The organism is Dehalobacter sp., from assembly GCF_030063005.1.
Taxonomy (GTDB): domain Bacteria; phylum Bacillota; class Desulfitobacteriia; order Desulfitobacteriales; family Syntrophobotulaceae; genus Dehalobacter; species Dehalobacter restrictus.
In genome coordinates this window covers 1-57671 of sequence record NZ_JAPDHR010000016.1, presented here as the reverse complement: position 1 = coordinate 57671, position 57671 = coordinate 1, and the positions used below count along the sequence as shown (strand labels likewise).

Annotated in this window: 58 protein-coding genes, 2 pseudogenes and 1 riboswitch (1 of these 61 running past the window's edge); of the genes and pseudogenes, 48 read left to right on the top strand and 12 right to left on the bottom strand. The window is 45.8% G+C overall.

Annotated features, from left to right (window positions below; genetic code table 11):
- From moaC to OKX56_RS06505, 5 genes are all read left to right on the top strand, one after another.
- Positions 1-119, top strand: the end of a protein-coding gene (gene moaC, locus OKX56_RS06525) for a cyclic pyranopterin monophosphate synthase MoaC (RefSeq protein WP_287895914.1). 370 nt of this gene lie to the left of the window's left edge; only the last 119 of its 489 coding nucleotides appear in the window; its start codon lies off the left edge, out of view; the stop codon is at positions 117-119.
- Positions 120-230: 111 nt separating this feature from the next.
- Positions 231-728 (top strand): MogA/MoaB family molybdenum cofactor biosynthesis protein, encoded by a 498-nt coding sequence (locus OKX56_RS06520; protein WP_019225272.1) that lies wholly within the window; start codon positions 231-233, stop codon positions 726-728.
- A gap of 28 nt (positions 729-756) precedes the next feature.
- Complete coding sequence (locus OKX56_RS06515; protein WP_287895912.1) at positions 757-1173, top strand: MOSC domain-containing protein; 417 nt, start codon at positions 757-759, stop codon at positions 1171-1173.
- A 74-nt stretch (positions 1174-1247) separates the two neighbouring features.
- A complete protein-coding gene (mobB, locus tag OKX56_RS06510) occupies positions 1248-1757 on the top strand; it encodes a molybdopterin-guanine dinucleotide biosynthesis protein B (protein WP_019225274.1) in 510 nt (169 codons plus the stop codon).
- Positions 1758-1798: 41 nt separating this feature from the next.
- Positions 1799-2239, top strand: a complete 441-nt coding sequence (locus OKX56_RS06505; protein WP_287895910.1) for an MOSC domain-containing protein — start codon at positions 1799-1801, stop codon at positions 2237-2239.
- A gap of 66 nt (positions 2240-2305) precedes the next feature.
- Here OKX56_RS06505 and OKX56_RS06500 read toward each other — a convergent pair whose 3' ends face one another.
- Positions 2306-2854 carry a gamma carbonic anhydrase family protein gene (locus OKX56_RS06500; protein WP_019225276.1) on the bottom strand — a complete coding sequence of 183 codons (549 nt, stop codon included), beginning with the start codon at positions 2852-2854 and terminating at the stop codon, positions 2306-2308.
- A gap of 244 nt (positions 2855-3098) precedes the next feature.
- Between OKX56_RS06500 and OKX56_RS06495 the strand changes: the two genes are divergently transcribed.
- From OKX56_RS06495 to OKX56_RS06415, 17 genes are all read left to right on the top strand, one after another.
- Positions 3099-4526 carry a Mur ligase family protein gene (locus OKX56_RS06495; protein ID WP_287895908.1) on the top strand — a complete coding sequence of 476 codons (1428 nt, stop codon included), beginning with the start codon at positions 3099-3101 and terminating at the stop codon, positions 4524-4526.
- Positions 4523-5323, top strand: a complete 801-nt coding sequence (locus OKX56_RS06490) for a type 1 glutamine amidotransferase (protein ID WP_287895906.1) — start codon at positions 4523-4525, stop codon at positions 5321-5323. Before OKX56_RS06495 ends, OKX56_RS06490 begins: the two co-directional genes overlap by 4 nt.
- Positions 5324-5482: 159 nt before the next feature.
- Complete coding sequence (locus OKX56_RS06485; RefSeq protein ID WP_019225279.1) at positions 5483-5770, top strand: CopG family ribbon-helix-helix protein; 288 nt, start codon at positions 5483-5485, stop codon at positions 5768-5770.
- The gene (locus tag OKX56_RS06480; RefSeq protein WP_015043684.1) at positions 5760-6110 is read left to right on the top strand and encodes a type II toxin-antitoxin system PemK/MazF family toxin; all 351 of its coding nucleotides are present in this window, start codon (positions 5760-5762) and stop codon (positions 6108-6110) included. The genes OKX56_RS06485 and OKX56_RS06480 overlap by 11 nt, the downstream gene beginning before the upstream one ends.
- Before the next feature lie 171 nt (positions 6111-6281).
- On the top strand, positions 6282-8420 hold the full coding sequence (locus tag OKX56_RS06475) for a Tex family protein (protein ID WP_019225280.1): 2139 nt from the start codon (positions 6282-6284) through the stop codon (positions 8418-8420).
- Positions 8421-8622: 202 nt separating this feature from the next.
- Positions 8623-9846 carry an amidohydrolase gene (locus OKX56_RS06470; RefSeq protein WP_287895904.1) on the top strand — a complete coding sequence of 408 codons (1224 nt, stop codon included), beginning with the start codon at positions 8623-8625 and terminating at the stop codon, positions 9844-9846.
- A 17-nt stretch (positions 9847-9863) separates the two neighbouring features.
- Positions 9864-10289 carry a tRNA (adenosine(37)-N6)-threonylcarbamoyltransferase complex ATPase subunit type 1 TsaE gene (gene tsaE, locus OKX56_RS06465; protein ID WP_019225282.1) on the top strand — a complete coding sequence of 142 codons (426 nt, stop codon included), beginning with the start codon at positions 9864-9866 and terminating at the stop codon, positions 10287-10289.
- 72 nt (positions 10290-10361) lie between these two features.
- Positions 10362-11072: a tRNA (adenosine(37)-N6)-threonylcarbamoyltransferase complex dimerization subunit type 1 TsaB gene (gene tsaB, locus OKX56_RS06460; protein WP_019225283.1), complete on the top strand. Its 711-nt coding sequence runs from the start codon at positions 10362-10364 to the stop codon at positions 11070-11072.
- A 73-nt stretch (positions 11073-11145) separates the two neighbouring features.
- Complete coding sequence (gene rimI, locus OKX56_RS06455) at positions 11146-11631, top strand: ribosomal protein S18-alanine N-acetyltransferase (protein WP_019225284.1); 486 nt, start codon at positions 11146-11148, stop codon at positions 11629-11631.
- A gap of 213 nt (positions 11632-11844) precedes the next feature.
- The gene (gene tsaD, locus OKX56_RS06450; protein WP_019225285.1) at positions 11845-12864 is read left to right on the top strand and encodes a tRNA (adenosine(37)-N6)-threonylcarbamoyltransferase complex transferase subunit TsaD; all 1020 of its coding nucleotides are present in this window, start codon (positions 11845-11847) and stop codon (positions 12862-12864) included.
- Positions 12865-13209: 345 nt separating this feature from the next.
- A complete protein-coding gene (locus OKX56_RS06445; RefSeq protein ID WP_019225286.1) occupies positions 13210-13785 on the top strand; it encodes a 5-formyltetrahydrofolate cyclo-ligase in 576 nt (191 codons plus the stop codon).
- Positions 13786-13825: 40 nt separating this feature from the next.
- On the top strand, positions 13826-14323 hold the full coding sequence (nuoE, locus tag OKX56_RS06440) for an NADH-quinone oxidoreductase subunit NuoE (RefSeq protein ID WP_019225287.1): 498 nt from the start codon (positions 13826-13828) through the stop codon (positions 14321-14323).
- Between the two features lie 13 nt (positions 14324-14336).
- A complete protein-coding gene (gene nuoF / locus OKX56_RS06435; protein WP_019225288.1) occupies positions 14337-16283 on the top strand; it encodes an NADH-quinone oxidoreductase subunit NuoF in 1947 nt (648 codons plus the stop codon).
- 115 nt (positions 16284-16398) lie between these two features.
- A complete protein-coding gene (gene fdhF, locus OKX56_RS06430) occupies positions 16399-19074 on the top strand; it encodes a formate dehydrogenase subunit alpha (protein ID WP_083221838.1) in 2676 nt (891 codons plus the stop codon).
- Positions 19075-19318: 244 nt separating this feature from the next.
- A complete protein-coding gene (locus OKX56_RS06425; protein WP_019225289.1) occupies positions 19319-20155 on the top strand; it encodes an NYN domain-containing protein in 837 nt (278 codons plus the stop codon).
- Between the two features lie 62 nt (positions 20156-20217).
- On the top strand, positions 20218-21303 hold the full coding sequence (locus tag OKX56_RS06420) for a chymotrypsin family serine protease (protein ID WP_019225290.1): 1086 nt from the start codon (positions 20218-20220) through the stop codon (positions 21301-21303).
- Positions 21304-21539: 236 nt separating this feature from the next.
- Positions 21540-21761: a hypothetical protein gene (locus tag OKX56_RS06415; protein WP_025206043.1), complete on the top strand. Its 222-nt coding sequence runs from the start codon at positions 21540-21542 to the stop codon at positions 21759-21761.
- Between the two features lie 155 nt (positions 21762-21916).
- On the opposite strand, the gene OKX56_RS06410 is transcribed toward OKX56_RS06415, so the two are convergent.
- Complete coding sequence (locus OKX56_RS06410) at positions 21917-22114, bottom strand: hypothetical protein (protein ID WP_015043670.1); 198 nt, start codon at positions 22112-22114, stop codon at positions 21917-21919.
- A 220-nt stretch (positions 22115-22334) separates the two neighbouring features.
- Between OKX56_RS06410 and OKX56_RS06405 the strand changes: the two genes are divergently transcribed.
- From OKX56_RS06405 to guaA, 12 genes are all read left to right on the top strand, one after another.
- Entirely contained in the window at positions 22335-22793 is a 459-nt protein-coding gene (locus OKX56_RS06405) for a MarR family winged helix-turn-helix transcriptional regulator (RefSeq protein ID WP_287895900.1), read from the top strand.
- 36 nt (positions 22794-22829) lie between these two features.
- Positions 22830-23669, top strand: coding sequence for a DegV family protein (locus OKX56_RS06400; RefSeq protein WP_019225293.1), 840 nt, complete (start codon positions 22830-22832; stop codon positions 23667-23669).
- Positions 23670-23850: 181 nt separating this feature from the next.
- On the top strand, positions 23851-24141 hold the full coding sequence (locus tag OKX56_RS06395; protein WP_019225294.1) for an ArsR/SmtB family transcription factor: 291 nt from the start codon (positions 23851-23853) through the stop codon (positions 24139-24141).
- 88 nt (positions 24142-24229) lie between these two features.
- Positions 24230-26689, top strand: a complete 2460-nt coding sequence (locus OKX56_RS06390) for a CoA-disulfide reductase (protein WP_019225295.1) — start codon at positions 24230-24232, stop codon at positions 26687-26689.
- A 201-nt stretch (positions 26690-26890) separates the two neighbouring features.
- A complete protein-coding gene (gene mobA / locus OKX56_RS06385; RefSeq protein ID WP_287895898.1) occupies positions 26891-27508 on the top strand; it encodes a molybdenum cofactor guanylyltransferase in 618 nt (205 codons plus the stop codon).
- 18 nt (positions 27509-27526) lie between these two features.
- A complete protein-coding gene (locus tag OKX56_RS06380) occupies positions 27527-27862 on the top strand; it encodes a P-II family nitrogen regulator (RefSeq protein ID WP_287895897.1) in 336 nt (111 codons plus the stop codon).
- A 262-nt stretch (positions 27863-28124) separates the two neighbouring features.
- Positions 28125-28409 (top strand): co-chaperone GroES, encoded by a 285-nt coding sequence (gene groES, locus OKX56_RS06375; protein ID WP_015043663.1) that lies wholly within the window; start codon positions 28125-28127, stop codon positions 28407-28409.
- Positions 28410-28482: 73 nt separating this feature from the next.
- On the top strand, positions 28483-30117 hold the full coding sequence (gene groL / locus OKX56_RS06370; RefSeq protein WP_019225298.1) for a chaperonin GroEL: 1635 nt from the start codon (positions 28483-28485) through the stop codon (positions 30115-30117).
- 829 nt (positions 30118-30946) lie between these two features.
- Complete coding sequence (locus OKX56_RS06365; protein ID WP_019225300.1) at positions 30947-31261, top strand: YmaF family protein; 315 nt, start codon at positions 30947-30949, stop codon at positions 31259-31261.
- Between the two features lie 128 nt (positions 31262-31389).
- Positions 31390-32055 (top strand): hypothetical protein, encoded by a 666-nt coding sequence (locus OKX56_RS06360; protein ID WP_019225301.1) that lies wholly within the window; start codon positions 31390-31392, stop codon positions 32053-32055.
- Between the two features lie 127 nt (positions 32056-32182).
- Complete coding sequence (gene hpt / locus OKX56_RS06355) at positions 32183-32722, top strand: hypoxanthine phosphoribosyltransferase (protein ID WP_015043658.1); 540 nt, start codon at positions 32183-32185, stop codon at positions 32720-32722.
- Positions 32723-32817: 95 nt separating this feature from the next.
- Positions 32818-34350, top strand: coding sequence for a glutamine-hydrolyzing GMP synthase (gene guaA / locus OKX56_RS06350; RefSeq protein WP_019225302.1), 1533 nt, complete (start codon positions 32818-32820; stop codon positions 34348-34350).
- A gap of 451 nt (positions 34351-34801) precedes the next feature.
- On the opposite strand, the gene OKX56_RS06345 is transcribed toward guaA, so the two are convergent.
- Positions 34802-36253 carry a helix-turn-helix domain-containing protein gene (locus OKX56_RS06345; RefSeq protein WP_019225304.1) on the bottom strand — a complete coding sequence of 484 codons (1452 nt, stop codon included), beginning with the start codon at positions 36251-36253 and terminating at the stop codon, positions 34802-34804.
- A 140-nt stretch (positions 36254-36393) separates the two neighbouring features.
- Here OKX56_RS06345 and OKX56_RS06340 point away from each other — a divergent pair, with 140 nt between their 5' ends.
- The 4 genes from OKX56_RS06340 (at position 36394) to OKX56_RS06325 (ending at position 39670) form a co-directional block, all read left to right on the top strand.
- The gene (locus OKX56_RS06340) at positions 36394-36723 is read left to right on the top strand and encodes a GTP-binding protein (RefSeq protein ID WP_019225305.1); all 330 of its coding nucleotides are present in this window, start codon (positions 36394-36396) and stop codon (positions 36721-36723) included.
- Between the two features lie 222 nt (positions 36724-36945).
- Positions 36946-37923: a uroporphyrinogen decarboxylase family protein gene (locus tag OKX56_RS06335; RefSeq protein WP_019225306.1), complete on the top strand. Its 978-nt coding sequence runs from the start codon at positions 36946-36948 to the stop codon at positions 37921-37923.
- A 63-nt stretch (positions 37924-37986) separates the two neighbouring features.
- Positions 37987-39177, top strand: coding sequence for an MFS transporter (locus OKX56_RS06330; RefSeq protein ID WP_019225307.1), 1191 nt, complete (start codon positions 37987-37989; stop codon positions 39175-39177).
- 103 nt (positions 39178-39280) lie between these two features.
- Positions 39281-39670, top strand: coding sequence for a hypothetical protein (locus tag OKX56_RS06325; protein WP_019225308.1), 390 nt, complete (start codon positions 39281-39283; stop codon positions 39668-39670).
- Positions 39671-39833: 163 nt separating this feature from the next.
- Here the strand turns inward: OKX56_RS06325 and OKX56_RS14920 are convergent.
- Positions 39834-39968, bottom strand: a pseudogene (locus tag OKX56_RS14920) (helix-turn-helix domain-containing protein); the annotation flags it as partial.
- Between the two features lie 257 nt (positions 39969-40225).
- Here OKX56_RS14920 and OKX56_RS06320 point away from each other — a divergent pair.
- From OKX56_RS06320 to OKX56_RS06290, 7 genes are all read left to right on the top strand, one after another.
- A complete protein-coding gene (locus OKX56_RS06320; protein WP_019225309.1) occupies positions 40226-40546 on the top strand; it encodes a hypothetical protein in 321 nt (106 codons plus the stop codon).
- A 255-nt stretch (positions 40547-40801) separates the two neighbouring features.
- Positions 40802-41068 carry a hypothetical protein gene (locus tag OKX56_RS06315; protein ID WP_019225310.1) on the top strand — a complete coding sequence of 89 codons (267 nt, stop codon included), beginning with the start codon at positions 40802-40804 and terminating at the stop codon, positions 41066-41068.
- Between the two features lie 39 nt (positions 41069-41107).
- Positions 41108-41869, top strand: coding sequence for a prepilin peptidase (locus OKX56_RS06310; protein ID WP_019225311.1), 762 nt, complete (start codon positions 41108-41110; stop codon positions 41867-41869).
- 242 nt (positions 41870-42111) lie between these two features.
- Positions 42112-42639: an NADH-quinone oxidoreductase subunit NuoE family protein gene (locus OKX56_RS06305; protein WP_025206039.1), complete on the top strand. Its 528-nt coding sequence runs from the start codon at positions 42112-42114 to the stop codon at positions 42637-42639.
- Positions 42636-43028, top strand: coding sequence for a (2Fe-2S) ferredoxin domain-containing protein (locus tag OKX56_RS06300; RefSeq protein ID WP_019225313.1), 393 nt, complete (start codon positions 42636-42638; stop codon positions 43026-43028). The genes OKX56_RS06305 and OKX56_RS06300 overlap by 4 nt, the downstream gene beginning before the upstream one ends.
- A gap of 43 nt (positions 43029-43071) precedes the next feature.
- Positions 43072-44406 (top strand): complex I 51 kDa subunit family protein, encoded by a 1335-nt coding sequence (locus OKX56_RS06295; RefSeq protein ID WP_282432028.1) that lies wholly within the window; start codon positions 43072-43074, stop codon positions 44404-44406.
- Positions 44407-44417: 11 nt separating this feature from the next.
- Positions 44418-46202, top strand: coding sequence for an NADH-dependent [FeFe] hydrogenase, group A6 (locus tag OKX56_RS06290; RefSeq protein WP_019225315.1), 1785 nt, complete (start codon positions 44418-44420; stop codon positions 46200-46202).
- On the opposite strand, the pseudogene OKX56_RS06285 reads toward OKX56_RS06290, so the two are convergent.
- The 5 genes and pseudogenes from OKX56_RS06285 to OKX56_RS06265 form a co-directional block, all read right to left on the bottom strand.
- Positions 46199-47473: pseudogene (locus OKX56_RS06285) on the bottom strand (ArsB/NhaD family transporter). The gene OKX56_RS06290 and the pseudogene OKX56_RS06285 sit on opposite strands and share 4 nt — an antisense overlap.
- A gap of 186 nt (positions 47474-47659) precedes the next feature.
- A riboswitch (cyclic di-GMP riboswitch) is annotated at positions 47660-47745 on the bottom strand.
- Between the two features lie 100 nt (positions 47746-47845).
- Complete coding sequence (locus OKX56_RS06280; protein WP_019225317.1) at positions 47846-49021, bottom strand: glycosyltransferase family 2 protein; 1176 nt, start codon at positions 49019-49021, stop codon at positions 47846-47848.
- On the bottom strand, positions 49018-49710 hold the full coding sequence (locus OKX56_RS06275; RefSeq protein WP_019225318.1) for an acetyltransferase: 693 nt from the start codon (positions 49708-49710) through the stop codon (positions 49018-49020). The genes OKX56_RS06280 and OKX56_RS06275 overlap by 4 nt, the downstream gene beginning before the upstream one ends.
- A 16-nt stretch (positions 49711-49726) precedes the next feature.
- A complete protein-coding gene (locus OKX56_RS06270; protein WP_019225319.1) occupies positions 49727-50893 on the bottom strand; it encodes a DegT/DnrJ/EryC1/StrS family aminotransferase in 1167 nt (388 codons plus the stop codon).
- Between the two features lie 22 nt (positions 50894-50915).
- Positions 50916-51827, bottom strand: a complete 912-nt coding sequence (locus tag OKX56_RS06265) for a glycosyltransferase family A protein (RefSeq protein ID WP_019225320.1) — start codon at positions 51825-51827, stop codon at positions 50916-50918.
- Between the two features lie 190 nt (positions 51828-52017).
- Here OKX56_RS06265 and OKX56_RS06260 point away from each other — a divergent pair, with 190 nt between their 5' ends.
- Both OKX56_RS06260 and rfbB read left to right on the top strand, forming a co-directional pair.
- A complete protein-coding gene (locus OKX56_RS06260; RefSeq protein ID WP_019225321.1) occupies positions 52018-53043 on the top strand; it encodes a glucose-1-phosphate thymidylyltransferase in 1026 nt (341 codons plus the stop codon).
- Between the two features lie 46 nt (positions 53044-53089).
- Positions 53090-54097: a dTDP-glucose 4,6-dehydratase gene (gene rfbB / locus OKX56_RS06255; RefSeq protein WP_019225322.1), complete on the top strand. Its 1008-nt coding sequence runs from the start codon at positions 53090-53092 to the stop codon at positions 54095-54097.
- A 103-nt stretch (positions 54098-54200) separates the two neighbouring features.
- Here rfbB and OKX56_RS06250 read toward each other — a convergent pair whose 3' ends face one another.
- Positions 54201-54995 (bottom strand): CheR family methyltransferase, encoded by a 795-nt coding sequence (locus OKX56_RS06250; protein WP_015043640.1) that lies wholly within the window; start codon positions 54993-54995, stop codon positions 54201-54203.
- Between the two features lie 78 nt (positions 54996-55073).
- The gene (locus OKX56_RS06245) at positions 55074-55514 is read right to left on the bottom strand and encodes a YaaR family protein (RefSeq protein ID WP_019225323.1); all 441 of its coding nucleotides are present in this window, start codon (positions 55512-55514) and stop codon (positions 55074-55076) included.
- A 30-nt stretch (positions 55515-55544) separates the two neighbouring features.
- Between OKX56_RS06245 and OKX56_RS06240 the strand changes: the two genes are divergently transcribed.
- Entirely contained in the window at positions 55545-56588 is a 1044-nt protein-coding gene (locus OKX56_RS06240; protein WP_019225324.1) for a M28 family metallopeptidase, read from the top strand.
- Between the two features lie 43 nt (positions 56589-56631).
- Here the strand turns inward: OKX56_RS06240 and OKX56_RS06235 are convergent, their stop codons facing one another.
- Positions 56632-57507, bottom strand: a complete 876-nt coding sequence (locus OKX56_RS06235; RefSeq protein ID WP_019225325.1) for a flagellar motor protein MotB — start codon at positions 57505-57507, stop codon at positions 56632-56634.
- Positions 57508-57671 lie beyond the last annotated feature (164 nt).

Genomic DNA, 57671 nt, shown 5'->3' with positions numbered 1-57671 from the left:
TTACCATCTATGACATGTGCAAGGCTGCAGAAAAGGATATGGTGATCGGGGATATCTGTCTGGTCAGTAAGTCCGGCGGCAAAAGTGGCAATTATATCCGAGCGGATAAAACAAAATAAAATATCCGAGAGACTCATAAATAATAAATTACGAAAAAGAAATGAACAAGATATCCAGAACAAAAATGACGGACGTACTATTCAAAAAACTCTTCGGAGAGGTGAAGAACGATGATCACTGTAGGCGTTATCACAGCCAGCGACAAAGGGTCCAGAGGAGAACGCGAGGACTTAAGCGGACAGGTCATTAAAAATATGGTCGAAGAGATCGGCTGGGAAGTTAGAATTCTGGAAATTGTTCCGGATGAACAGAAGATCATTGAAGCCAAGTTAATTGAATATGCCGATGAACATAAAGTGGATGTGATATTCACGACCGGAGGAACCGGGTTTTCACCGAGGGATGTGACCCCGGAAGCTACGCTGGCTGTCGTCGAAAGGCTTACTCCGGGAATTCCCGAGGCGATGAGACTAGAGAGTCTGAAGGTCACGCCAAGAGCGATGCTTTCCAGAGCAGTCGCTGGAATCAGAGGCAAAACTGTGATTATCAATTTACCGGGAAGCCCGAAAGGTGTTAAAGAATGTCTGACAGTTGTTCTGCAGTCGTTGGAGCACGGCATAGAAATTTTAAAGGGGACTGCCGGAGAGTGTGCACAGCCAATGAAATAAGACTTTTTAAACGAGGAGTGGAGAAATAATGGCTGGAAAAGTATTGGCCATCAATATCAGCGATGTTCGTGGAATTGTAAAAACAAGCATACCCGAAGTCAAGGTGCTTGAAAACTGGGGACTGGAAGGAGATGCCCACGCCGGCGACTGGGACCGTCAGGTCAGTATATTTCCCGAAGAAGCTCTGGTTAAAGTTCCCGAGCATAAAAGAAAAGAAGTCATAACGGCTGGTTATACCGAGAACTTTACAATCTCCGGGATTGCACTTGACGACCTAATGGCTGGAACGACTATCAAAATCGGCGAAGCCGAAATCCATATTGTTAAGGTCGGCAAAGAACACAAGGAACATGGCCGGCCGTATATTGTCAGCAGAGAAGGCCGCTTTGGCAAAGCCGTCAAGGGTGGAAAAGTGAAAATCGGCGATGAAGTCACCGTTATTTAGAAGGGATCTTAATAAGAGTAATTTTAACGCGGTAACCTTACGAAGTAACCTTACACAGCTAGGGGGAGATCACCGTGAATGATGTTCCAGTCATATGTTTCGTTGCTGCGAAATCAGGCACCGGCAAGACAACTTTCATAGAAAAACTAATCAGGGAAATGACGGAACGCGGTTTTAAGGTCGGCGTGATTAAGAGCGACGCCCACCGTTTCGATATTGATAAACCGGGAAAAGACAGCTGGCGGTTTACTGAGGCCGGAGCAAGATCCACGGCAATTATCGGGCCCGATCAATATGCGGTCATTCAGAAAACCGAGGCGAAGAAAGATATCGAAGATGTAATTGCAATGATTGAAGGTGTCGATATCATTCTGGTCGAAGGGTTTAAGATGTCCCAAAGACCAAGATTTGAAGTTGTAAGAAGAGAACTTGGCACCGACATTGTTTCTCCTTTGGAGAACTTACTTGGCGTCATTACGGATATCCATGATCTTGCTGTTCCGGTTCCGTTGATCGATATCAATGATTTTCAGGGTGTCGCGGATCTTATCATTGAAAAGTATCTGTTTAGCAGCATAAAATAAGAATTCAATGTTTTATATACCTAAAGGAAGGGGTATCCTATATGCCGAAAGTAATTGCTGTCAATATCAGTGAAACAAAAGGGGTTCCGAAGCAAGAAATTGAAAAAGGCTATTTTAAAGTGGATCATGGTTTAGTAGGGGATGCGCATGCTGCCAACTGGCACAGACAGGTCAGCTTGCTCGGAACTGAAAGTGTCGATAAATTAAAACAGGCCGGACTGACTGGTCTGGATAACGGCAGATTTGCGGAAAACCTCACGACCGAGGGCATTATTCTGTATGAGCTTCCCATAGGTACAAAGCTTAAAATCGGTGAGACGCTGATGGAAGTGACCCAGATCGGCAAACAATGCCATAACAGCGGATGTGCCATTAAACGGCTTGCCGGGGACTGCGTGATGCCACGTGAGGGAATTTTTACCAAAGTCCTGTCTCCGGGATGGATTAAACCGGGGGACGGCATTGAGATCGTGGAACAGTAAATCATATTTTACAAACAAACTAAATGAAAAAGATAGTTGATAAAGTATTTCAACTATCTTTTTAAATCACCAAAATTCAGAGGGAAAAGACAGTGATGATATCGGGTATCCTTGAACAAGATATTCCTGGCCTTTGGCCACGTACCTCTCTGCTATTTGGCGAATGGATATCAATTCTTCCGGCGTAATTTCTCTGATTACCCTGGCGGGAGAGCCAAGGATCAGAGAGTTTGAAGGGAATATCTTTCTATCCGGGACCAGGGAGCCAGCGCCCACAATCGAATTTTCACCAATGACAGCTTCGTTCATGATGATTGCACCCATCCCGATCAGAGAGCCTTTACGAATCGTACAACTGTGGAGGATACAACCATGGCCGACAGAAACCTCATCTTCAATAAGTGTCGGCAGATCGGTATTCACATGGATAACACTTAAGTCCTGAATGTTTGTTCTTTGACCGATGGTAATCGGGGCAATATCTCCGCGCAGAACACAATTGAACCAGATACTTGCGTGGTCTCCGATGGTTACGCTACCAATGATTTTTGCGCCGTCCGCCACATAGACGGTTTCTGCGACCGACGGCCTAACGCCCTGATAGGGAATGATCATAGGATTGCTTGCTCCCTGCTTTTTATCTTTAAAAATATTATAGATTCCAGGACAGCTTTTGTCGAGAAGGGCCTGCCGCTAAAAGCTTGGCACCAGTCAAATTTTCTTGGAAAACAAGCAAACCCTTAAGTTGCTGTTTATTTTAGGTGTAAGTTAGGTTATATTAATAGGGATGTTTAAGAATGTTTGGAAATAACAAAGAAGTATGTTGTTACAACAACTAAAAAATAAGGAGCAGCTCCTGATGAAAATCCGTTTCTACCTGGCGCTTTGGACAGGAAAAATCGTATTGATATTGATGCGGCTTTTGGGGAAGAAAGGCACAACCTTCCCTGGATTTATTGCGCTTAAGATTTGCCCCAATATTATTGGCCTCTTGGCTTCCAGTTTTCCGGAAGGTGCAGTGATTATTACGGGAACCAACGGCAAAACGACAACGAACAACCTACTCGCTTCTATCCTGAAGACAGCCGGAAAAAAGATTGCTTTTAACCGGGAAGGGGCCAATATGCTTACGGGGATTACAGGAGCATTGCTGCAGAATACTACATTTGCCGGCATGCCACAAGCTTCTGTCCTGCTGCTCGAAGTGGATGAAGCTACACTGCCGGGGCTATGCAGGCAGCTGACTCCACGGCTTGCTGTGATTACGAATTTCTTTCGGGATCAGTTGGATAGGTATGGCGAATTGGATACGACGATTAAGCTGGTAAAAGAGTCGCTGCCTGCCGCAACAGAACTGGTGCTGAATGCGGATGATCCGCTAGTTGCTCAGATCGGAACCGGCCGGAAAGGTGTATTTTACTTTGGGGTAAGCACACTGCCCACAAGCTCTGCCGACAGCACGGAAACGCGGGAAGGGCGATACTGTTCGCACTGCGGTCAGGAATTGTCTTACACGCTGTTTCATTACGGTCAGTTAGGGTACTATAGGTGCCCTGGCTGCGGTTTCAGCCGGCCTGATCCTTATATTGAAGCGAAAGAAGTCAAAGTGGAAAGCAGGGAGATCTCGTTCAGGATAGATGATGACCATGACGACCGCGTCTATCAGGTACCTTTGCAAGGGTATTATAATCTGTATAACGCGCTGGCAGCTTTCTGTGCTGCGGACCGTCTGCAGATATCCAGAGAGGATATTGGTGCCGGACTGAACCGGTATGTTTCCGATGCCGGGCGAATGGAACAGTTTTCGCTTCCCGGATGTGAGGCAACGTTGACCCTGGTGAAAAATCCAACAGGTTTTAATCAGGTCATCCATACCATTGCAGAACTGCCTCGGTCTGTCCGCTTGCTGATTGTGATTAACGATCTGGCGGCCGATGGCCGGGATATATCTTGGTTATGGGATGTCGACTTTGAAATTTTGGCTTCGCGTCAGGATGACGTGAAACAAATCATATGCTCCGGTTTAAGAGCTGAGGACATGGCTTTGCGGCTGAAGTATGCCGGAATTAAGGAAGACAGAATTACAATGGAACATTCTCTGGAAAAAGCGGTGGAGATGCTGGAACAGCCAAGCGCCAACACGGTGTCAGCGGTTGAGACGGCTGCAAGCATAGCAGATGGAGAAGCCGTATTTATTTTGCCAACCTACACTGCCCTTTTCCCGATGCGGGATATTCTGGTGAGAAGAAAAACCGGAGAAAAACAGCGTAAGGTGGTAAATATATGAAGCTCACCATTTTTCATCTTTATCCGGATTTGCTTGACTTATACGGCGACAGGGGAAATGTTCTGGCGCTGGCTGCCAGATGCAGGTGGCGCGGCATTGATGTCGAGATACGCAGAATATCTTTGGGGGAAGAAATGGATTTCTCCGAGGCGGATATTCTTTTTCTGGGGGGCGGTTCAGACCGGGAGCAAAGCCTTTTGGTTCAGGATTTAAGCACCAGATCCTCAGAACTTAAAGCAGCGATCGACGATGGACTTGTCATGCTGACCATCTGCGGCGGTTACCAGCTTTTGGGGCTGTATTATCAGACCGGAGACGGAAAAAAAATTCCGGGCCTGGGTATCCTGGACTTCTATACCATTGCCGGAAACAAACGACTGATTGGCAATGTCATTGTTGAAATGGCACCTGAACTTCTGAGTTCCGTGTCGGGAAACATTCTCCGGCAGACCGATGGCGTTGAGGTGTTCAATACCATGGTCGGATTTGAGAACCATTCTGGGAAGACCTATCTTGGATCAGGGCTGAATTCCTTGGGAAGAGCGCTGAGGGGTTATGGCAATAACGGAGAGGATTTACAGGAGGGTGTATGGTATAAAAATGTTTTCGGGACTTATCTCCATGGACCGTTGCTGCCGAAAAATCCCCATATTACCGACCTGTTGCTGGGACTGGCGACAAAAAGAAAGAATCCGGCTTATCAGCTGGAAATCCTGGGAGATTCTCTGGAAAAAGCAGCGCATCATGCGGTTATTGAGCGTTTTCTTACAGCAGGATTCAGGGCAGGACCCAAATAGGATCAAAACAGGAAAAAATTACATGATTAAAACCAGGAAGAATTATTGAATATTACTTGTACCCGGCCGTGTCTTCGTTGACACTTTAGAGGGTGAGTCGCTATAATAAAATAGGATTGCTTAATGGGGCCTTCCGTGGCCATGAAGGGGGTGCCTTGCTTGGCAGAGACTAGGCGTATTGTTGTATGTTTGCCGGAAAGCATTATTGAGGAAGTAGACGAAATCGTATCGTCAGAGAAGTTAAACCGGAGTGATTTTATCAAAGAAGCTGTTTACAGTGTATTGATTGAACGGCGAAAAGCAGGAATACGAGAGCAGATGCGGCAGGGATATGTTGAAATGGCTCAAATCAACCTGTCGATGGCAGTAGATTTATGCCAGGCTGAAGAAGAGGCAACCATGCGTTATGAAGGGAAACTAGCTTGGAGTGTCGGGTATGAGTATTAAACGCGGGGAGATTTTTTATGCGGAACTAAACCCCGTTGTAGGTTCTGAACAAGGCGGCACCAGGCCGGTCTTGGTTATTCAGAATGATATTGGAAATCAGTATAGCCCGACAACAATTATCGCAGCAATTACATCCCAGATTTCAAAAGCCAAACTGCCGACCCATGTGGAAGTCAAAGCTAAACGAAGCGGTTTGGAAAGAGATTCTGTTATTTTGACTGAACAAATCAGAACGATCGATAAGAGCCGGTTGAAGGAAAAAGTCGCAGTGCTCGACGAGGAAGTAATGCTCAGGGTTGATGAAGCTATTGAAATAAGCCTTGGGCTGACGGAGATCTGAAGGATTTCAATGGATGAGGCCAAATTACATAGTACGGAATAACGCAGCGTACAGGCTTCTAACACCTGACGCTGTTTTTTATACGGAGGGGAGACATGGGGACGTTTCTTTTATCCCCTCGAGGGGGCAAAAGAAACGTCCCCATGTTCCCATGATTGGAGGAAAAAAATAATGGACTTTATTAGCGTCATTTCGAGGGAATTAGGATTGAAAACCTGGCAGGTCGGGGAAACGGTAAAGCTCCTGGACCAGGGAAATACCATTCCGTTTATTGCACGCTACCGCAAAGAAGCAACCGGAGAGTTGGATGAAACTGTACTCAGAACCATGGCAGATCGGCTGGAATATATCCGGAACCTGGAGCTCAGAAAAGAGGAAGTCATCCGCTTGATTAACGAACAGGGCAAGCTAGATGACGGTTTAAGATCCAAAATAGAAGCTGCCGCCAAACTGCAGGAAGTCGAAGACTTGTACCGGCCGTACAAGCAGAAAAAAAGAACCAGAGCCTCGATAGCCAGAGAAAAGGGCCTGGAGCCTCTGGCGGATTGGTTATTTAACCAGCCTGCCAAAGGAAGCCTGCAGGAAGAGGCCGCTAAGTATCTTAATCCCGATTTGAATGTCCATGATGCTGCTGAGGCCTTGAGCGGAGCCCGGGATATAATTGCCGAGAACGTTTCCGATGATGCGGAAACAAGAAAACTAGTTCGGGCCAGGATCTATGAATGGGCAGAAATTACAGCCAAAGCGAAAAAAGAAGAGCGTTCGCCTTATGAGATGTACTATGAATATAAGGAACCTGTCCGTAAAATTCCGCCGCACCGGGTTCTGGCTTTGAACAGAGGAGAAAAGGAAGAATTCCTTTCCGTAGGGCTTGAGATTGAAGCGGATAAGATTCTGCAATTACTGGAAAAGAAATACCTGCAGGGAGGCCCCTGCCAGGAGTTGATGAAAGAGGCCTTGCAGGATAGCTATAAGCGGCTGATCTACCCATCGATTGAAAGGGAGATCCGGGCCGAGATTACCAGCAGGGCAGGAGAACAAGCTGTCAAGGTGTTTTCCGCCAACTTGCGGCAGCTTCTGCTGCAGCCGCCGGTAAGAGATAAAGTGATCATGGGGCTCGATCCCGGTTACAGGACAGGCTGCAAGTGGGCGCTGATCGATGATACAGGAAAACTTGGAGAGGTAGGGGTGATCTATCCAAACCCTCCACACAATAAAAAGCAAGAAGCCAAACAGCTCATTGCCAAAGTGGTGGAGCAGTATGGCGTCCAGATTATTGCAATCGGCAATGGAACAGCTTCCCGCGAAACGGAGGAGCTCGTCACCGAATTCATCCGGGAAAGCGGACGTCCGTTGGAATATATTATTGTCAGTGAGGCAGGGGCTTCGGTTTATTCGGCTTCGCCACTGGCCAAAGAGGAATTCCCGGATTTTGATCTTTCACTGAGAAGCGCGGTATCCATCGCCCGCAGACTGCAGGATCCTTTGGCTGAGCTTGTCAAGATTGAACCGAAAGCAATCGGTGTTGGTCAGTACCAGCACGATATCCAGCCTAAGGTTTTGGAAAGCTCGCTGGGTGGTGTCGTCGAATCCTGCGTCAATACAGTCGGAGTCAACTTAAATACGGCTTCTCCGTCTATTCTGAAATTTGTCTCCGGATTGAATTATACAGTCGCCAAAAATATTGTTTCCTACAGGGAGAAGAACGGCAAATTTCGTTGCAGGGAAGAACTGAAGAAGGTATCCCGGCTCGGGGAACAGACCTATATTCAATGTGCCGGTTTTATCCGACTGCCGGATGGAAATAATTGTCTGGAGAACACACCGGTTCATCCAGAGTCTTATGATGTCGCCTCGGCAATCCTGAAGAAAGCCAATTTGACAGCGATGGACCTCAAAACGAATCCGGAGCAGGTGCGCGCTGCGCTGGGAGGTTTCAGTGCTGAGGGGTTGGCTGCGGAGCTTCAGGCAGGCGTACCGACCGTTAAAGATATTCTTGAGGCTTTGCTGAGACCCGGGAGGGATCCGCGTGAGGACCTGCCGCGCCCACTGCTGCGTCGGGATATCACCAAATTGGAGGACCTGCAGGTAGGAATAAGTCTGGAAGGGACGGTCAGGAACATTGTTGACTTTGGCGCATTCGTCGATATTGGCGTCAAGAATGACGGATTGGTTCATATCTCGGAACTCAGCAACAGTTATGTCAGACATCCGATGGAAGTTATCTCGGTCGGCGATATCGTGAAGGTCAGAGTCCTCAGTATCGATCACGCCAGAGGTCGAGTCAGCCTCTCGATGAAGGATATTTAATAAATCATTCTTGAAATAACTTCATACAAAGAGTAACATTCAGACATGCAGATCTTCTGAAAAAAACTCTATAAATCAGTCTGGCGGCCACAGTTTCACTGTGAGCGCAGCATAGACGACGGCACAGGAAGCGCGAAGGCGTTTAAATAGCCATTATAAATGTATTTGTACGATAATACCTTAAAGTGAGGAAATATTTCATATGAGCAATCAACAGATCATTATTGCCGGCGGAAATATCAAGCCGATGACCGGAGAGCCTGAATTTACAGGGAGTATTTTGGTCAAAGACAGCAAAATTGCAAAAATTATGAAGCATTCGGTTGCGGAGACAGATGAAGACGAAGAAAGTGCGTTCAGAGAAATGTTCGGCCTAAGTACAGAAGAGCCGGTACATATTATGTCTGCCAGGGGAAAATGGGTTTTGCCTGGTTTCATTGATGCGCACTGCCACGTCGGGATTGGAGAAGAAATCTATCAGCATGAAGGTGACGACCTGAATGAAATGACGGATCCCCTGACCCCGGAACTTCGTGCGATTGACGGAATCCATCCTGAAGATGAAGGCTTCAGGGATGCACGGCTCGGAGGAATCACCGCTGCGTTTACCTGCCCCGGAAGCGCAAATGTCATTGGGGGTACAGGTGTTGTTGTCAAAACGGCGGGCCGTGTGGTCGAAGAAATGATTCTGAGAGATCCTGCAGGACTCAAGATTGCGTTCGGTGAAAACCCCAAATTTGTATACGGAGAACAGAAAAAAATGCCGATGACGCGGATGGGAACCGCAGCCTTGCTCCGGCAGGCGTTGGTAGATGCTCAAAACTATCGGGAGAAACTGGAACAAGGCCAAAAGGATTTGGACAAACTTCCTGAACGGGACCTCGGACTCGAAACCATCAATCTTGTACTGGACAAAAAAATACCGCTCAGAGCGCATGCCCACAGGACAGATGATATCATGACTGCTATCCGCATAGCCCGCGAGTTTGATGTGGACCTTGTTCTGGATCACTGTACTGAAGGGCATAAAATTGCCGATGTTCTTCAGCAGTATGGCTATCCAGCGGCTGTCGGTCCTTCTTTCACAAATAGGGCTAAAGTAGAGCTTAAAGATAAAACATTTAGCACGCCGGGAGTATTGAACAAAGCGGGACTTAAAATAGCGATCATCACTGATCATTCCGTCACCCCTATCGAGCATCTGCCGCTGTGTGCAGCGATGGCTGTCCGCAACGGACTTGAGGAAGAAGACGCGCTGAAAGCAATCACGATCTGGCCGGCTGAAATACTCGGAGTAGCTGACAGAGTCGGATCTTTGGAAGTAGGAAAAGATGCAGATATTGTCGTATGGGAGGGCAAACCGCTCAATTTTGAGGCCACGCCCCATACAGTACTGATCAACGGTCTGATCGTAAAGCCCGAGTGAGACGGGAGCGTGAAAATATGGAACGGCTGATTGAATCGGGAAGTTCTGAGGAGACCTTTCTTCTCGGGAAACAGCTCGGACAAAGTATCCGGGAAGGCACGGTCATCTGTCTTTATGGAGATCTGGGCTCGGGCAAAACCGTCCTGGCCAAAGGGCTCGGTGAAGGACTCGGGGTTACAGACACCATGACAAGTCCGACATTTACCCTGATTCAGGAATATAGCACTAAAATTGATGGACTGAAACTAATTCATATGGATTTATACAGGCTCCGCTACCCGGAAGAAGCAGAAATCATTGGTGTTGCCGATTATTTCCGGGATGACTGTGTCTGTTTGCTGGAATGGCCGGAAATCATTGTGGATTTACTGCCGGAAGACAGACTCGAAATCAGAATTCAGGGAAGCGGTGACCAAACCCGTTTAATTATGCTCAATTTTTGACATCATACTTGCTAAAAAGCTTTAGAATAAATCTGTGGTCCTAAGAAAAAATAATTAAGAGCAGTGAGGCTTATGAAATATCTGACAATCGATACAACGACAAAGATGACTGCACTGGCCCTGGGTCAGGATGGCAGGCTGGTCGGAGAGGGATTTCTGAACACTGGAAAAACCCATTCTGAAAGACTAATCCCGATGCTGGATCAGCTGCTGAATGCTGCCGACTGGAAACCCATGGATCTTGATTTTATCGGAGCAGTTCGGGGTCCGGGGTCATTTACCGGCATCAGGATCGGAATCGCCACAGCCCAGGGACTTGCACAGGTCCTTAATATCCCTTTGGTCGGAATTACTTCGTTGGATACGCTAGCCTGGGCCGGAAAGGGCAGGCCGGAAGAAACCGTTGTGATCCTTGACGCCCGTAAAAATGAATGGTATTATGCCCGCTATATTTGGCGGGAAGGTAGAGAGTGCCTGGACGGGCCGAAGGCTGTTACGCCGGAGGCGCTCACAGTGAAGTTGAAGGAACTTCAAAAACCTTGTTTTTTTGTTGGGGATGCGGTTACCGGAGCCAGACAATTTCTGGAGGAACAACTCGGCAGCCAGGCCGTTCTGCTGTCCGAATACCAGTACCTGCCCAGAGGAGCCTATGCAGCATGTGAGGTTTGGGAACAGTGGAAGGCAAGATGCTTTGACGGGAATTTTCAGGCCCTGGAACCCATTTATATTCGTCTCTCAGAAGCTGAAACCAATTATCTTAAGAAACAAGGTATAATGCAGTAGTCATATTGGTATTCTCAACATACTATAATTCTGAACCATCATTAAAAAGAATACTGATATTCAGGTGATAAAAATGTTAAAAAGAGGTCAGGCCGAACAGAATAGGGAACCTGAGGCGGAGGTTATCGTTCGTCCTATGCAGCTTGAGGATATCCCATCCATTGTGGCGATTGAGGAAGTATCGTTTGCCACGCCATGGACAACGGAGTCCTTTACATCAGAACTGAAAAATAATGTTTTAGCCAATTATTTTTGCCTAGAGCTGGATCACAAGGTTATTGGCTATATAGGGCTTTGGATCGTCATGGGAGAGGGCCATATTACAAATGTTGCAATCTGGCCAGGATGCCGCGGTAAGGGCTGGGGTGAATACCTTATGAAAAACGTGATTTATCAGATGATTGCCAAAGGCGTGCTGCGGTTTACACTGGAAGTCCGGGTATCCAATCAGGCGGCGCGGAATCTGTATGAGAAATTAGGTTTTAAGGCCGCCGGAGTACGCAAAGGGTACTATTCCGACAACCAGGAGGATGCACTGATTATGTGGGCCAGTCTCTAGTAGATCGATTAGTAAATTGCGTTATCCTTTGCCGTCAAAAAGCCGCACTTCGTATCGTGCTCCGCTTGGCGTTGGCCATCCATTCCGGAGACTTAGTCTGCAGCTAGTGCAAGCTACTAATGTTATTTAGAAATTGCTGTACTAGATTTGTTAACCTTAGAATTAAAAATTAAGGATTTACGGGTACTTAACTGGTCTCGTTGGAGGAGTATTGTGGACAATAACAAGAATGTAATAATCTTAGGTATTGAAACGAGTTGTGATGAGACGTCGGCGGCAGTCCTAGCCAACGGCACGGATTTAAAAAGCCACATCATCTCATCTCAGATTGGGACCCATCAAAAGTATGGCGGCGTTGTCCCGGAAATAGCATCACGGGAACACTGTCTGCATATCAGCCAGGTAGTTGCAGAGGCCCTCGGACAAGCAGGTATGGGATTCAAAGATCTTTCTGCGGTTGCAGTGACGTACGGCCCGGGGCTGGTAGGGTCTCTCCTGGTGGGAGTATCTGCTGCCAAAGCCATGGCCTATGCAGCAGACATTCCTTTAATCGGCGTCAACCATCTGGAGGGGCATGTTTATGCCAATTTCTTGGAGCATCCGGACTTACGTTTCCCGCTGCTGGCGCTTTTGGCATCCGGCGGACATACCAATCTGATTATTTTTAGGGGGCATCTAGACTATGAAGTGATCGGCAGAACCAGGGATGATGCTGCCGGGGAAGCCTTTGACAAAGTAGCCCGGGCGCTCGGATTTGGATATCCGGGCGGTCCGAATATCCAGAAAGCTGCTTTCGAAGGAAACGCAGCAGCTTTTGATTTTCCCAGAGCGATGCTGGAGACCGGGAGCTTTGATTTTAGTTTCAGCGGGTTAAAGTCCTCAGTTCTTAATACCTTAAACAGTGCCCGGATGAAGGGCGAAGTTTTGAATACTGCCGACCTGGCAGCTTCTTTCCAGGCTGCCGTTGTGGAGGTGCTTGTGCAGAAAACCCTCCGGGCCTTGGAAAAATATCCGGTTAAGACCTTGGCCCTGGCCGGCGGGGTTGCAGCAAACAGCAATTTGCGGCAAGCGCTGCAGCAGGAACTGGATCACCGCGGGATCTCTTTTGTTTATCCTTCGCCGATATACTGTACCGACAATGGTGCGATGATTGCACTGGCCGGTTATTATCGCTTTATGAATGATGATTATGCTTCATGGAAGTTAAATGCAGTTCCTGGCTTAAATCTGTAAAATTGGAGGACGCAGTTACATCAGTTTATATTCAATTATTCATTAATAATTATCAAAATTATCAAAAACTTTATATTTTTTATTTATTATGGTAAAAAAATCGACAAAAAAGAATAGGTATTAGAAAAACATAGGATGCAATATTTATCCACAACGATTGTGGATAATGTGGATAAACCATGAAAAAACTTGTTCTTTGGCTACTGCGGATGGGGATAATTTCTTAGGAGAAAAATGCTAAACGAACATCATTGTTAGGAAATTGCAATTTTAGAAGTGATTAATGTCGAAAATTTGATTAATTTTGCTCTATAATGCAGACATATGACCAGGAGGAAGCAGAACGTGAACGAAAAAGAAAAAGATTTATTTCGAAAAAAAGTTCTTCAAATCAGGAGGGTCATGACAGCTGATGAACGTAGGCAAAAAAATGATCGGATTCAGAGGAATATAATGTCTTTGCCAGATTATCAGAACGCTGAGATAATTATGATGTACTTAAATTATTGGGATGAAGCAGAAACTACCGAGGTTGCCGAAGAAACGCTCAAAGCACGAAAAAAGCTGATCATTCCGTTATGTCAGGGGGAAACCATCATTCCGTGTGAGATCAGAAATGTTAAAAATGATGTGCAGTCAGGGAATTTTGGGATCAGAGAGCCGCGTCCCGACCGCTTGCATCCGGTATCCCCAGAAGAAATTGATCTGATTCTAGTTCCGGGTGTCGTATTCGACAGGCAAGGCGAAAGGATTGGTTTTGGCAAAGGCTTTTATGACCGTTTTCTGCCTCAATTAAGGAAAGACGTCTGCATCGTCGGTTTGGCGTACGATTGTCAGCTGGTTGAAAAAATTGCAGCAGACGATCACGATTTTAAAATGTCTTTACTGCTTACAGAAAATGGTGTAATCTATGTTCCATAATCATATTTGCGAAGATTATGACAATTTAAGGAGAGTGAATATGTGTAAGTGTTGTGACTCCAAACAAGAGGCAGTATTTGCTGATTCCAACCAACACAGGCTGAATGAGATCCTCTCTGCTTATCAGGGTCATGATGGTGCTCTTATTCCGGTTCTCCAGGAAGCTCAGGAAGTGTATGGTTATCTTCCTGAGGCCGTCATGCGGGCCATTGCCAAAGGACTGAAGATTCCTGAGGCAAAAGTATTTGGCGTCGTTACTTTCTATGCTCAGTTCAGACTGAAACCAACAGGCCGTAATTTGATCCGGGTTTGTATGGGAACGGCCTGTCACGTCAGGGGCGCTCAGAAAGTACTTTCTGAGATTGAACGTGAACTCGCAATTGTTGCCGGAGAGACTACCGCTGATCAAAGATTCACGTTGGAAACCGTTGCTTGTATTGGAGCCTGTGGCCTGGCTCCTGTCATGACCATCAACGGTCAGGTTTTTGGGAATATGAATTCCGGCCTGGTGTCGGATATTCTGAAAAGATTTAAATAAGGGAGGGGAAACGATGAAGGTTTTAGCGAACCCGTGTTGTGAAAAATGTCATCATACAGCATCCACTCCCTGTTCCGATTATGTTCAATGCAGGGCGGAAGGGCCGTTGTGCCATGACGATGTTTCCTGCAAACAGCAGAGGCAGAAACTGATGTCTTTGATCCTGGAACCAGACAGAAAAAATAAGCAGGTTCTGGTCTGCAATGGAACAGGATGCTTTTCTTCGGGTTCCCAGACATTAATCGATCTACTCAGGGAAGGATTGGCTGAAAGGGGCATTCATACGGCTGACGTCCGCTCTACGGGCTGTCATGGTTTTTGCGAACAAGGGCCAACCGTGATCATTGAACCGGACAAGACTTTTTATACGAAGGTTAAAGCGGAGGACATTTCCGAAATCATCGAAAAAGATATTATACGTGATGAAAAAGTTGAAAGACTTCTTTACGAGGATCCGGTATCGGGGAAACTCGCGGCAAATTTTGAGACCGTGAATTTATTTGCCAAACAGAAACGGATCATCCTTGATAACTGCGGCAAGATCGACCCGGAGGAAATCAGCCATTATCTCGCTAAAGACGGCTACAAGGGTTTGGCCAAAGCGATTCAAACCATGAGCCCGGACGAGGTTGTGGAGGAAGTCAAAAAATCAGGATTGAGAGGCCGCGGAGGTGCAGGTTTTCCGACAGGGCTTAAATGGAGTCTATGCCGCCAGTCAGAGGGCACCAAAAAATATGTGATCTGCAACGCCGATGAGGGAGACCCCGGTGCGTTCATGGACAGGGGCGTTCTTGAAGGAGACCCGCATGCGGTGATTGAAGGAATGCTGATCGGAGCTTACGCGATTGGCGCTGACGAGGGTTATATCTACTGCCGGGCCGAGTATCCGCTCGCGATCGACAGGCTTAAAACCGCGATTGCCCAGGCTGAGGAAAACGGATTACTGGGCAATAACATCCTGAATTCCGGATTTAACTTCAAACTAAAGATCAAAGCCGGTGCAGGCGCTTTTGTCTGCGGCGAGGAGACGGCCCTGATTGTTTCCATCGAAGGCAAGCGCGGGATGCCGACGGTCAGGCCTCCTTACCCTGCCGTCAAAGGTCTCTGGGGGAAACCGACCAATATCAACAACGTCGAGACTTGGGCCAATGTACCGTATATTTTACGGAATGGCACAGACTGGTATACGCAATTCGGCACTGAAAAAAGCAAAGGCACCAAGATATTTGCTCTGACCGGCAAGGTCAATAACACCGGCCTGGTGGAAGTGCCGATGGGGATCACGCTGAGGGACATCATCTTTGATATCGGTGGCGGGATCAAGGACGGGAACCAATTTAAGGCTGTTCAGATCGGGGGGCCCTCCGGAGGCTGTCTGCCCGAGGAAATGCTGGATATTGAAGTCGACTATGATAATCTGACCGCCGCAGGAGCAATGGTTGGCTCAGGCGGACTGGTTATCCTTGATAATACAACATGTATGGTCGATATTGCCCGTTTTTTCTTAAGCTTTACCCAGAAGGAATCCTGCGGCAAGTGTACACCCTGCCGGGAAGGAACGAAGCGGCTTCTGGAAATCTTGGTTCGGATCACCAAGGGTGAGGGGCAAGCTGAGGACCTGAATACGCTGGAAAATCTGGCCAAAGTTATCAAACGGACATCACTGTGTGGTCTTGGTCAGACAGCCCCGAATCCGCTGCTCGCGACACTGCGCTATTTCCGTCACGAATATGAAGCCCATATCTTTGAGAAACGGTGTCCGGCACATGCCTGTACCGCGCTGATGGAATATACGGTCGACAATGAAAAATGCAAGCGCTGCGGGCAATGTTCCAAAGTTTGTCCGGTCGGCTGCATCACCGGGGATAAAGAGACACCCTATGTGATCGATACGCAGAAATGCATTAAATGCGGGGCTTGTCTGAAAAAATGCAAATTTAATGCAATTAGCTTAGCTTAGTATTTCAAATGGCTATCCAGATAAGCCTAAGAATGGCTGATCTGGTATTCGTTTATTTGAATGTCGAGTGATTTGTATTGTTTGCTTGGATGAAAAGTGAAAAAGGAGTGAGAGTGTGGAAAAGGTTCAACTCCAAATTGACGGAAAAACTGTATTGGCCTCAGCAAAATCTACGATTTTGGAAGCTTGCCGGAAAAACGGGATTTCTGTTCCGACACTGTGCCATGCTCCCGAACTGACCAACTGGGGCGCTTGCAGGTTGTGCATGGTCGAAGTAGAAGGCATGCGAAACCTGGCTACAGCATGTACGATGGAAGTACAACAGGGGATGGTCGTAAGGACTTCAACACCGGAAATTAGGGAAGCCCGCAGAACTATCCTGGAATTGATTTTAGCGAACCATGATATTGACTGCCTAACCTGCGAAAAGATGGGCAACTGCGATCTTTCCCGTTATGCTTATGAATATCAGGTTAAAGGAAATACTTTTCAGGGAGAGAAACGCTGCTCTGACCCGGACGACAGCAATCCGTTCATTTTTCGGGATATGAATAAATGCATTTTATGCGGCAAATGCGTAAGGGCTTGTGCCGAGATTCAGGTCAATAATGTTCTAGACTATTCCAAACGCGGTTTTGAAACTCAGGTCTCACCTGCTTTTAACCTGCCGTACGGTGACTCGGATTGTGTATTCTGCGGCTCATGTCTGGCCGTTTGTCCGGTTGGCGCACTGACTGAAAAACAAATGATCGGCAAAGGACGTCCCTGGGAAATCAAAAAAGTTCGGACCACGTGTCCTTACTGCGGAACAGGTTGCAATTTTGACCTGAACGTCAAGGACGGCAAAGTGATCGGAGTAACCTCCAGTTCCGATGCACCGGTTAATGGCAGGGCACTGTGTGTGAAAGGACGGTTTGGATATGATACGATCCACAGTCCGAACCGCCTGCAAGCTCCGTTGATCAGAAAAGACGGTGAACTGGTCGAAGCGGACTGGGATGAAGCCCTTGATCTTATCGCAGAGAAATTCACGGCAATCAAGGCCGAAAATGGCCCTGATTCGCTGGGTGCTTTAAGCTCAGCACGCTGTATCAATGAAGACAATTACCTGATGCAAAAACTGATGCGCGCAGTGATCGGAACTAATAACATCGATCATTGCGCCCGGACCTGACACGCTCCCTCTGTGGCCGGTCTGGCCACTTCATTTGGCTCGGGAGCTATGACGAACTCAATTGGTGAAATACCGCATTCTAAGGTTATTTTTGTGATCGGTTCCAATACGACTGAAGCTCATCCCGTCATCGGCGGCAAGATTAAGCAGGCAGTACGCAACGGCTGCAGACTGATTGTGGCCGATCCGAGGGGAATCGAGCTGACCGGGTTCGCCGAAGTCTGGATGCGGCTGCGGCCCGGAACAGACATCACGCTGGTCAACGGGCTGATGCATATCATTCTGAATCAGGGATGGGAAGATCGTTCCTTTATTGAAAAAAGAACGGAAGGATATGAAGGACTGAAGGTGATCCTTCCCAAATATACGCCCGAGTATGTCAGCAGGGTTACCGGGGTTCAGGAGGAACTTCTTTATCAGGCTGCGGAGATCTATGCTACAGCCGAAAGTGCCCAGATCTTCTATACACTGGGCATTACCGAGCATATCACCGGTACGGACAATGTGATGTCCCTGGCCAACCTTGCCATGCTGACCGGCAATCTTGGCAAAGAAAATTCCGGCGTCAATCCGCTGCGGGGACAAAACAATGTCCAGGGAGCCTGTGATATGGGCGCGCTGCCGAACTTCTTCCCGGGATATCAGAAAGTGGAAGACGAAAAAGCAAGAGACAAATTTGAAAAGGTCTGGGGAGTACCTTTAAACCCGAACAAAGGGTACATGATCCCGGATATGTTTGAAGCCTCTCTTAAAGGGAAGCTGAAAGCAATGTATATCATGGGTGAGGACCCGGTTTCAACGGATGCGGATGCCCACCATGTACGCAAGGGACTACAGGCACTTGACTTTCTGGTTGTCCAGGATATCTTCCTTACCGAGACAGCCAAACTGGCCGATGTCGTGCTTCCCGGCGTGAGCTACGCGGAAAAAACCGGAACATTTACGAATACCGAACGCCGCGTGCAAATGGTCAATAAAGCGGTTGAGCCTGCTGAAGGCGCCAAACCAGACTGGCAGATTATCAGTGCCATTGCCAATAGAATGGGTTCTGATTTCAACTATCATTCGACGGCAGATATCATGAATGAGGTTTCTTCACTGGCACCGCAGTACGCGGGTATTTCGCACGAACGTCTCGGAACGCATGGCCTGCAGTGGCCGGTTACCTGTGAGACTCATCCGGGTACTCCAATCCTGCATATGGATGGCTGCACGCGGGGCAATGGGCTGTTTATGCCAATTGAAGCCAGAGTTTCGGATGAGCTGCCGGATAAGGATTATCCTTTCCTGCTCAGTACCGGACGCAAACTGAGCCACTATAACATCTCGACGCGCTATTCAGACGTGTTAAGTGCTTATTCGGCAGAAGAATTCGCCGAGGTCAACCCTGAAGATGCCAGGAACCTAAATGTCTGTGACGGTGAGAAGGTCAGGGTCTCCTCACGCCGGGGTGAAGTGGATACAAAGGTCAGGGTAACGGACAAAGTTCCGCCCGGAATGATCTTCATGACGTTCCACTATGTGGACTCCCCGGTCAACGTTCTGACGAACGCAGCTTGCGATAAGGTCTCGGGTACGTACGAATACAAGGTGTGTGCAGTTAGAATTTCGAAGTAAAACAATACGGGCAGTTGCTAATTATTGTATCATCAAGGTAAATTTAAAGAATATGCTTGAAAGGCAAAAAATACAAAAATTTGTCACCGACTAAAAAAGTCTTCCTTCAGAGTTTAAATCTGAGGGAAGACTTTATTTTTTCTAGAAAGAAAATCATAGACTTTTGATAAACATAAGCCTGTCACTCCTTGTCCGAGGCAGACATATATTGATAGAGGAACAATGAGCAAAAGGGGTATCTTCATTGAAGGCAATAGCATTTGTTGATTACGAAAATATCTGGGAAGGCCTTCACGAATACGGCTACAGGCTGATGCCCGAGGAGTTTATTCAGCTCCTGGAGGACTATGCGGATCATATTGGAGTGGATCTAAAAGCCGTCTATTTGTATGCGAATTTTGACAAGGAAGAATTCTGGAGGACCCAAACTGCCTTTGAAAAGAAAAACATCTTCACGCGTCATGTCTATGGGAAAAATAACTATGTGAACACCGAAATCCGTGCAAATGCGGCGGATACGGAACTGATGCTGGAGGTTCAGGAAATTCTGGTGACCAGACCGAAATCTGCAGAACTATTTCTTTTATTTACAAGTGATGGCGATTTCCTGCCTATTATCCGAAGAATCCGTGCCTGGGGGAAAGAAGTCCGAATCATCGGTGTTAAAGACAAAATCAATCACTTGCTGATTCCTTACTGTGAAAGTCTGGATGTTTTCTTTAATCTTCTCAATAAGGATTCTGCCAAGTATATGCCGGTTGATGATTTTCCGATAGGAATCGAATTAATTGCTGAGATGCAGATGAGACTGCCCTATGTTGCTTCCACCAGGGCTCGGTCGTATTTAAGTACCAAGCTAGGAAGAACGGCCTCTGAAGTCAAAGATTTTATCCAGTACCTTTTGACGGAGAACTGCCTGATAGAAAAAGAATTCCGTGATCCAAACCTTGTCATCAAAAAGACCAAGATCTATTTGTTAAACCTGGTCAACCCATTGATCACAGAAATCCTGGGCAGTAATCTGACAGAACAGCTTGCAGCCCGTTATGCAAGATTGAGTTCAGAGATTGTTGAGAAGTAACGGAAGCCTGTCACCGATTGTCCTTTTTTCTCATAGGATATGGAAAAAAGGAAAGGTGTCCAATGAACGATCAGCTGCAAGAAATGTTGGCAATGCCCGGAGTCATAGGCTTTGGTAACGGGATTAAAGAAACCAATGGTCATCCGACGGGAACGGAAGCATTACTTGTTTTTGTCGAGAAAAAGATTCCCCGCTCGGAACTCAGGGACAATGAATGTGTACCAAATTTGATTAACAATATACTCACCGATGTCATCGAAATTGGGGAAATTTTTGCTCACAATGAAGCCAGTGGCAGGCGCGCAGCAGCACAAGGGTTCATTGTTTTCCTTCGAAACCTCGTGGGGAATCCCGCGAAAAATTTCCCCAAAACCCTGCACAAAAACCTGACCTCCAATTTTAATGCAAGAGCTACAACCAAAGAAAGAATAAATGCTGGTGACTTCCTGAGCCTCTGGAGATGGCTAATTAAAGAACGGGGAGGTTCTTCGGCGGTCAGCAGGACTTCTTTGATCAGACCTGCAGTCCCGGGTGTCAGTATTGGTCATTATCAGGGAAGAGCCGGAACCTTTGGAGCGTTAGTCTATGATCAAAAAAGCAGCCAGCCCCTGATCTTATCCAATAATCATGTCTTGGCGAACACATCGATGATGAGCAATGCCCGGGCCTCAATCAACGATCTAATTACTCAACCGGCAGGAATAGATGGTTCAAATGAGGCTATCGGTTATCTTGCAAGGTATGCGGCATTAAATGTTTACCCTAATCCGAATTGCGTGGACTGCGCTGTGGCCAAACCGGTAAGTGCCGCCGCTGTGAGTCCGGAAATATTGGAGATCGGTAAAGTTACGGGTGTGACTGAGGCCGCATCCGGCATGACGGTAAAAAAATCAGGGAGAACTACAGGACTAACGATTGGCAAAATCAGAGCAATTAATTCAACAGTAAAAGTCAATTATGGAGAAGGTAGAATTCTGTTATTTGAAAAACAGATCATTGCTTCCAAAATGTCTGAACCGGGCGACAGTGGATCCTTGGTTGTGGATCACAGAAACAGGGCTGTAGGTCTGCTATTTGCCGGCTCAAATCAAAGTACAATTATTAATCCGATTAATCAGGTTCTCGAAACACTTCAAGTAAAGTTCTAGCGCAGTTATTCAAACTCTGGTTTTGTACCTGACGTACATACCAGAGTTTTTTGACTGCCGCGAATGAACCGGCATTTATTGAATTGCTCGCAAATCCGGCGCTTTTTGAAATGGACTTTCTTTGGCATGGTTTGTGTATATTAAAAGAGGAGGGTTCCTGGCAAGGAATCCTCCGTAAGACCAGACGTTGCTGTTTGTGTTCCCTATTCCGAAACTGCGCTTATCTGAGGGCTAAAATGATCAATGCAATAAGCAAGATGACAAAGGCGATGATTAATACCGGAGAAAAGATAAAAAAGTTAATAATAAGGAATAAACTTGCTAAAACAACTCCGGCTATCAATCCCGGGATAAAACCAATAACAGGCGGTGGGGGGACTGGCGGAATCGGTGGAACAGGTGGATGTGGCGGAACAGGCGGAATAGGGGGCAAAGGTGGTCCAGGGGGGAAAGGGTAACGATTACAGCAACAGCCGCCCAACCGTTGATCAAAAAGCAATGACATTGAAATTCCTCCTCTTAAGATGAAGATAGGGCCCAGAGGGCTTTAATAAGATAAGAGGAACATGGGCTGCCCCAAAAATATTTGGACAGCCGCAAACTGCATATCCCTTTAGAAACTCAAACGGAAAATGACGACTCCGAGAAGCAGCAAGATCAGACCGGCCAGAATCGCGATTGGGTTAACGATTGAAGGCCAGGCAACTAAAAATAACCCCAGACCAGCGGCAGCAATTGCACCAATCAATCTGAGGACAGGGAAAGACTCTGACGAATCTACTTCCTGCGTACGGATAACCTGTTGAAGCATTGTATGGTCCCCTTTCTTCTTGTGTCACAGCATCGACTTGTCTTTTTATATTATTCGGCTTGTCTGAGGTATGTTCATAATCCAAGGGGTTTTATGGTATTTTTTAAAAATTATTTCTAAAAAATATATTTCGAATTGACAAAAACATTGGCCTGACATATAGTAAAACTAATTTAGTTTGAGCGTCAAAACAAAGAAGTATGATGGTAAGTGGTGCTTTATGAATAATCTTTATGGGACTTTAAATGAACTCCTGGTAAAACTATTCAACGACATTCTCCAAATCGAAGAACTGTCCCTTAAGGAGAATGAATTTAGCGACCTCTCTATTACAGAAATACATGTAATTGAAGCAATTGGCCTCACAAAGCGCAACATATCTTCTGTAGCCAGAGACTTGGATATTACGATCGGGACTCTTACCTTTTCGGTTAACAACCTTGTGCAGAAAGGCTATGTGAACCGGATCAGAAGTGATGATGACCGACGGATTGTGCTAGTTTCTCTTACCGACAAAGGTGTACAGGCTTATAAGCATCACGCCGGGTTTCATGATGAAATGATCCAAACAACCATTTCCCGACTTTCGGATGAGGAAATGGAAGTACTTGTCTCGGCTCTCGAAAATATTAACGGGTATTTTAAGGTCAAGTACAATTTGAAAAAAAGAGAAAAATAACAGAGCAAGCTGCACAGACACGGGAGGTTGGAAAGAATGTCAGTTAGAATTATTACGGACAGTACAAGTGATCTCCCCGGCTATTTGATAGAGAAATATAACATTATTGTCGTGTCGTTGAAAGTCCTGTTTGGGGAAGAGGAATATAGAGACGGCGTTGATATTACCAACGAAGAGTTTTATGCCAAAATGGCAAGACATAAAGAACTACCGACGACAGCCCAGGTGAATCCGGGTGAGTTTGTCGAGGAATTTACCAAACATGTAGACCAAGGCGATGAAATCATCGGTATTTTTATTTCTTCCAAGCTGAGCGGAACGTATAATTCCGCTGTAATGGCCAGGGAGATCATAAATAAGGGCAGAATCTATGTAATCGACTCTAATAGCGCTACTTTCGGACTTGGACTATTGGTCGTTGAGGCAGCCGAGATGGCTGCTGCAGGTAAAAGTGCGGAGGATATTGTTCAAACAATTGAGATTCTGAAAGATCAGGTTCAATTCTATGGCGTTATTGACAATCTAGAGAATCTGAAAAAAGGCGGAAGACTATCAGCGACCAGTGCATTTGCCGGCAGTATCCTGGGTATAAAGCCAATTATTTCTATCAAAGACGGAGCGGTCATTGTCGTAGGAAAAGCCAGAGGAAGAAAGAAAGCCTTCTTTTGGATTCTGGAGAACCTAAAAAACAACCATGTGGATTTAAATAATAAGAGAATTTGTATTGCGCAGGCTGCAGCACCTGAGAGTCTGGAGGAATTTAGACAGATCATTCTCAAAGAATATGTGCCAAAAGAAATTGTGGTATTTTCGCTGGGCCCTGTGATTGGAACTCACGCTGGCGCAGGCTGCATAGGAATAAGCTGTTTCGGATAGGGAAGCAGACCCGTTTATGATGATTCGCCCCGCATCTTCAGTAGGAGGTGCGGTTTTTTAGCATCACAAAAATAGAATTTACGGATAGAGGAAAGAAAAGAATGAATAACGGTAATGATAGAATTGACAAATATATTTATATATCTTAATATTCAAATATAAGAATATGGAGGGGATTTGCTTGTTGACTTATAAGGATAATCTGGTTTATTTCGAAGAAAAGGCGGATATATTAAAAGTACTTTCCCACCCTGTCCGGCTTTGCATTGTCAAAGGCCTGATGGAAAATGGGGAAAACAATGTAATGAGCATGCAGAATTGTCTGAGTATTCCGCAGTCGACAATTTCTCAGCACCTATCTGCGTTGAGAAATAAGGGGATCATAAGGGGTAGACGCGAAGGACTCGAGGTTTTTTACTCGGTTCAGAATCCGCTAGTGAAAAAGCTGATCCATCTGATGTTTTTCGAATGATGCTAAATATTTGAATTTGAATATTAAGCCAATTAAACTAAAAAATAAATTATTGAAAATAATATAGGGTCGAGGAGGTCGTTATCTAATGCGTAAAAAAATTGTGATTGTCGGTGGGGTGGCTGGAGGAGCAACCACTGCTGCAAGATTAAGAAGACTCGATGAAAAATCGGAAATTGTTATATTCGAAAGAGGGGAACATATTTCTTTTGCGAATTGCGGACTGCCCTATTTTATTGGAGGCGTGATTAAAGGACGGGATAAACTTCTTGTCCAGACCGTTAAAGGAATGACAAACAGATTCAATCTGGACATCCGGACAAAATCAGAAGTAATCGCGATTAATCGGCAGGATAAAAAGATCCAGGTAAAAAACCTCGACACGGGTGTCGTCTATGAGGAAAGCTATGATATTCTAATTCTTTCGCCCGGAGCGAGTCCTATCGTTCCGGGGATTGAGGGCAGCACCGGAAACCCGAGGGTATTCTCGCTTCGAACAATTCCCGATGCCGAAGCCATTGACAGTTATATTGATCAAAATCAGGCCAAAACAGCGGTCGTTGTAGGCGGCGGATTTATCGGCCTGGAAATGGCCGAAAACCTGAAAGAACGTAACCTTGATGTCTATCTGGTTGAAGCTACCGATCAGGTACAGCCCTCACTGGATTATGAAATAGCGAGTCTTCTGCACACCCATCTCCGCGAAAAAGGTGTCAGGATGATTCTTAAGGACAGTGTCGTGAAGCTTGAAGGATCAAAGGTCTATCTTCAGAGCAGCCAGGAGATTGAAGCAGATATGATCGTGATGGCTATCGGCGTTCGTCCGGAAAACATGCTCGCTGTTCAGGCCGGCCTGGAGACCGGCGAAAGAGGAGCTATCCGGGTCAATGGATATCTGCAGACCAGTGATGAAAACATCTATGCAATCGGTGATGCGATTGAAGTAAAAAACTATGTCACAGGACTTCCGACAAACATACCTCTGGCCTGGCCGGCAAACAGACAGGGCAGGCTTCTGGCCGACAATTTGTATGGCAACCGTAAGCCTTACCGGGGGACTCTAGGAACTTCTGTTGCCAAAGTATTTGATTTGACGGCCGCTTCCACGGGCATCAATGAAAAAACAGCAGCTAAAATGGGAATACCGTATAGGGTCATTCATATTCACCCCAATTCCCATGCCGGATACTATCCAGGTTCGACAGTGCTCGATATGAAGATGGTCTTTACTGAAGACGGCAAAATACTTGGTGCGCAGGCCGTCGGGCGCAAGGGTGCAGAAAAGAGAATTGATGTAATTGCAACGGCTATCAAAGGCAATTTAACGGTTTATGACCTTCAGGATCTGGAATTGGCCTATGCACCGCCTTATTCCTCAGGGAAAGACCCGGTCAATATGATTGGGTATGCCGCGGCCAATTTGCTGGATCATATGGTCAAGACTGTTCAATACCATGAAATCGACGATATTGTCGCTGCTGGAAACATTTTGGTTGACGTCAGGCAACCTGAAGAAGTAGAACTGGGCAAGATCAACGGGTCAATCAATATCCCGCTTCCGGAGCTCAGAAAGAGGCTTGGGGAGTTGCCGAAAGATAAGCCGGTTTACCTGACGTGCCAGATTGGCCTTAGGGGATATATTGCGGCTAGGATCCTTCAACAGCATGGTTATGACCCGATCAACCTTGACGGAGGTTTCCGGACGTATACCAGTGTTTACTGGGCGGTTGAAAAGAAGGATAAAGGAGCGGTAAAAGTTGATGATACCGGAAAAGCTTTTACCGAATCCCCGGAGGCCAAAATCGCAGCGGATAAAGTGATCGACTGTTGTGGTCTACAGTGTCCTGGACCGATCAAACAGGTATTTGAAAATATGAAACTCCTAGAAGGAGGCCAGGTCCTGGAAATCTTGGTTACGGATCCCGGCTTTGCGAGGGATATTGAGGCCTGGTGCAGCAAGACCGGCAATACGCTGCTTAAAACAGAATTAAACGGGGATTATCTGAAAGCCTATCTGCGCAAAGGAAGCGTGAAGCCCGCCGACCAGCCGCAGGTAAACGTTGTGGTGGAGGAAAAACCCAAGAGCGCGACGCTGATTGTATTCGAGCAGAATATGGATAAAGCCTTGGCCTCATTTATCATTGCAACCGGTGCGGCATCCATGGGTAAAGAAGTGACGATGTTTTTCACATTTTGGGGGCTGAATATTCTTAAGAAACATGACGCGCCTAAGGTAAGCAAGGATTCCCTGGAGAAAGCCTTTGGCATCATGATGCCCCGCGGACCAAGAAAACTGCCTATCTCCAATATGAATATGGGTGGTATGGGTGCGAGAATGATCAAGTATGTCATGAAAAAGAAAAATGTTGATAGTTTAGAAGAACTGCTGCACAATGCGATGAAAATGGGTATTAAGATCGTAGCCTGCTCCATGTCGATGGATGTGATGGGCATCAAGAAGGAAGAACTGATCGATGGCGTAGAAATCGGCGGTGTTGCCACAATGCTTGCCAAGTCTGAGGAATCAAACTTGAATCTATTTTTCTAAGACATAAAATAGTTAATTTTTAAGATCTTCCAGCTTTATTGAGGAAAATAATTTATGTAATTTCCACTGAAAATATGGTAGATTATTAAGTACAGACTTAGTACCTGATATACCATTATAATTATTTTAGGGTTTACAAGTATTAGAAGGTATTTCGCAGGGAATGTCTAAATAGTAACGTCTAAATATGTTTGAAGGTAGATGGGCGTGGAAAAGAAAAAGCTGGAGATCACAGGAGTGCTATTTGCCGGAGGAGAAAGCAAAAGAATGGGCCAGAACAAGGCATTCCTTGAGATAGGCGGAAAACCGCTTCTGGAAAGAAATCTGGAAGTGCTGGACAGTATCTGTAGTGAAGTCCTGATCAGCTGCAGGGAGCCTGAACAATATTCTGGATACGGTTATCAGGCGGTTGCAGACCAAATCAAAGGTAAAGGGCCGATGGGCGGGCTGTATTCCGTCCTTCCGGTGGCTAAGTATGACTATGTCTTCGTGGCTGCCTGTGATATGCCGTTCTTAAACAGTGAAGCCATTGCCTATATTTATGAACGGATTGAGGATTATAAGTTGGTTTTCCCGTATGTTCGGGACAGACTACATCCTCTGCACGCCTTTTACCACAAAAATGTGCTTAAAGTTGTCGAGAAACGGATTAAAGAGGACAAACTGCGTCTCTTTGATATTGCTGATGAATGCAGGCATAAGATCGTGAATATTTCTGAGGAGATGGAAGGCAGCATGCTGAAGGAAATGATCGAGGAAAGTTTCCTGAATGTCAATACGCCTCAGGAGTGGGAACTCATTTTACAAAAAATCCAATAATGCTTTGGGGAGGTTAGAATGAAAAAGATTGAGGCAGTAATTCGCAGCAATAAACTTGACCAAGTGGAAAAGGCGCTCAGTAATTTGGGAATCAGCGGGATTACCGTATCTCAGGTACTTGGCTGGGGAAGGCAGAAAGGGAATATCACCGAGGTTTACCGCGGAACGGAAGTATCCGTCCGGCTGCTGTCCAAAGTCAAACTCGAAATCATTGTCAATGATCCGGAAAGTGAAAGCGTTCAGGAAACCATCAGGGAGAATGCCCTAACCGGTAAATTTGGCGACGGCGTCATCTGGGTGACCGATGTTGAGGACTTCCGCCGGATCCGTACCGGAGAAAATTTTCTTGATTAAAATCTGCTAACAGTAATGAATAAATAAGGAAAATTACGGTTATTCTATATAACGTATTTATTAAGCGTTATAGCAATTTAAAGATTGATGAAGAAAATAAGTGATAATCAATTCTAATCGTCCGTAGTTATGCGTGGATGGGGTTGCAATACTACCAGACGTTGCATATTATTATACCTAGGTATTAGCACTCATCTTGATTGAGTGCTAACAATAAAGCGAAATATAAAAATATAAAGGTTTCAAGGAGGGAAATTATTTTATGAAACTCAAACCGTTGGCTGACAGGGTAATTATTAAAGCGGTCCCGTCTGAGGAAAGAACTAAGAGCGGGATCATTATGCCCGACACCGCAAAAGAAAAGCCTCAGGAAGGCGAAGTGATTGCCGTAGGTCCTGGAAAAGTTGAAAAAGGGGAAAGAATCCCAATGGAAGTTAACGTCGGCGACCGCGTGATTTATTCTAAATATGCCGGCACAGAAGTTAAATATGACGGAAACGAATATTTGATTTTAAGAGAAGCCGATATTCAGGCAGTCATTGGTTAAGTAACAGCCCAGTATTACTTATCAGATAACATTCCAAAGTATTTTTTGATAGAATTAAAGGAGGAACATTTAGGTGGCTAAACAAATCATTTTTAACGAAGATGCCCGCCATGCCATGGAGCGTGGTGTCAATAAGCTTGCGGAAGCTGTCCGCGTTACATTGGGACCCAAAGGCCGCAATGTTGTTTTGGATAAAAAATTTGGTTCCCCGCTAATCACCAATGATGGTGTGACGATCGCCAGAGATATTGATCTGGAAGACCCGTTTGAAAATATGGGAGCACAGCTTGTAAAAGAAGTTGCTACCAAGACAAACGATGTAGCCGGTGACGGCACGACCACAGCGACCGTTCTGGCTCAGGCCATTATTCGTGAAGGTCTGAAGAACGTTGCTGCCGGCGCTAATCCGATGGAAATCAAACGCGGTATTGAAAAAGCTGTAGAAGCGATTGTTGCTGACGTTAAAGCAAATGCCAAGACTGTAGAAAGCAAAGAAGCCATAGCTCAGGTTGCTTCGATTTCCGCTTCTGATACAACGATCGGCAGTCTGATTGCCGAGGCTATGGAAAAGGTCGGCAAAGACGGTGTTATCACTGTTGAAGAAGCCAAAGGCATGACCACTGAACTGGAAGTTGTTGAAGGAATGCAGTTTGACCGTGGGTATGTTTCCGCCTATATGATCACCGATACCGATAAAATGGAAGCTATCTTAAACGATCCATTCATTCTGATCACCGACAAGAAGATCAGTGCGATTGCAGATATCCTTCCTGTTCTGGAAAAAGTAGTTCAGGCTGGCAGACCGCTCCTGATCATCGCTGAAGATCTGGAAGGCGAAGCTATGGCTACCCTGATTGTCAATAAACTCCGCGGAACCTTTACGGCCGTAGGCGTTAAGGCTCCCGGTTTTGGAGACCGCCGCAAAGCGATGCTCGAAGACATTGCTGTTCTGACCGGCGGACAGGTCATCACTGAAGACCTCGGCCTCAAACTGGAAAATACTTCGCTGGATATGCTCGGACGCTGCCGACAGGTCAAAATAACCAAGGAAGAAACGACCATCGTTGATGGCAACGGCGACCAACAGGCTATCAGTGCCCGTGTTGAATCCATCAAGAAAATGATTGAAGAAACAACCTCCGACTATGACAAAGAAAAACTCCAGGAACGTCTGGCTAAACTGGCCGGCGGCGTTGCCGTCATCCAGGTTGGAGCAGCTACCGAAACTGAAATGAAAGAAAAGAAACTGCGCATTGAGGACGCTCTGGCAGCTACTCGCGCCGCAGTCGAAGAAGGCATTGTTGCCGGTGGCGGCACAACTTATCTTGATGCAATTGCTGCACTTGATAACGTTGACGTATCCGGCGATCAGAAAACCGGAGTGGCTATTATCCGTAAAGCACTGGAAGAGCCTGTCAGACAGATTGCTAATAATGCTGGTCTCGAAGGTTCCGTCGTTGTGGAAAAAGTCCGCAACAGCTCTAGAGGCGTAGGCTTCAACGCGATGACTGAAGTTTATGAGGATATGATTGCAGCCGGTATCGTTGACCCGGCGAAAGTAACCCGTTCGGCTCTGCAGCACGCAGCTTCGATCTCCGCTATGCTCTTAACCACAGAGTGCCTCGTTTGCGACCTGCCTGAGAAAGAAAATCCAGCAGCTGCCATGGGCGGCATGGGTGGCATGGGCGGAATGGGCGGCATGATGTAGGAAAAGACCAAACCCATTGATATATCATGCGCTGATAAAAAATATCCCCTACGGGGTAGCGTGAAGGTGATAAAAATAATCTCCTGGTATAGGGGTTATAATAAATCCTTCGGTTAGAGGTTTCTCATTAGTTTGCTGAACTTTTGGGAAGCCTCTTTCTTTTTTTTGTCTTATCATAAATGGTTAATCAATCTCATAAAATAAAATTGTGAACAAAAAATCTATAAGGAATTTCCCTTATAGATGGGCAAAGCAACCATATTGCTTGGTGTAAAAAGTAGTTCAATTTGTAGGCGGCTACTTTTTACACATAAGGCTAGATCTAGGCAAGTTTTTAATTAAATACATAGTTTAATTATTTGGATAATCAAAGCGATCAGGCTTACAAGAAGGGAACAGGAACCAAAAATGATCATCATTGTCTGATAGAGTTTTGTCATAGTCCAATTCCTCCTCTCAAGAAGAATTGGTTGCTTTACCTTTGGAAATTTATTATTCTAAATATATTTGTAGTAGTATATATGCTAGTTATACAAGTTTAGACTTAAAATGTTTGTCTTAAGAATTAAGTAGACTGTCCGAGATGGATGGTCTTTTTAGAGAGTTCGGTGAACGTCTTTGGGTATCTCCGTTGTTTTCGGGGACAGGTTAGGAATGGCCAAATATCTTTCCTCGCAAAAAAACTTTGCAGAGGAACTTGGCCTACTAATTTAGTCATATAAAAAGCGGGATGGCACCTTAAATACTTATTTGGTTAAAGATGGAAGAATAGAATATGCTCAAAAAATCTCCTCTGAAAATATTTTATAGAAAGAGGAGGTTATCTTTTATGGTGCAAACTGCGAAAAGCCCGCCAAACCATAATCATGGAAGTTCAACGCATACATCCTGCGATTACGGGCATTCTCATCAATGCTTGGATATTTCGGGAATAGCTATTTCAACCGGTGATAGTCATGTTCATCATTCAGAAAATTTCGTTTTGTATGAGCATGGACATACGCATTACTACAAAGCTGTTTCGAGCCCTTCAATTCCGCTGAAGAATGGATGGCATGCGCATAATTGGGATTTCTACACGACCGTAGACAACGGCCACCGACATCGAATTTCCGGTGTGGATATGGCGACTCCCGGCTTTTGATCCATTGATTTCGGATTTGCCAATAGGCAATCGTATAATCGATAATTCAGCCCAAACAGGAATTACCAGTAATACCTTGATTTAGCCGGTCATAATATTAAGTAAGAACTCCGCCAGGAGGGCAAGGTATGAAAAAGAAAATCATTGTCGGTTCCATCATCATTTTTTTGTTCGTCATTGGAGGAATGATTACCATAATGCGTCAGCCCGATCCGCAGCAGCTGGTTATCTTGGGCCTGGAAAACCTGAACAAAGCCAATTCATTTTCTTATGCTTTAACGCAGCAGCAGACAGTGGATGGCAAAGCGCGGTTACTGACGAGGATTACCGGCTATAAGAGCGGTGAAAACATTCAGATTCAGGGTCAGCTGGCGGGAAGCAAAGTTGAGATGATTAAGGTGGGTGATGTTCTCTACAACAAGGACCCTTTCAGCAAAGCGTGGGTAAAATTCAGCGATGTATCAGTTGCCCAAAAAGTCTTTCTGGTGGAGCTTAACCCTTTGGCCAGTCTGCAGTTGAAAGAGATCGGTGAGGTGATGCTTAAAGGAGAGAAAGAACTAAACAGCAAGAAATGCTGGGTATGCACGCTAAAACCAAGTGTACAGAATCAGATGATGGAAACTCTATGGACCGGTTTTGAGTACACGCTCTATATCACCAGAAGCACCAAAACTGTAACGCAGGTTGAAGTGAGAGCGCAAAACAAAGAAACCGGAGAACCGATGACCCTGATCCTGGAATTTAAGGATATCGGAAGAAAGATTTCAATCCAGCCGCCTGAAACGGCAGAGTAAATGTCTGGCTTCATAAAAGAAGGTACTGCAAAAACGCTGTTCGAATGCAGTTTTTGCAGTATCTTCTTTTTTATCCTGTTCAACTTGTGATATAATTCAGTGGTAATAGCTTAATGGAGTGGTAGGAATGGAAAGAAAGATTGCGAAGGTGCTGATAACCGAGGAACAGCTAAAAAAAAGGGTGGCCGAACTGGGTGAACAGATTACCAACGAATATTTTGGCAAGGATCTTCTGACCATTGGTATTTTTAAAGGGGCTGTGCCTTTTTTTGCAGATTTGATCCGGCAAATAAGAATTCCGTTGAGATATGATTTTATGGCCGTTTCAAGCTATGGGAGCTCCAACCGTTCTTCAGGAGCCGTCAGACTACTGAAGGATCTGGAAACCAGTGTCGAAGACAAACACGTCCTGATTGTTGAGGATATTGTTGATACAGGGCTTACGCTGAAATACTTGAAGGAAAACCTTCTCAGGAGACAACCCTTAAGCCTGAAGATTGTCACGCTTCTGGACAAGCCGGAGCGGAGACAGGTCGATATTCAGCCTGATTACAATGGCTTTGTGATACCAAATGAGTTTGCAGTCGGCTATGGGCTTGATTATGACGAAATGTACAGGAACCTCACGTATATTGGCGTTTTGAAGCCCGAGGTTTATGAGAAATAAAATCAAAAGAGATTACTCCATTTTACTGCCAGTTAAGAAAAATCATATCATAAGTCTCAGTACTGAAATGTTGAAATGTTGAAAGGATGATGCAAGTGGAACGTGAACTGGTGTTGGTTCTTGACTTTGGTGGACAGTATAATCAGCTGATTGCGCGCCGGGTCAGAGAAGCAAAAGTATATTCAGAGATGATTTCATATAAGACCCCTGTAGAGAAGATTAAAGCCATGGCCCCGAAAGGAATCATTTTCTCGGGAGGTCCCGCTAGTGTCAATCAGGAGGGCGCGCCTTTCATTGACCCGGCAATCTATGAACTGGGGGTACCGATCCTCGGAATCTGTTATGGTATGCAGCTGATGACCGTACAGCTAGGCGGACGTGTGGAGAGACCGCAAGCCCATGAATATGGGAAAACAGAGATCACGATTGAATATAATGAAGGGGTCTGGCACGGACTCAAAGGTGCTCGTCAGTGTTGGATGAGTCATGGGGACTCAGTGCTGGAACTGCCTGCCGGTTTCATCCGGGCTGCCTTTACCGCCAATACACCGGTTGCGGGAATCTACTGTCCGGAAAAGAACTTTTACGGCGTCCAATTTCATCCCGAAGTCAAACATACCCCGGAAGGACAGGCAATGCTTGAGAACTTTCTATACAGGGTATGCAGCTGCCAGGGCAACTGGACCATGGAATCCTTTATTGAATCCCAGGTACAGGAGATCAGGAAGAGAGTCGGAGATAAAAAGGTCTTATGCGCGTTAAGCGGCGGGGTCGATTCTTCTGTTGCCGCAGTGCTTGTTCATAGAGCGATCGGGGATCAGCTAACCTGTATTTATGTCGATCATGGATTTATGCGCAAGAATGAATCGGAGCAGGTCAAGGATACGTTTATTGGAAAGTTTCACCTGAATCTGGATTTCGTCGATGCTTCGGAACGTTTTATGGCTAAGGTGAAAGGAATTTCCGAACCGGAAGAAAAACGCAAACGGATTGGCAATGAATTTATCAGGCTGTTCGAAGATGAAGCCCGTAAGTTAGGCCAGATTGATTTTCTGGTACAGGGTACGCTTTATCCGGATATTGTAGAAAGCGGCACCGAAACGGCTGAAACCATTAAAACGCACCACAATGTTGGCGGGCTGCCTGAAGATATGCAGTTCGAACTGATCGAACCTTTACGGATGCTTTTTAAGGATGAAGTCCGGGAAGTCGGACTGGAACTTGGCTTGCCGGAAGAGATTGTCTGGCGCCAGCCATTCCCAGGCCCGGGGCTTGCAATCCGTATCATCGGCGAAATCACGCCGGAAAAGCTGGATCATTTAAGAGAAGCGGATGCAATTGTCAGGGAAGAGATTATTAAAGCCGGACTCCACATGGAGGTATGGCAATACTTTGCGGTGTTGCCCTCTATCCGCAGTGTCGGCGTGATGGGAGATGGACGCACGTACGGTTATCCCATCGTCTTAAGGGCGGTCACGAGTGACGATGCGATGACGGCCGACTGGGCAAAGCTGCCGTACGAACTGCTCGAAGTCATCTCGAACAGGATCGTCAATGAAGTCCACGGTGTGAACCGCGTGGTTTATGACATTACCTCTAAACCCCCCGGAACGATTGAGTGGGAATAATGGCGCGAAGTCCAGGAAGCCTTGAGAATACTGATTATTTTAAAGGGGTGAAATCAGTGTTGATGCTGATTTGATACTAACTTCGTAACCACCTACAAATTACAGAAGGATAAAACGTCCTCTGGAAACGACGAGTTTTCAGAGGACGTTTTTATGTTCTTCTCCAATTTTTCTTGGGCTGGAATTTGCAGCAATCATCAGCGGTGTCAGACCAGTTGAATTTCCACTCGGCATATTCTTCTTCGGTGATTTTGCCGTCTGATAATTCCTGTTTTCGGAGATTCCATCACAATTGTGTTTAATATGCAAATAAGCCAGGACGGTCACTCTGACTGTCCTCGCTTTGCAAAAGTCAGAAGATTACAGATGCAACGCAACGAGGAAACCTTCCCAGTTGCGAACACGGGATTGCGAGCCTGTGCGCAGTCTCCGACCGTAGCAAAATCATCCGTTAGCATCCAAGCAAGCGAAAGGAGAACAGAATATGCTCCCGTTCCTCTGGGTCATCCAGATTAAAACGGTACAATTCATTGATTTTTTCAAGGCGGTATACAGCAGTGTTGCGGTGGATAAACAGCTGCTGAGCCGTCAATAAATAACTGCGCTCAGACTGCAGGTAGTTGCGCAGCGTCAGGCTATACGACGTCCCATATTCGTCGTCGTAATCCTTTAGGTACCGGACTCCAGGATGGACGCAATGGCGGCAGAAATCCCTGTCCGGTTCGAAAACGAGCACATCGATCGCGCAGTCGCGAAAGTGTGTCAAGCTTTTGTTTTGTTCAATTCCTCGTTTTACCGCGATTGACGCCTGCCTATGGTAAATCGCCACCTCTCCAAGATTGACAAATTGGGCACTCACACCTACAAATAACGGGATCACACTCGGAATTGTCGATAACAGCTGGTCCTCTGCAAATGCGTCCGCCTGATGACAGAAAACGAGCTGTTCCTGAAAAATAAGACCGATCGTCTTTTTAAAGCACTCGCTCAGGCCACTGAGATACATCATAAGGTTGCCGTTCGTTGGCGCTCCGTTTATTTTGCAAACGGTCACCTGATAAGAGACATCCTCATCCCAATCCATCAGTGCAATGAGCTTTTTTTGGTTGTATTCCGCCAGGCTCCCTGAGGACAAGGCTTCGAATACGATCGACTGTGCGAAATTAATGAAAGTGCTGCCAGTCGTGTTCTGAGCGATCGAGGCAAGCGCAGCTTCGATCGTTTTGGCCAGGCATAGTTCACGCGGCGTGATCGGGTGATTCATGCATAACACGCATTGCCCAATCAGGTTGTCGTCTTTATCGCAGTAGCTGACCATGATTCCGTAGGAGTAAGGCGCAGCCACGGGTTCCTCATATACGAGTCGATTATGCCGAACGGGAATCAGCTTTATGGAATTGCTGGAATTCATCATGTGTATGGATTTTAGGGAGGACTTGTTCAATTTGATATACTCGTCCCAAAACTGGTTGATTTCACCGGGTTTATAGTTTTTGGAATATGCAATGAGATTCAGCTTCAGGTCTACAATTAATATCGGGCCAATCAGGTTGTTGCAGGCGTCCACTATGCGCTGCTCGGGATGCTCCAGCTGCGCGCTCTCAAAAACCATACTTTCCCAATTGTTATAAAACTCAAAGCAATCGATGATTTTGCTGGATATCTCGTCCATATCCAAGGACCGTAAACTGATGACGTCGTTGCCATGTGTCAGCAAAACTTCTTCGGACGTATTCCCGCTCAAAAAATCCTTTGCCCTGCCGATATAGATATGCCGACGGCCCTTCGGGGAAAAACTGGACAAAAACTGCATTCCCTCGATTTCATCAGCGCCGCCAGTCATGGTCAGAATGGGGTCATATTCCTTCAGCCATTGTGCGAGCATCCAAATATTCAGTTTCATACAGCCTCCCGATATTCACTGTACGCGCGATACAGTTTCTTAAATGAAAGACACCTCAACAATTGTCGTTTCGATATATAGCATATAAGCCGACACCAAGTTATTATTAAATTATACTGAATATCCGCATTTTTCACAAGTTGGCATTGGAAACAACTGGTGTCGCTTTTCCGAGCAATGTCTCGGAGGCCCTATCTACACACCTTAGAGTTAATGCTCAGATTACTGTAATCATTGATGCAGGCCGATGGCAGTGGCTGCGCATTCCGTTGGAGAATCTGATTATTGGTCAGCTGAGCGGCGCACATACAGTACTTATAAACAAAACAGATCTTGTGAGTCCGGAAGAAGCGGAAGCGGTGGAGAAAGACGCGCGTGAAATCAATGGAAATGCGATTTATTATCGCGTAAGTGGTATAGCGGAAATTGGTGCTAATATTTTACAGGCAATGCTGGGTGGCGAATCATAACGTCATGCAGCAAACATATTAGACTTGCAGGTAAAAAATTGCCTGAAAAATCAAAGGAGGAATGACATATTTCGGAAATCAGCGATATCGCTCTAGCCGTCGAATTTGGGAAACAGAGAATTGTCGACGCCGTTAACGCTTCATCTATTATCCGTGTGATTTAGACGAAAAGGTACTCGAAACTCTGATCGACAATAAAATTAATATGACGGAGGAAAAATTATGATGACCCCAAAACAGAATGCGCTGGAATCTATCTACGGCGGAAAGCCGGAATATGTGCCGCTTTCTCACGAAGATGTTCAATTAGCCGGCATGGCCTCTCTTGATCAGGAAGCGCCGTTAATGAGAAATGGTACTGATATTTTTGGCGTTCCTTGGGTAGCAACGAAGGAAGGCAGTATACCAAAGCCAGGATTTATGTTGTTTGACGACGTTACAGAATGGGAAAAACACGTAAAAATCCCCGATGTCGCCTCTATGGACTTTAAGGCTATGGCTGAGGCGGAAATAAATAGGAGGCCGCCGAGTGACGGGGAAGAGAAACTCGTTGAGATTATGGATGGCTTAGGACCATTTCAACGGTTGGTGTCTTTTATGACCTTTGAAGAAGCACTTTGCGCTCTTGTGATGGAACCGCAGGCGTGCATGGACTTTTTTGAAGCCGTTACCGAATATAAGATCGCCTATATTAACAAATCAATCGATGCTTACAACCCGGATATTTATTGTCTTGGAGATGACAATGCTACGGCGCGCGGATTGTTCATGTCCCCGGAGACATTTAGAAAGCTTATAAAACCTTATTGGGCAAGAATGGCGGAGGCTGTGACGAAGCGAGGCGTGCTTTTCAATATTCATGACTGCGGGAAATGCGAAGACATTATTCCGGATATGGTCGAAATAGGTGTGAGTTTTTGGCAGTCTGCGCAGCCAATGAATGATCTGGCCGGGATTCTTGATAAGTACCGGGGACAGCTCGCAGTTGAAGGCGGTTGGGATTCGTCGGGACCCCCGTCCTATATTGGCGCAGACGAAGAGATGATCCGCGCTGAGGTTAGGCGTTGCTTGACTGAGTACAAAAAACCAGGATTTTTTTTATGGCCTTCAATTATTAACGAACGCGGCAACAGCGTCTTCGTTGGGGATGATCGATTGGGCGCATTGAAGGATGAGTGGCTTAAATACCGTATGTTCTAAAGATTGCTGACAGCTAGCAAGAATTACATTGAAATATATGTAACATAAAATGGAGGGAAAATTATGCTATCAGAAAAAGAAAAGAAAAGTCCGTTTATCGTCGCATTTGCAATTATGTCGGTATATGTCATCACCATGTCGGCCGGTAACGTTTCGGCAGCACTGGCCAGTATCTCGGCGGCGTTTCCAAACGTGCCCATGTCGACAATAGCCTTAATATCAACGTTGCCGTCTTTGTTGATGATTCCGGCATCATTGATCGCTGGTGCGTTGGCAGGGAATAAAGTTAAATACAAAACTATAATAATCATTGGTATGTTATTTTATCTTGTAGGCGGTCTTGCGCCTGTATTTGCAAATAGTATGACCGTCATTCTGATCGAAAGAGCTATATTCGGTATAGGCTTTGGCTTCATTACACCTATGGGCAATGCGCTTGTTCTCAGTGTCTACGAGGGTAACAAAAGAGCAACCATGTTGGGAATGGGATCAATGGTCATGAATTTGGGCGCAATCGTCATGCAGTTTGCGGGCGGCGCACTGGCTGAAATCGGCTGGCAATACAGTTTCTATTCACACGCGTTGGGTATTCTTTCTTTGATCCTTGTTCTGATCTTCCTGACAGAACCGCCCAAGGTTGAACAGCCTGCGGGAGCGGAGAAACCAAAGGTCAGAATTCGCGGAGGCGTTTTGCTGACAGCATTATTACTCGGCATCTATATCATTTTAATATTCCCGTCCGCCATCCTCATGTCCGGATTTCTGCAAAAGAATAATTTAGGCGGTCCTGCTGTTGCCGGTATGGTGCTGTCGGTATTCACCCTGGGCGGTATGGGTGGCGGCTTTGTTTATGGTCCTTTGTTCAAAGCCATTAAAAAATATGTCGTGGCGTTAGGCTTGCTGCTCGGTGCGGTTGGTTATGCGCTGGTCATCTATTCCGGAAATATCGTTCTCGTTGCGATAGGCATGGCGATAGCCGGCGCTTCATTCTCTATCGTATTGCCGGCCTGTTATATGATCGCCGGCATGATTGCCAGTCCCCAGGAAGTCGCGCTCAGCACATCTGTCTTGTTGGCTGCCGTCAATATCTTTGCTTTCTTTTCAGGTTACTTTATCTCTTTTGTCGGTGCTGTTACCGGAGATATGCTTGCAATGCCGATGGTATGGTGCATGATCGGACTTGCAGTAGCGAGTATTGTATTTATCTTTGTCAATCCTTTGCCGAAACCGAAGCATGCGACAGTAAACGAATAGTTACTGACTAAAACGCGGAAATAACCTTCATAGATTTGCCAGAGGTATGCCATACCCCTGGCAAGTCTGAAGCAACAGAATTGGTAAGAAAGAAGGTTTTGTTATGATCTATTTTTCAGAAAAGTATGTTGAAATATCTTGGGATGAAGTTAATCGTGCTGTTGTAGTAATATTTAAGGGTTATATGAGCAGCGAGCAGCTCAGGGAAGCATTCGAAAAAACCATAGAATGTGGCTTAAAGTACCGAGCAAAAAAATGTTTAACAGATAACAGAAATTTTACAACAATAAGACCAGACGACCAAAAATGGCTGGAAGAAGTTTACATTCCCCAAGCAGCCAGAGCCGGGTTTACTAAGATAGCACAAATTTTACCTCAAAATATTATACAGAAGCAAGTTTTAAACAAATTGGGAACATATACCAAGTCTTTAATCGATTTTCATTATTGTGAAAGCTTTGAAGAGGCTGTTGCTTGGCTAAAAAAGCAGTAATAATGGTGATCATAGAACCGGCATGAGGGTTCTATGGAGCTGATATCGTTCTTATCGTGGGAATGACGCCCCGGAATCATCAATTCCGGGGCGTTATACAGTTACCACCAAGAGTTTTGTTTCTACGGATTTTTGCGGTTTAATACACTTTAGCTCATTTTACTCAACCGTTCGATCCGATAGACATTAGAATATGAAGCCTGATATCGGAAGAATCCAAATCCAGCCCTGTTAACTCGCTGATTCGTTCAATTCTGTATAAGAGATAGTTACGGTGGATAAAAAGTTCCCCTGCTGTTTTAACATAATTTCAGCTCTTATTACATCAGCGTTAGAACACCAGATTATTTACATCGCCGGCTTGCAGAAAATCTTCGTCGGCATGTGCTAGGCCCGTCTTGCCAGAATGAGAAAGGGACGTTATAATGCTATATAGTGTACATAGGCTGTTGTATATCAGAAAGTATAATTATTTTCTGGTATATCTAAGTGCAACTAAGCAGCCGCCAAAGACTTGGCACCAGCCAAGTTTTCTTATAAAAAGGGGTGAATGTCATGAGAATCACGATTTTACCCAAAAGCAAGTCCGGCAGAAAATCCTTCATCCTGGTGATTGTCAGCTGGATTTTGTTTGTCGTGGGTTCCGTACTTCCATACAAGGAAGGGTACTCCGGCTTAGAACTGATCTCGCATAATCCCCTTCAGGTTGTCATTACCGTTCTGATCTTTGCCGCAGGCATTGCAGCGGCCATTATTGGACTGAAAGCTGTTATCAGGAAGAAAGAGCGGTCGGTTCTGGTTTTTCTGGTGATTCTGATCGGCGTGTATTATATCCTGAGTTTTTGCGGCGTCGCTGCGAACGTGTTTTTTAGCTAAACATCTCTTTTGATGGGATGTAACCGTACTCGTTTTTTTAGCAAGTATCGCAGCCTTTATTACAGGAATAAAAGCGGTACGTAAACATAAAGACAACGCTATTCTCGTCAGGATATCCATCATTCTGGGATTTTGTACGATTCTGTTTCTTCTGCTGCACAGCTTATTTATCAATGATTAGAAACGATCAAAATAATTTTCGAATATATACAATAATAAGGTTGAAGGCGTTAAGTGACAGGAAGGGATGATCATATGAAGACAAAGTTATGGCCCCAATCTCGTTCCGGCCGATGGTCGGCTGGACTGAGCATTGCTTTTATTGTATTGATCGTGCTGAAATTGATGGGCGCATTGCCTTTGCCGACGTTTGCAGTAGCTGCATTGGGATTAGCAGGCTTTATTGCCGGAATTGCTGCAATCGTTGGGAAAAAGGAAAGGGCGATCCTGGTGTTTCTGCCAATACTCGTAGGATCACTGATTATCTTCTGGACTGTGGCGGAGATTGTTTATCCACATTAGGCCTTTAATTAATTCCAGCATTAAAAAGGTGGTGCCGTCTTGATCGAAAATATTATCATTTCTTTCATTGTGCTACTGTATGGTTTAGTCATCGGCAGTTTTCTGAATGTGTGCATTTACCGGATTCCGATCGGGAAAAGCGTTGTTGGCGGGAGATCCTACTGCCCGCACTGTGATACGCTGATTCCGTGGTATCTGAACATCCCTGTTTTCAGCTATCTCTTTCTGCGGGGGCGCTGCAAAAACTGCCGGGGGCTGATCTCCCCGGTCTATCCCGCGGTCGAGCTGCTGAACGGGATCTTGTACCTGATTGTCTGGTTCACCTATGGACTGAGCCTGGAAAGTGCTTTTCTGGCAATGCTTTTGTCTGTGCTGATTGTCGTGTCGTTTATTGACTGGCAGAAAAGGGTGATTTCGAATAAGCTGGTCGTTTTTCTGTTGGGCTTAAGTGTTTTGCACGGCGTCTATCAGAGCGTGTATTTTGGAGCTGCGTGGTATACTTGGGTCATTGGTTTTTTTGCGGCTTCCGTACCGCTTTTTTTTCTGAGCTTATTTTTTCCCGATGGCCTAGGCGGAGAAGATATCAAGCTGATGGCTGCAGCAGGGCTTTTTATGGGCCCACCGGTGCTGTTGGCGTTATTCCTTGGTTCGTTGTACGCAGGTCTTACTGCACTGTTACTGATCACAGTCAAAAAAGGATCCCTGAAATCAGAGATTCCTTTCGGACCGTTTCTGTCCCTCGGGATATTTACTGCTATGATCTTTGGAGGGCAGATCTTTCTATTCGCTGTGCCGGTGTAATGGAACGTAAGTAATTTAAAAATGATGATATGAGTAATGAAGAAAACAAGATAATGGCTGACCCGAAATGCAATGAATATGCAAAAGTTCATTGCATTATTTTATGCCCGGGCTCTTGTCTGAATAAATCTATGCTATTTTTCCAAACTATTACTGAATAGCTCTTTGCCATGAAAAATAATTGCGTCTTGAAACGATCAAAAAAAATCATTGCTGTTATCGGAAAGGATCGTGTACCTGCTATGACTAAGCCACAGGCAATCGATGTTATGGAACCAACCAATGAAAATCTACCCAGAGAAAAATTCGAGGAACTGGAAGCTTTTATTAACAGTTTACCAACAACGAAAAGCGCTCTGATTGAAATCTTACATAAAGCCCAGAATATTTTCGGCTATTTACCGAGGGATGTACAACTTTTTATTGCCCGGAAATTAGGAATTCCGGGAGCGGAAGTATTCGGAGTCGTTAGCTTTTATTCCTACTTTACAACCAAGCCAAAGGGAAAACATACGATCAGTGTCTGTATGGGGACTGCTTGCTTTGTCAAAGGGGCGGATAAAATTATGGAAAGACTGAAAGAAAAGCTTGGCATTGAATCCAATGGAATTACACCTGACGGTCTTTTCGGTCTGAAAGATGTCCGTTGCATCGGCACTTGCGGCATGGCTCCCGTTATGATGATCGATGACAAAGTATTTGGCCGGGTGAGAGAAGAGGACCTGGATACCATCCTCGAATCATACCGCCGGAAGGAGATACTGGTATGAAAGTTGGTTCGTTGGAGGACTTAAAAAGAATTAAAGAAGAATACCAAAAAAATATAAATATAGAACAAGGCGGCCAAAAGCCGGAAGGACAAATCAAAATTCTTGTGGGGATGGGCACCTGCGGCATCTCATCAGGTTCAAGGGAGACCTACAATACTTTTTTGGATGAGATCACTGCCCAGAACATAACCAATGCCAAAGTTGTTCCAGTTGGCTGCATTGGCTGCTGTCACTCGGAACCAACTGTTCAGATAAATAAATCGGACGAACAACCGGTTCTCTATGGCAATGTAACCAAAGACAAGGTCCGGGAAATTATTGAGCAGCATATTAAAAACGGCAAAGCAGTTGAAAGTCTCTCTTTGGAAATAAACTTTGACCGGGTGTAAAAGCGGGCGCAGATTACAAAGTACGTAAATTTATTTGGAGGCTATGATGTCAGAAACAGCAAAGAATCTGAAACAGTACCGGATTGCCCTGCGCAATTGCGGTCTGATTAACCCGGAAAATATCTTGGATTATATTGCGGTCGGAGGCTATGAGGCCTTGGGAAGAGTGCTGACAACAATGTCCCAGGATCAGGTCATAGACGAAATAAAAAAATCTGGGCTGCGAGGCCGCGGCGGAGGAGGATTCCCCACAGGTCTCAAATGGGAAATTACAAAGAATCAAGAAAACAAGGACAAATATATTATTTGCAATGCAGACGAAGGTGACCCCGGGGCTTTCATGGATCGGAGCATTCTGGAGGGCGATCCTCATTCCGTTTTAGAGGCCATGGTGATCGGTGGCTATGCGATTGGCGCCGCCACCGGATTCATTTACATTCGGGCCGAATACCCGTTGGCAATTTCTAGGCTGCAAATTGCTTTGCGGGAGGCCCGAGAATTGGGCTTCCTGGGCAAAAATATTTTCAACACGTCTTTTTCCTTTGATATCCAGTTGAAATATGGAGCCGGGGCTTTTGTCTGTGGGGAAGAAACAGCGCTCATTAACTCCTGTGAAGGAAAACGCGGTGAGCCAAATTTTAAACCGCCTTATCCTGCGGAAGAAGGATATTGGGGCTGTCCGACCTGTGTAAACAATGTGGAGACGTTTGCCAATATTTCTCCGATTATCCTCAAAGGGAGCAGTTGGTTCGCTTCCATTGGCACTGAGAAAAGTAAAGGGACCAAGGTTTTTGCGCTGGTCGGTAAAGTCAAAAATGTTGGCCTGGTCGAAGTCCCCATGGGAACAACCTTGCGAGAAATTATCTTTCAAATTGGCGGAGGTATCCCCAACGGCCACAAATTTAAAGCCGTTCAAACAGGGGGGCCGTCCGGAGGCGTGATCCCGGAGAAACACCTGGACATTCCTTTAGACTATGATAACCTGCTCAGTATAGGGTCCATGATGGGATCAGGGGGCATGATCATCATGGATGAAACCGATAATATGGTCAATATCGCCAAGTTTTACCTGGAGTTTACGATGGATGAATCCTGTGGACGCTGCACGCCCTGCCGGATCGGTACCAAGCGGTTATATGAAAAGCTGAATCTCATTACCCGCCGCAAAGGAACGATGGCGGATTTAGATGCCATCAAACAGCTCGCTTACATGGTTAAAGGTAGTTCGCTCTGCGGGCTTGGGCAGACTGCGCCCAGCCCGGTCATCAGTACCATGAAATATTTTTGGGACGAATACCTGGCCCTGATCAAAGACATCGACCATCCTCAGGGGGAAGGCCATTATCAAGCAAAGAATAAAATTGGTCTGGAATCATAAGGAGGCTAACCATGACCCACGTTCAACAAACGCATCCTGCTAAAAAAATGATTGATTTTAAAATTAATCATCAATATCTACGGGTCCCTGAAGGCATCACCATTTTGGAAGCCGCCCATAAAGCAAGAGTTCGGATTCCAACTTTATGTCATCTGGATTTGCATGATATCAAAATGGTCAATCAGACGGCTTCCTGCAGGGTCTGCATGGTTGAGCTAATCGATGAGAAGACAAACCGGAATAAACTTGTCCCGGCGTGCGTAACCACCATTACGGATGGAATGGAAGTACTCACGCATACGCTTACAGCGATTACAGCCAGAAGAATGGCGGTTGAACTCCTGTTATCGAATCATCCCAATGAATGCTTTACCTGTCCCAAAAACGGAGAATGTGAGCTTCAGGCCTTAGCTGCAGAATTAGGGGTTCGGCATATCCGCTGGGAAGGTGAACGGATGAATTATCCGAAGGACGTATCCAGTGAGGCGATCGTCAAAGACGCCAACAAGTGCATTTACTGCCGGCGTTGTGAAACGATGTGCAATAAGGTCCAAACCTGCGGTATCCTGTCAGGGATCGGCCGCGGATTTGAAGCCTTTGTTGGCCCTGCCTTTAACATTCCGATGGTAGAGTCTTCTTGTACTTACTGCGGTCAATGTGTTCAGGTATGCCCTACAGCAGCGCTTACGGAAATTAATCATACCGATAAAGTATGGGAAGCTTTAAATGATCCGGATAAATATGTGATTGTCCAAACTGCTCCGGCTATCCGCGTAGCCATCGGAGAAATATTTGATATGGAACCAGGGACGATTGCAACCGGCCAGCTTGTAACCGCCTTAAAGCGTATCGGATTTAACGCAGTTTTCGATACGGATTTTGGAGCGGACTTGACAATTATGGAAGAAGCCTCAGAACTGATCTACCGTCTGCAGAACAATAAAACACTTCCGATACTTACGAGCTGCTGTCCGGCCTGGGTCAAATTTATTGAGCATCAGTTCCCTGAATTGTTGGAAGTGCCTTCCACCTGCAAGTCACCGCATATTATGTTCGGTACAATCGTCAAAACCTATTATGCCGAGAAGAATGGCATTGATCCGGACAATATCGTGGTGGTCTCCGTCATGCCCTGTATTGCCAAGAAAGCCGAGGCCAAGCGTCCGGAACTAACTAAGGATGAGCATAATAACGTCGATATTGTCGTCACGACCCGGGAACTTGGCCTAATGATCAAGGAAGCCGGTCTGGATTTTATCAATCTGCCTTCGAGTGAATATGACAAACCATTGGGTGAAACCACAGGAGCCTCAGTGATCTTCGGGACCAGCGGCGGGGTTATCGAAGCTGCGCTCAGGACAGCTTATGAGTGGCTGACCGGTGATGAATTACAGAAAGTTGAGTTCGAGCAGCTCCGGGGAGATGGAGGCTTGCGAAAGGCCACAGTTCAAATCGGCGACAAGATGCTACGGATAGGCATTGCCAGCGGGCTCGGAAACGCCCGGACCCTGCTTGAGGAAATCAGAGACGGTAAGAATCAATACGAAGCCATTGAAATTATGGCTTGTCCCGGAGGCTGTGTTGCCGGAGGTGGGCAGCCCTACCATCACGGCAATTTTGAAATTGTCCGCAAGCGTCAGGAAGCCATCTATCAGGAAGATAAAAATAAAAAGATCAGAAAATCTCATGAGAATTCAGAAATCCAAAAACTTTATCAGGAATATCTGGGCCAGCCTTTCAGTGACACTGCCCATAGATTGCTTCATACTCATTTTGAAGAGAGAGAAAGAATCTAATAGTACCGCAGCAAAATATACGCCGAGGCGATCACAATGGATAGAATCATGAACGGAAATCCGATCAGGAAGTATTTTTTGTAGCTGATCGTATAGCCGTTTTTTTCGGCAATCCCTGAGACAATGACGTTGGCCGAGGCACCGACAATTGTGCCGTTTCCGCCCAGGCAGGCGCCCAGAGCCAGAGACCACCAGAGCGGCTGGAGCTGTTCTGGGGTCAGCCCGCCGAGGACCCTGATTTTTTGAATCAACGGAATCATGGTGGCCACGAATGGAATATTATCGACGAAAGCTGAAAAAATAGCGGAAAGCCAGACAATCAGCATCGCCATGACGACCGGTACACCGCCGGTAAGCCCAAGGCTCCATTCAGCAATCTTATCCAGGACGCCGACTTCGACCAATCCTCCAACTAAAACGAATAATCCGGTAAAGAAGAAGATCGTCGGCCATTCAATCGCCAGAAATACCTCTTCCGGTTCCTCATGGCTCAGCACCATGAGCAGCATGCCTCCGGCCAGCGCAATCGTAGCGGTCTCAACATGGATGACGGCGTGCAGCATAAAACCGACAATGGTCAGAGCGAGCACGGCCAGGCTTCTTTTGAGCTGGGCTCAGTCTTTAATATAGTCGTATTCATTTTGCGACAGCAGCAGGGCGATGGATTCCTTATCGGTCTTTAGCTTTTGGCGATAAAGAAAATAAAAGCCCAATAGGGTAACAGCCAAGATCACAATCGTCACAGGTGCCAGGTTCACCATGAAATCCATAAAAGTAAGCTCTGCCGGTCCGGCAATCATGATATTCGGCGGATCACCGATCAGGGTCGCGGTTCCCCCGATGTTGCTGGCTAGAATCTGGGTAATCAAAAAAGGTATTGGGTTTAATTTCAAGGTTTCAGCAATCACAATGGAAACCGGAACGACCAGCAAAACAGTCGTCACGTTATCCAGAAAAGCCGATAAAACGGCAGTCAGTATAGCCAAAGAGATCAGCAGTCTGATTGGATTGCCTTTGACTTTCTTGGCGACCCAAATAGCCAGAAAGCCGAAGACACCGGAACGTCTGGTCAGATCGACAATGATCATCATGCCGATAAGTAAGCCCAGCGTATTCCAGTCGATGTGTTCCACAGCAGTTTCCTGCGGGAATACACCCAAAAGAATCAGGAGACAGGCACCGAGGGCCGCGGCGACAGCCCGCGGGATTTTCTCCGTTACGATTAGTGCATACGTAGCTACAAAAATAACAAGGGTCAGAATCAAGGTCATGAATCGTGCACCTCCATCATTAGTGTGGTCAATTTTTATTGGCCTAACCGGTTAGAATATACCAAAATAGTTGAAATAAAAAAGAGCAGATCCATAAAAGGAACTGCTCTTCCCTGAGAAGTTCAAAATCCTTGTAGTCTGGCAATCCTGTCAGAATATCCTGGAAATGCATTTGGATTCCATTCATTTTGTATTGCATGCATTTCAAATTCCCTGATTTAGACCCATAACTTTAGCGTCCTTCACTTTCGTGAAGTTTGCCCCAACACATTAAAAATCATATTATATTTTATTTGCAAATCTGAAAAATCCTGATCAACTGGATTGTGTCCAGAAAAGAAGTATAGCATCTCCGTTCATATTTTGTAAAGATCAGTTCGATCTTCTCAAATAATATTCAAAATTCTCGAGTGCCCAGGCATCATGGTACAAATTCCCTTCCCGGGATGCAGGGTCCAAAAGTGAAGTGCAATAGGCTGTTCTTTTTCCATCGGCTAGCTCTTGAAATATTTCGAGGTATTTCCATTTGGCCTTTTTGGCAAAGCTTTCGTTACTGTTGGCTTGCTTGGCCAGCATAAAGCAGGTTTTTATGCTTCTGTTCAGCGTGCAGAGGCTTTGGGCCTGACACTTGTCACAGCCGATGAACTGGGTCATATCAATTTCCACGGTCGTGACAAAGCCGACTTTGAAAGGAGTATAATGCACAATCCTTGGTGATAATTCAGCATCGCCATACCCGCATTCCTCATTCCAATAACCGATCCGGTCAATGAGCTCAGGCCGTAACCCCTGAAGACATCCCGGAATAAAATCCATGATTACATCAATGCCGGCATTTCTCAGCTGAAGATAGGATAGATCATTCTTGACCTGAGGAATGACGGGAGGGAGAAATCTCGGATAAGGGTTATCCCGCATGGTTCCTAAGAGACCCACTTCCGGAAAAGCTTCAAATATTTCCATATACCTGGTCAGCCAGTTTTTGGTCTTGATATAGACATCGCTGTCAATCGTGAAGAAATACTGGTTGGGCTTTCTCTTTCTGAGGTTGTAGTTCAGGACATAGATCGGCCCCCGGTTAACCTTCAAGCGTGTTTTGGATTTAATTCTTTTGTCCTGAAGGCTTTTGATATAATTCCAGGTATCATCTTTGGAGTTGCAGTCGATGATATGCATTTCAAAATCTTCGTCTGAATCCAAAATCTTGTTTAGGTTCTGCATGGTAAGCCCGAGACGGTTGAAGGTAACATAGCTGATAAAAGGAGGAGGGGAGGTGCTGTCTGTCGGGTTCTGTACAGAAGGTTCAATGATTTCTTCCAGGATCCCAGGATCTAGAATCTGTTGAAGGATGGTGGCGTCGTCTAATTCTTCCCAGTCAATGTTTTTTGGAACCGCTTGTTGAGAAATTTCCGCAGTAGGGGTGTCAGCGGCTTCCTGAACAGGGAAGGGGCTGACGCGTTTTTGCAGGGCAGAGGCTTGAGCCTGATTAATGGCTTCAAGAACAAGCTGTATCGCAGTTTTGATCAAAATAGAAGAAAGTTCCTTCATATCATCAGTCCTTTAGGGGAATGGGTTTCAACCAATTCTTTTAAATGTTTAACCGGTCGGGCAGGGACACCGACGGCCGTGCAGTATTCCGGGATGTTGCGAGTGACGGCAGCACCAGCCCCGATGATGCTCCACCTGCCAATCTCTTTTTCGGGGATCACCACAGTTTTGGAACCGATTTCACAACCTTCATGGACCTGCACGTTTCCGGCCAGGGTGACGTCCCAGTATAAAGAGGAGTAATCCCGGACAGCCGTATCGTGGCCAATCCTGCAGCCCGGATTTAAGGCTACGTGACTACCTATCCTGACATCCGTCGACAGAAAACTGTTCCAGCAGATGATATTGCCGCAGCCCAATTGAACGGAGTGGCTTATTCGGGCAGCGGGATGAATCAGGTTGGCAAAATATAGCTGAAAACAGGACAGGCTGGCGATCAGACGGTATTTATCCGTCGGTCTCGCGATCGCACATACAATCCAGAGAGGGTGCCCTGTGTTTTTTTCGAGCCAGTCCAGGTTGCCCAGAACAGGATAGTCATTAATAACCTTTCCTTGTTTGGCCGGAGTTTGGTCGATATAGCCCAACAGGTTCCACTGCTTTTTTTCTGTATTGATATCTTCAACGAGCTCGGTAGCTTCCCGGCCAAAGCCGCCGGCTCCAAAAATGATGAGATCTTTTATAGCCAATGATCACACGCCCAATTCAATTGAAAATTTCGTTGATTTGCTTTTTATTTTTAATTTTTATTTCCCTGATGATGCCGCCTATTTTTTGAACGTCGGACGCTGACATTCTGCCGTGAAGCGGCAGAGCCAGAACACTTTCTGCGACTTTGTTGGCTGTGGGTAGATTGTCTGCGGAGGAGGAAGGAAGACCTTTAAAACACTTAAAATTGCTGCAGAGCGGGTAAAAATATTTTCGGCAAAAAATATTGAAGCTTAACAATCGGCTATAGAGCTCGTCCCGGGAGATACCGTATGCGGTCGGATCAACCCGGATAACAAAATACGGATAATTGGCTGTAATTTCTTCAGCCTCCTGGGAGACGGTTATCCCAGGGACATCAGCCAGCACTTGCCGGTACAGGTTGGTAAGATATTTCCTTTGGGCTATTTCAGCTTCCACTTCTTTTAAGAGCAAAATGCCGACAGCAGCCTGCAATTCGTTCAGTTTGCCGTTTATACCCGGTTCGTCCACACTGTAGTCTTCTTTTAGACCAAAATTTCTCAAACACTTGGCTTTCTGCTGGAGGTCCTGATCCCGAAAGATAAGTGCACCGCCTTCGACGGTGTGAAAGATTTTGGTGGCATGAAAGCTGAACATGGTGATATCTCCATAGGAGCCGACCGGTTTATCCTTTATTTTCACACCAAAAGCGTGGGCCCCGTCATAAAGTACTTTCAGGTTATGCCTTGCTGCAATCCGGTCAATCTTTTCGACCTCGCACGGATGGCCGAAAACGTGTACCGGCAGGATGGCAGTGGTTTTATTCGTAATCAGGGACTCGATACGGTCGGCATCAATATTGAACGTGGCTTCTTCAATGTCGCAGAAGACCGGCGTAAGATGATTCCAGGCCAGCGCGTTGGCCGTAGCGGCAAAGGTAAACGGGGTGGTGATGACTTCCCCGGACAGATCCAGGGTTTTGCATGCAATTTGCAAGGCATTCGTGCCATTTGCAAAAACCGATAAATATCGGGTGCCCAGGAAAGCAGCCAGTTTTCTTTCCAGTTCTTGGACCATCTTTCCGTTATTGCTGAGCTGCCTGCTTTGCCATATTATTTCGAGCATGCTGTAAGTCTCCGCCAAGTCTGGCAGCAAAGGTTCGGTAACATAGACCGGTTCAGAAAAACCATCATTGTTTATCATTTTTTTCTCCCCTGGCAAATATTCAGTTGGCTTTGGATGCATAGAATTGAAAGTTTTCGGTTGCCCAGTCAAGATTGTAGGTTTCCTCCGCAGTGGAGTTACAACTGAATAATGAAGTGCAGTATGGGGAACGGGCACCGCTCTGCAGATCCTTAACTGTTTCGTCAAATTTCCAGTGGTATTGTTCTCGGAATAATTTATTCTGGTTTAATTTCTCGTAGATGGTAAAACAGGTTTCTCCGGTTTTGGTCTCTCCGTTTTTTGACAGACGGCAGAAGGATTGACCGGGACATTTGCCGCAAACTATTTGTTGCGGGATAGAAATGTTCACGTTCATCAGAATTCCTGTTTTAAACGCTGTAAAATGATTAGCCCTTAGAAACAACTCCCTGCTGCCAAAATTATTTTCTTCACTCCAAAAGCCAATTTTAGAGATAAGATCAGGGCTCAAGGCCAGGATGCTACCGGGCATATAATCCTGCGAATAATCAGACCTGTTCTTGGTTAATTCCAGATAAACCAAATCATTTTTGATGACTGGGGTAGTCGGAGGCATATTTCGGGGCGGAAACCCGGCATGAATACTGAGTAAACCGATATTCGGAGTATTTTTAAACACCCTTAGGATGTAGGTCAGCCAATTTTTGCTTTCAATCACAACATCCTGATCGACAGCAATAAAATATTGATCATCTCTTCTCTTGGACAGATTTAGATTTGAGGCGTAGACCTGTCCTAGATTGACAGGGAGCCTTGTTTTGAATTTGATCCGCCTGTCCTTCAGACTTTGGATATATTTCCAGGTACCATCTGTGGAATTATTATCAACGATTGCTAATTCAAAGTTTTCCGGCGTTTCAAGGACACTTGAAAGGCTCCTGATTGTCTGGCCCAGGCGGTTAAAGGTTACATAACTTAGGAGTGGCGCTACCATTTCTATATCTCCCTCCACTTAATCGTCTTTTTACTTGATCATCCCTTCAGGTTCTGTTAGGGCAACTATCACTTTATTATATGGGAGGAGTTGTCCGTGGTTACACCATTGCGGTTCTTGCGCAATATTATATTAGAAAGACAACCCTCTCTTTATAGAAAATCTTACCGGCTAAAGGCAGGAGAATAATTTGAAAGCTCTGATTTTAAGCGGAGGAACCGGAACAAGGCTCAGACCGCTGACCTATTCCAAGGCGAAACAGCTTCTTCCCTTGGTCAACAAACCAGTTCTGATCTATCTTATTGAAAAGATAGCCAGGGCAGGTATCCATGATATTGGAATTATCGTTGGGGATACGCAGGAACAAGTAAAAAAAACGGTCGGCAGCGGAGAAACGTGGGGCACGGCAATCACCTATATTCATCAGCATAAATCCCTGGGGCTTGCCCATGCTGTTCGGACTGCGGCCGACTTTCTTGGCCGCGATGATTTTGTGATGATCCTTGGAGACAACATCTTCAATATGGAGCTGGATAGCTTCATTCAAAATTTCTACCAGCAAAAGGCCAACACCAGCGTATTGCTTCATACGGTCAGCAATCCTTCCCAATTCGGGGTTGCGGTGGTGAAAGACGGATTTGTAACAGCGCTTTACGAAAAGCCTGAGAAGTATATCAGCAACTTGATCATCACAGGGGTCTATGCCTTTGACCACAGCATTTTTGCAGCGATTGACAAAATCAAACCGTCCCGTCGGGGAGAACTTGAGATTACCGATGCAATCCAAAATCAATTGGAAAACGGGGCCAGGGTCACTTGCGATCTGGTCCGGGGATGGTGGAAGGATACCGGAAAATTAGACGACATTCTTGAAGCAAATCGCTTGATGTTTGATGCAGCGCTGGCCCAAAAAATCCAAATGGGAAACAATGTGACCATTCGGAACAGTATTATTCAGGGGCCAGTTCATCTGGACGATGATGCTATCATTACGGACAGCTTTATCGGACCGTATACGACAGTGGGCAGGAGAACCCGGATTACAGAATGTGAGATCGAAAATTGTATTATCCTAGAGGATACGCAACTTGCCAATGTCTCCAAGAAAATCAGCGGAAGCTTAATCGGAAACCAGGTTTCCATTCAAGGCAGCCCCGAAAACAGCTCTTCAGCCAGTACTTTTTTTCTTGGGGACCACTGTCAGATCGATCTCTAGTTTGCCAGTTGAGCTGGCCGAAAGAATATAATTTGAGGTGTAGAATATGAGAGTTCTTATGGTTACCGGTGGCGCAGGCTTTATCGGAAGCAATTTTATTAAATATATTTTGCAGCGCAATCAGGATGTTATCGTCATTAATTTTGATAAACTGACTTACGCAGGAAAGGTGGAAAATCTTCAAGACCTGGCAGCTCATCCAAGGTATTATTTTACGCAAGGGGATATCAGTACTGCGAAAGAAGTTAAACGCATTCTTCAGGAATGTGACCCCGATGATGTGATTAATTTTGCTGCCGAATCGCATGTGGACAGAAGTATTACCGATCCTCTGGTTTTCGGCCGAAGCAATTTGATGGGGACTTTAACGCTGCTTCATTGTTTCAAGGAACATTGGGAGAAGAACGGCTTTACGGGAAAACGCTTTATTCAGGTTTCCACCGATGAAGTATACGGAAGTCTTGATAATGAGGCAGAACAGTTTTCGGAGCATTCCATGATTCGTCCAAACAGCCCATATTCGGCTTCCAAAGCAGCTGCTGATTTAATGGCCAGGTCTTTTGCCAGAACTTACGGTTTTCCGGTGATCGTGACCCGGTGCTGCAATAACTACGGACCCAATCAGGATAAAGAAAAATTTATTCCGCATAGTATTATTCAGGTTTTACAGAATATGCCGCTGACTGTCTATGGGGATGGGTCGCATAAACGTGAATGGATCCACGTACTGGACCATTGTGCGGCGCTTGCGGAGATACTTTCGGACGGGGAACCAGGAGAGGTGTATAATATTGGGAGCGGGGAGGAAACATCGAACCTAGAGATGGCCCGGACCATACTGAACATGCTGGGTAAACCGGTGGATGCACTGGTTCAGGTTGCCGACAGGGCCGGACACGACTGGAGATACGCGCTGGATAGCACGAAGCTGAAAACAAAGCTGGGTTGGCAATGCAGGTATCATCTTAACGAGGGAATTGGGGATACGATTCAATGGTATCGGGACAACCGAGCCTGGTGGGATAAATCTGACAGCAAAAACCCGCTGGGATGAATTCAAAAAGATGCTGCCAAGAGTTTGTAAACTATTAGCAGCATCTTATTCGGTTTGTGCTCTCGTTTAAGGTTTAGTAAGATTTTAGAGGGGAGCAGCTTTTTTATAATTTCTGATAAAAGAACGAGGAAACGGATTTAAGGCCGTGCTGGCTTTGGCCGAATAAATGCTCTGTACAGCCTGTGAAAAGTATCCCTTTCGGGTTCAACGAGTCTGCAAATTTTTTGTACAGCACATCCTTCGCTTCATCGGTAAAATAGATGACGACATTGCGGCAGGCAATCAGATCAAAGCCTCGGTCAAACTTGTCGGTAAGCAGGTTCTGCGCCTTGAAAGTCAGATTCCTGGTCAGCGTGTTTTTGATTTGGAACTTCTTTTCAGACTTGTTGAAGTACTTATCGAGAAGATGGGGGGGAGTGCTGGCAAAATCACGCTCGTCATAAATACCCGACTGGGCCTGTTTTAAGACGTTGATGTCAATATCTGTTCCTAGGATACTGAAGTTTATTCCAGGAAAATATTCTGCCATGACGATCGCCATGGTGCACGCTTCCTGGCCTGCTGAGCAGCCCGCGCTCCATATTTTTAAGGAAGATCTGGTCTTTAACAGGTCGGGGATAATTTTTTCCCTAAAGACATCCCATTGCTTGACATCGCGGAAAAACTGCGTGACATTGATGGTTAGATGTTTAAAAAACGCATCGTAGAGGTCAGGTTTAAGACTGAGATCTTTCAGGAAGTCCGTATAATCTTCCTGGTACCCCCTGGTGCTCATGAAGTTCAGGATTCGCCTTTTCATCTGGTTTTCTTTATAATAGTTCAAGTCAAGACCGCTGACATTTTGGAAGGATTTAACGAATCTAGGATAATCCGTAATCATGCCAGTGCTGTTCATCATTCTTTTTATTACTCCTTTCGCTGGTACAACATTTTAAATACTTTTCAAAATATTGTAAAGACCAACTCGTTTTTAATATCAGGTGAATAGATCGATAATAAGTCCTTTAATCTCATGGATTTTTTCCAGGATTTTTAAAGGTTCAGACTGAGAAGAGAGTACTTGTTCACCCAATTCTTCCAGTGCCTTGTTGATCTTCGTTACCCTGGCCATGACTTTCGGCTGACCTCGGTAATCCCAAAAGGTTTCCTCCTGCATATTTCTGCTTTTTCCAAAGGTTGACTGAAGAAAACTTTTGACCATGGTTTTAAATTCCGTCAGATTTTCCAACGATCTGTTCTCGGAGAGCTTTTGCCCCTGCTTTTCAAGGCGTTCCAGAAAAAGTTGCATTTCCTGGCTTTGAAGTTGACGGGAATGTGATAAAATATTGCTGAAGCTGCTTTCCTTTTTTTCTGAAGTTTGATGAAGGTCAATCCCAAAGTTATTTTTTTGGGTGGAACTGTTGATTTTTAGTGACATGTTACTCCCTCCGTGAAAGGATTATAAAATATGAAATCACGCCGGACTTTTCTAAAAATTGCAGCCGGAATGGCGGCATTTGTTATCCCCTGGACGGTCCTGCCTGGGGCCTGGGGGCAGAAACTCGGAAGCCTTCTGGGAATTCCGTCTTCCAGTATTGAATTTGCTTCAGGCGAAGGTACTGTTTGGGTGCCTTCAACCAAAGCGATTTCCAGAAAAGCCATCGAAGATGTCCAGTACTTGTCTCATGCCAATCTCGAAGGCCGCCGGGCGGGAACTGCGGGAGAGACCAAAGCGCTTGTTTACCTGGAAGAACAATTCAAGGCCTTGCTGCTGGAGTCTTTTAGCGCGGACAACTACTGGCAGCTCTTTTCAATTCCTTCGATGAAAGAAAAGATGATTGACGGCAGAGCGCTCTTTCGACCGGATGAAACGGACACACTTCGGGTCCCAGCGGCTAATATCTTAGCTGGTATTACCGGGAATAACCCGGAACAGACACTTATCCTCTCTGCCCATTTTGACCATCTCGGTATTTATAACGGGGAAGTCTATCCGGGTGCGAATGACAATGCTTCTGGTGTAGGCTGCATTCTTCAAGTCATGCGTCAACTGGTGAAGGAAGCACAGGACGGTTTTGCGCCTAAAATCAATATTGCAGTGGCTTTTTGGAGTGCTGAGGAAATGGGCTTTCTGGGCTCCAAATATTTTGTACAGAACCCTTTGATCCCGCTCTCCGAAATCATAGCTGTGATTAACGCTGATACAGTTGCCAATGGGGCCGTGGGCGAGTATATTCTCTGGTCAGCCAGTGAAAGCTCTCAGACTTTGATTGAGACCATGAAAGAAGCCGGTAGAGTAAATGGGGCGGTCCTTGAGCACGTTTCTGGCGGTAGCCATCACAGCGATGAAATATCCTTTACAGGCACCGGCATTCCTGCGGTAACCATTCTGGGCAAGGAGTGGCTGGTGAACAATCATACGACGGAAGACAAAATATCCGCAGTCAACGAAGAGAAACTGGAAATGACGTGCAATATTATCTATAGAGCCATCAAAAGCCTGGCTTACTAAAGCGGTAAGTGTGCTAGTAGAACGATTCGGAGTCCTGTAACAGCTAGTTGCTGCTGTTTCCGTTGCTGTCGGCACCTGTGGTCGTATTGCTACTGCTGCTGCCCGGTTCGAGCAGATCATACTTGGAACGCAGGATAATCAGGTCGACTCTGCGGTTGGTGATTCTTCCCTGTTCTGTGCTGTTATCGGCAATCGGGCGGTATTCACCGTACCCTGCTGCTGACAGCCGAAGGGGATCGATCTCACCGTCATCGACAAGAATATGGACGACATTGGTCGCCCTGAGTACGGACAGTTCCCAATTGCTTCGAAATTCTGCGGTATGGATTGGCAGGTTGCAGGTGTGTCCTTCCACTTTTATATAATTCGGTGAGGCGGACAGGACCGTGCTGATTTTTTTCAGGATGGCCCGCGAATTCGTTGATATTTCTGCCGAGCCGCTGTTAAACAGCAAGGTGTCCTGAATACTGATGACCAGGCCTCGTTCCTCAATGGATGATACGAGTTTATTTTCAATTCCATTTTCTTTCGCAAACTGGTCCAATTTGGCTTTGATCCCCTCTATTGTAAGGCTTTCCTGATAATCCGTATCTCCTTGACCAGTTCCTTCTGAAGGGGTGGTCTCCTGCTCTACTCCTTGCTGGTCGTCCTGGCCTGTCGAAGTTGAACTTTCAGTACTCCCGCTTTCAATGAAAGAATCCCCGGCCTGTGTTTCCGACAGGTTAACCGCAGAAGGTGCCGCACCGCCAAGCGTTATGCTCAGGGATTGGGCCATTGCCCTGAATTTGTTGGCGTCAACCTGACTCATTGAATACATCACAATAAAAAAAATCATTAATAGCGTAATGAGGTCCGAGTAGGTGACAAGCCACCGTTCCTGACCAGGGGGGTGGCCATCTTGTGTTTTATGCCTTCTCATTTTATCACCGCTTCTGTTCTAATGCTTTTAGTACTTTACTCAACTTTCCCACCATTAAATAATGGTTAAAGCCATGATTTTTCTGACACATCAGGTTGCAAACAACAATCGTTCTTTGAAAGACCGTGGAATAGTGCTAAGAAAAGTATCCATAATCATATTGG

Coding starts and splice junctions, on each gene's coding strand:
- OKX56_RS06520 (WP_019225272.1), top strand. CDS start 231: ATGATCACTGTAGGCGTTATCACAGCCAGCGACAAAGGGTCCAGAGGA.
- OKX56_RS06515 (WP_287895912.1), top strand. CDS start 757: ATGGCTGGAAAAGTATTGGCCATCAATATCAGCGATGTTCGTGGAATT.
- OKX56_RS06505 (WP_287895910.1), top strand. CDS start 1,799: ATGCCGAAAGTAATTGCTGTCAATATCAGTGAAACAAAAGGGGTTCCG.
- OKX56_RS06500 (WP_019225276.1), bottom strand. CDS start 2,854: ATGATCATTCCCTATCAGGGCGTTAGGCCGTCGGTCGCAGAAACCGTC.
- OKX56_RS06495 (WP_287895908.1), top strand. CDS start 3,099: ATGAAAATCCGTTTCTACCTGGCGCTTTGGACAGGAAAAATCGTATTG.
- OKX56_RS06490 (WP_287895906.1), top strand. CDS start 4,523: ATGAAGCTCACCATTTTTCATCTTTATCCGGATTTGCTTGACTTATAC.
- OKX56_RS06480 (WP_015043684.1), top strand. CDS start 5,760: ATGAGTATTAAACGCGGGGAGATTTTTTATGCGGAACTAAACCCCGTT.
- OKX56_RS06475 (WP_019225280.1), top strand. CDS start 6,282: ATGGACTTTATTAGCGTCATTTCGAGGGAATTAGGATTGAAAACCTGG.
- OKX56_RS06470 (WP_287895904.1), top strand. CDS start 8,623: ATGAGCAATCAACAGATCATTATTGCCGGCGGAAATATCAAGCCGATG.
- tsaE (WP_019225282.1), top strand. CDS start 9,864: ATGGAACGGCTGATTGAATCGGGAAGTTCTGAGGAGACCTTTCTTCTC.
- tsaB (WP_019225283.1), top strand. CDS start 10,362: ATGAAATATCTGACAATCGATACAACGACAAAGATGACTGCACTGGCC.
- rimI (WP_019225284.1), top strand. CDS start 11,146: ATGTTAAAAAGAGGTCAGGCCGAACAGAATAGGGAACCTGAGGCGGAG.
- nuoE (WP_019225287.1), top strand. CDS start 13,826: ATGTGTAAGTGTTGTGACTCCAAACAAGAGGCAGTATTTGCTGATTCC.
- nuoF (WP_019225288.1), top strand. CDS start 14,337: ATGAAGGTTTTAGCGAACCCGTGTTGTGAAAAATGTCATCATACAGCA.
- OKX56_RS06420 (WP_019225290.1), top strand. CDS start 20,218: ATGAACGATCAGCTGCAAGAAATGTTGGCAATGCCCGGAGTCATAGGC.
- OKX56_RS06415 (WP_025206043.1), top strand. CDS start 21,540: ATGATCAATGCAATAAGCAAGATGACAAAGGCGATGATTAATACCGGA.
- OKX56_RS06410 (WP_015043670.1), bottom strand. CDS start 22,114: ATGCTTCAACAGGTTATCCGTACGCAGGAAGTAGATTCGTCAGAGTCT.
- OKX56_RS06405 (WP_287895900.1), top strand. CDS start 22,335: ATGAATAATCTTTATGGGACTTTAAATGAACTCCTGGTAAAACTATTC.
- OKX56_RS06400 (WP_019225293.1), top strand. CDS start 22,830: ATGTCAGTTAGAATTATTACGGACAGTACAAGTGATCTCCCCGGCTAT.
- OKX56_RS06390 (WP_019225295.1), top strand. CDS start 24,230: ATGCGTAAAAAAATTGTGATTGTCGGTGGGGTGGCTGGAGGAGCAACC.
- mobA (WP_287895898.1), top strand. CDS start 26,891: ATGGGCGTGGAAAAGAAAAAGCTGGAGATCACAGGAGTGCTATTTGCC.
- OKX56_RS06380 (WP_287895897.1), top strand. CDS start 27,527: ATGAAAAAGATTGAGGCAGTAATTCGCAGCAATAAACTTGACCAAGTG.
- groES (WP_015043663.1), top strand. CDS start 28,125: ATGAAACTCAAACCGTTGGCTGACAGGGTAATTATTAAAGCGGTCCCG.
- OKX56_RS06365 (WP_019225300.1), top strand. CDS start 30,947: ATGGTGCAAACTGCGAAAAGCCCGCCAAACCATAATCATGGAAGTTCA.
- OKX56_RS06360 (WP_019225301.1), top strand. CDS start 31,390: ATGAAAAAGAAAATCATTGTCGGTTCCATCATCATTTTTTTGTTCGTC.
- hpt (WP_015043658.1), top strand. CDS start 32,183: ATGGAAAGAAAGATTGCGAAGGTGCTGATAACCGAGGAACAGCTAAAA.
- OKX56_RS06345 (WP_019225304.1), bottom strand. CDS start 36,253: ATGAAACTGAATATTTGGATGCTCGCACAATGGCTGAAGGAATATGAC.
- OKX56_RS06335 (WP_019225306.1), top strand. CDS start 36,946: ATGATGACCCCAAAACAGAATGCGCTGGAATCTATCTACGGCGGAAAG.
- OKX56_RS06330 (WP_019225307.1), top strand. CDS start 37,987: ATGCTATCAGAAAAAGAAAAGAAAAGTCCGTTTATCGTCGCATTTGCA.
- OKX56_RS06325 (WP_019225308.1), top strand. CDS start 39,281: ATGATCTATTTTTCAGAAAAGTATGTTGAAATATCTTGGGATGAAGTT.
- OKX56_RS06320 (WP_019225309.1), top strand. CDS start 40,226: ATGAGAATCACGATTTTACCCAAAAGCAAGTCCGGCAGAAAATCCTTC.
- OKX56_RS06315 (WP_019225310.1), top strand. CDS start 40,802: ATGAAGACAAAGTTATGGCCCCAATCTCGTTCCGGCCGATGGTCGGCT.
- OKX56_RS06305 (WP_025206039.1), top strand. CDS start 42,112: ATGACTAAGCCACAGGCAATCGATGTTATGGAACCAACCAATGAAAAT.
- OKX56_RS06300 (WP_019225313.1), top strand. CDS start 42,636: ATGAAAGTTGGTTCGTTGGAGGACTTAAAAAGAATTAAAGAAGAATAC.
- OKX56_RS06295 (WP_282432028.1), top strand. CDS start 43,072: ATGATGTCAGAAACAGCAAAGAATCTGAAACAGTACCGGATTGCCCTG.
- OKX56_RS06290 (WP_019225315.1), top strand. CDS start 44,418: ATGACCCACGTTCAACAAACGCATCCTGCTAAAAAAATGATTGATTTT.
- OKX56_RS06280 (WP_019225317.1), bottom strand. CDS start 49,021: ATGAAGGAACTTTCTTCTATTTTGATCAAAACTGCGATACAGCTTGTT.
- OKX56_RS06270 (WP_019225319.1), bottom strand. CDS start 50,893: ATGATAAACAATGATGGTTTTTCTGAACCGGTCTATGTTACCGAACCT.
- OKX56_RS06265 (WP_019225320.1), bottom strand. CDS start 51,827: ATGGTAGCGCCACTCCTAAGTTATGTAACCTTTAACCGCCTGGGCCAG.
- rfbB (WP_019225322.1), top strand. CDS start 53,090: ATGAGAGTTCTTATGGTTACCGGTGGCGCAGGCTTTATCGGAAGCAAT.
- OKX56_RS06250 (WP_015043640.1), bottom strand. CDS start 54,995: ATGATGAACAGCACTGGCATGATTACGGATTATCCTAGATTCGTTAAA.
- OKX56_RS06245 (WP_019225323.1), bottom strand. CDS start 55,514: ATGTCACTAAAAATCAACAGTTCCACCCAAAAAAATAACTTTGGGATT.
- OKX56_RS06240 (WP_019225324.1), top strand. CDS start 55,545: ATGAAATCACGCCGGACTTTTCTAAAAATTGCAGCCGGAATGGCGGCA.
- OKX56_RS06235 (WP_019225325.1), bottom strand. CDS start 57,507: ATGAGAAGGCATAAAACACAAGATGGCCACCCCCCTGGTCAGGAACGG.